This window comes from Rhodovulum sp. FJ3 (assembly GCF_032918305.1).
Classification (GTDB): domain Bacteria; phylum Pseudomonadota; class Alphaproteobacteria; order Rhodobacterales; family Rhodobacteraceae; genus SAT37.
Genome location: NZ_JAWJUU010000003.1, coordinates 282,375 through 338,787 on the forward strand (window position 1 = coordinate 282,375; position 56,413 = coordinate 338,787).

The 56,413-nt window shown below is 61.3% G+C and carries 60 protein-coding genes, 1 tRNA gene and 1 riboswitch (2 of these 62 only partly in view); of the genes, 28 read left to right on the forward strand and 33 right to left on the reverse strand.

The annotated features are described in order from the left end of the window. The 15 genes from ihfB to miaB all read right to left on the reverse strand — a co-directional run. Positions 1-59, reverse strand: partial view of an integration host factor subunit beta gene (gene ihfB / locus R1W00_RS10455; protein WP_317262682.1) — the 5' end (the start) only. Its footprint begins 223 nt before the window's first position; only the first 59 of its 282 coding nucleotides appear in the window; the start codon lies at positions 57-59; the stop codon falls past the left edge of the window. A 312-nt stretch (positions 60-371) separates the two neighbouring features. Beyond that, on the reverse strand, positions 372-2,051 hold the full coding sequence (gene rpsA, locus R1W00_RS10460) for a 30S ribosomal protein S1 (RefSeq protein ID WP_317262683.1): 1,680 nt from the start codon (positions 2,049-2,051) through the stop codon (positions 372-374). A gap of 248 nt (positions 2,052-2,299) precedes the next feature. Then, complete coding sequence (gene cmk, locus R1W00_RS10465) at positions 2,300-2,905, reverse strand: (d)CMP kinase (RefSeq protein WP_317262684.1); 606 nt, start codon at positions 2,903-2,905, stop codon at positions 2,300-2,302. After that, positions 2,902-3,306, reverse strand: coding sequence for a GFA family protein (locus R1W00_RS10470; protein ID WP_317262685.1), 405 nt, complete (start codon positions 3,304-3,306; stop codon positions 2,902-2,904). The genes cmk and R1W00_RS10470 overlap by 4 nt, the downstream gene beginning before the upstream one ends. Beyond that, complete coding sequence (gene aroA, locus R1W00_RS10475; protein WP_317262686.1) at positions 3,303-4,655, reverse strand: 3-phosphoshikimate 1-carboxyvinyltransferase; 1,353 nt, start codon at positions 4,653-4,655, stop codon at positions 3,303-3,305. The genes R1W00_RS10470 and aroA overlap by 4 nt, the downstream gene beginning before the upstream one ends. A gap of 146 nt (positions 4,656-4,801) precedes the next feature. Beyond that, positions 4,802-5,518 (reverse strand): tRNA (guanosine(46)-N7)-methyltransferase TrmB, encoded by a 717-nt coding sequence (gene trmB / locus R1W00_RS10480; protein ID WP_317262687.1) that lies wholly within the window; start codon positions 5,516-5,518, stop codon positions 4,802-4,804. Positions 5,519-5,582: 64 nt separating this feature from the next. Next, a complete protein-coding gene (locus R1W00_RS10485) occupies positions 5,583-6,230 on the reverse strand; it encodes a hypothetical protein (protein ID WP_317262688.1) in 648 nt (215 codons plus the stop codon). 15 nt (positions 6,231-6,245) lie between these two features. Beyond that, on the reverse strand, positions 6,246-7,412 hold the full coding sequence (gene metK, locus R1W00_RS10490; RefSeq protein ID WP_317262689.1) for a methionine adenosyltransferase: 1,167 nt from the start codon (positions 7,410-7,412) through the stop codon (positions 6,246-6,248). A 6-nt stretch (positions 7,413-7,418) separates the two neighbouring features. Next, a riboswitch (SAM-SAH riboswitch) is annotated at positions 7,419-7,466 on the reverse strand. Positions 7,467-7,494: 28 nt separating this feature from the next. Further along, a complete protein-coding gene (gene lnt, locus R1W00_RS10495) occupies positions 7,495-9,003 on the reverse strand; it encodes an apolipoprotein N-acyltransferase (RefSeq protein WP_317262690.1) in 1,509 nt (502 codons plus the stop codon). A gap of 15 nt (positions 9,004-9,018) precedes the next feature. Next, positions 9,019-9,912, reverse strand: a complete 894-nt coding sequence (locus R1W00_RS10500) for a transporter associated domain-containing protein (protein WP_317262691.1) — start codon at positions 9,910-9,912, stop codon at positions 9,019-9,021. A gap of 35 nt (positions 9,913-9,947) precedes the next feature. Then, positions 9,948-10,442, reverse strand: coding sequence for an rRNA maturation RNase YbeY (ybeY, locus tag R1W00_RS10505; RefSeq protein ID WP_317262692.1), 495 nt, complete (start codon positions 10,440-10,442; stop codon positions 9,948-9,950). Positions 10,443-10,489: 47 nt separating this feature from the next. Continuing rightward, entirely contained in the window at positions 10,490-11,524 is a 1,035-nt protein-coding gene (locus R1W00_RS10510; protein WP_410901545.1) for a PhoH family protein, read from the reverse strand. 153 nt (positions 11,525-11,677) lie between these two features. Next, positions 11,678-11,989: a hypothetical protein gene (locus R1W00_RS10515; RefSeq protein WP_317262694.1), complete on the reverse strand. Its 312-nt coding sequence runs from the start codon at positions 11,987-11,989 to the stop codon at positions 11,678-11,680. A 10-nt stretch (positions 11,990-11,999) separates the two neighbouring features. Beyond that, positions 12,000-12,563, reverse strand: coding sequence for an OmpA family protein (locus R1W00_RS10520; protein ID WP_317262695.1), 564 nt, complete (start codon positions 12,561-12,563; stop codon positions 12,000-12,002). Positions 12,564-12,767: 204 nt separating this feature from the next. Further along, a complete protein-coding gene (gene miaB, locus R1W00_RS10525; RefSeq protein ID WP_317262921.1) occupies positions 12,768-14,087 on the reverse strand; it encodes a tRNA (N6-isopentenyl adenosine(37)-C2)-methylthiotransferase MiaB in 1,320 nt (439 codons plus the stop codon). Between the two features lie 138 nt (positions 14,088-14,225). On the opposite strand from miaB, the gene R1W00_RS10530 reads away from it, so the two are divergent. Further along, a complete protein-coding gene (locus R1W00_RS10530; RefSeq protein ID WP_317262922.1) occupies positions 14,226-15,092 on the forward strand; it encodes a hypothetical protein in 867 nt (288 codons plus the stop codon). 15 nt (positions 15,093-15,107) lie between these two features. Here the strand turns inward: R1W00_RS10530 and irrA are convergent, their stop codons facing one another. Continuing rightward, complete coding sequence (gene irrA / locus R1W00_RS10535; RefSeq protein WP_317262696.1) at positions 15,108-15,527, reverse strand: iron response transcriptional regulator IrrA; 420 nt, start codon at positions 15,525-15,527, stop codon at positions 15,108-15,110. Positions 15,528-15,699: 172 nt separating this feature from the next. Here irrA and fabA point away from each other — a divergent pair, with 172 nt between their 5' ends. The 3 genes from fabA to R1W00_RS10550 are packed head-to-tail and all read left to right on the forward strand — an operon-like array spanning position 15,700 to position 18,261. Then, on the forward strand, positions 15,700-16,209 hold the full coding sequence (fabA, locus tag R1W00_RS10540) for a bifunctional 3-hydroxydecanoyl-ACP dehydratase/trans-2-decenoyl-ACP isomerase (protein WP_317262697.1): 510 nt from the start codon (positions 15,700-15,702) through the stop codon (positions 16,207-16,209). Positions 16,210-16,236: 27 nt separating this feature from the next. Beyond that, a complete protein-coding gene (gene fabB, locus R1W00_RS10545; RefSeq protein WP_317262698.1) occupies positions 16,237-17,466 on the forward strand; it encodes a beta-ketoacyl-ACP synthase I in 1,230 nt (409 codons plus the stop codon). A 6-nt stretch (positions 17,467-17,472) separates the two neighbouring features. Then, positions 17,473-18,261 carry an enoyl-ACP reductase gene (locus R1W00_RS10550; RefSeq protein WP_317262699.1) on the forward strand — a complete coding sequence of 263 codons (789 nt, stop codon included), beginning with the start codon at positions 17,473-17,475 and terminating at the stop codon, positions 18,259-18,261. Positions 18,262-18,338: 77 nt separating this feature from the next. On the opposite strand, the gene R1W00_RS10555 is transcribed toward R1W00_RS10550, so the two are convergent. Continuing rightward, entirely contained in the window at positions 18,339-18,773 is a 435-nt protein-coding gene (locus R1W00_RS10555; RefSeq protein WP_317262700.1) for a peptidylprolyl isomerase, read from the reverse strand. A gap of 165 nt (positions 18,774-18,938) precedes the next feature. On the opposite strand from R1W00_RS10555, the gene R1W00_RS10560 reads away from it, so the two are divergent. The 15 genes from R1W00_RS10560 (at position 18,939) to R1W00_RS10630 (ending at position 30,645) form a co-directional block, all read left to right on the forward strand. Then, positions 18,939-19,631, forward strand: a complete 693-nt coding sequence (locus tag R1W00_RS10560) for a haloacid dehalogenase type II (protein ID WP_317262701.1) — start codon at positions 18,939-18,941, stop codon at positions 19,629-19,631. Then, complete coding sequence (locus R1W00_RS10565; protein ID WP_317262702.1) at positions 19,628-20,461, forward strand: alpha/beta hydrolase; 834 nt, start codon at positions 19,628-19,630, stop codon at positions 20,459-20,461. The genes R1W00_RS10560 and R1W00_RS10565 overlap by 4 nt, the downstream gene beginning before the upstream one ends. Continuing rightward, positions 20,451-21,425 (forward strand): threonine/serine dehydratase, encoded by a 975-nt coding sequence (locus tag R1W00_RS10570; protein WP_317262703.1) that lies wholly within the window; start codon positions 20,451-20,453, stop codon positions 21,423-21,425. Before R1W00_RS10565 ends, R1W00_RS10570 begins: the two co-directional genes overlap by 11 nt. Positions 21,426-21,557: 132 nt before the next feature. After that, positions 21,558-22,346, forward strand: coding sequence for a 3-oxoadipate enol-lactonase (gene pcaD, locus R1W00_RS10575; protein ID WP_317262704.1), 789 nt, complete (start codon positions 21,558-21,560; stop codon positions 22,344-22,346). Beyond that, positions 22,339-22,725, forward strand: a complete 387-nt coding sequence (gene pcaC / locus R1W00_RS10580) for a 4-carboxymuconolactone decarboxylase (protein ID WP_317262705.1) — start codon at positions 22,339-22,341, stop codon at positions 22,723-22,725. Before pcaD ends, pcaC begins: the two co-directional genes overlap by 8 nt. Further along, positions 22,722-23,450: a protocatechuate 3,4-dioxygenase subunit beta gene (gene pcaH, locus R1W00_RS10585; protein WP_317262706.1), complete on the forward strand. Its 729-nt coding sequence runs from the start codon at positions 22,722-22,724 to the stop codon at positions 23,448-23,450. Before pcaC ends, pcaH begins: the two co-directional genes overlap by 4 nt. Before the next feature lie 3 nt (positions 23,451-23,453). After that, positions 23,454-24,053 carry a protocatechuate 3,4-dioxygenase subunit alpha gene (gene pcaG, locus R1W00_RS10590; protein ID WP_317262707.1) on the forward strand — a complete coding sequence of 200 codons (600 nt, stop codon included), beginning with the start codon at positions 23,454-23,456 and terminating at the stop codon, positions 24,051-24,053. Between the two features lie 3 nt (positions 24,054-24,056). Further along, positions 24,057-24,773 (forward strand): alpha/beta hydrolase, encoded by a 717-nt coding sequence (locus R1W00_RS10595; protein WP_317262708.1) that lies wholly within the window; start codon positions 24,057-24,059, stop codon positions 24,771-24,773. A gap of 8 nt (positions 24,774-24,781) precedes the next feature. Further along, positions 24,782-25,606 carry a 3-keto-5-aminohexanoate cleavage protein gene (locus R1W00_RS10600; RefSeq protein WP_317262709.1) on the forward strand — a complete coding sequence of 275 codons (825 nt, stop codon included), beginning with the start codon at positions 24,782-24,784 and terminating at the stop codon, positions 25,604-25,606. A gap of 3 nt (positions 25,607-25,609) precedes the next feature. Then, positions 25,610-26,941 (forward strand): adenylosuccinate lyase family protein, encoded by a 1,332-nt coding sequence (locus R1W00_RS10605; protein WP_317262710.1) that lies wholly within the window; start codon positions 25,610-25,612, stop codon positions 26,939-26,941. Between the two features lie 49 nt (positions 26,942-26,990). After that, positions 26,991-28,229 carry a TCR/Tet family MFS transporter gene (locus tag R1W00_RS10610; protein ID WP_317262711.1) on the forward strand — a complete coding sequence of 413 codons (1,239 nt, stop codon included), beginning with the start codon at positions 26,991-26,993 and terminating at the stop codon, positions 28,227-28,229. Positions 28,230-28,326: 97 nt separating this feature from the next. After that, entirely contained in the window at positions 28,327-28,908 is a 582-nt protein-coding gene (locus R1W00_RS10615) for a TetR-like C-terminal domain-containing protein (RefSeq protein WP_317262712.1), read from the forward strand. A gap of 66 nt (positions 28,909-28,974) precedes the next feature. Then, positions 28,975-29,051, forward strand: a tRNA-Arg gene (locus tag R1W00_RS10620). Positions 29,052-29,276: 225 nt separating this feature from the next. Further along, on the forward strand, positions 29,277-29,846 hold the full coding sequence (locus tag R1W00_RS10625) for a hypothetical protein (RefSeq protein ID WP_317262713.1): 570 nt from the start codon (positions 29,277-29,279) through the stop codon (positions 29,844-29,846). 247 nt (positions 29,847-30,093) lie between these two features. Beyond that, positions 30,094-30,645 (forward strand): carboxymuconolactone decarboxylase family protein, encoded by a 552-nt coding sequence (locus R1W00_RS10630; protein WP_317262714.1) that lies wholly within the window; start codon positions 30,094-30,096, stop codon positions 30,643-30,645. Here the strand turns inward: R1W00_RS10630 and R1W00_RS10635 are convergent. The 12 genes from R1W00_RS10635 to R1W00_RS10690 form a co-directional block, all read right to left on the reverse strand. Next, positions 30,642-31,433, reverse strand: coding sequence for a DNA-binding transcriptional regulator (locus R1W00_RS10635; RefSeq protein ID WP_317262715.1), 792 nt, complete (start codon positions 31,431-31,433; stop codon positions 30,642-30,644). The two genes, R1W00_RS10630 and R1W00_RS10635, sit on opposite strands and share 4 nt — an antisense overlap. 36 nt (positions 31,434-31,469) lie before the next feature. Next, positions 31,470-32,312 (reverse strand): fumarylacetoacetate hydrolase family protein, encoded by an 843-nt coding sequence (locus R1W00_RS10640; RefSeq protein ID WP_317262716.1) that lies wholly within the window; start codon positions 32,310-32,312, stop codon positions 31,470-31,472. Between the two features lie 4 nt (positions 32,313-32,316). After that, a complete protein-coding gene (locus tag R1W00_RS10645; RefSeq protein ID WP_317262717.1) occupies positions 32,317-33,810 on the reverse strand; it encodes a bifunctional 3-(3-hydroxy-phenyl)propionate/3-hydroxycinnamic acid hydroxylase in 1,494 nt (497 codons plus the stop codon). Positions 33,811-33,812: 2 nt separating this feature from the next. Next, on the reverse strand, positions 33,813-34,793 hold the full coding sequence (locus R1W00_RS10650) for a VOC family protein (RefSeq protein ID WP_317262718.1): 981 nt from the start codon (positions 34,791-34,793) through the stop codon (positions 33,813-33,815). A 107-nt stretch (positions 34,794-34,900) separates the two neighbouring features. After that, positions 34,901-35,905 carry a TRAP transporter substrate-binding protein gene (locus R1W00_RS10655; RefSeq protein ID WP_317262719.1) on the reverse strand — a complete coding sequence of 335 codons (1,005 nt, stop codon included), beginning with the start codon at positions 35,903-35,905 and terminating at the stop codon, positions 34,901-34,903. A 35-nt stretch (positions 35,906-35,940) separates the two neighbouring features. Then, positions 35,941-37,242: a TRAP transporter large permease gene (locus tag R1W00_RS10660; protein ID WP_317262720.1), complete on the reverse strand. Its 1,302-nt coding sequence runs from the start codon at positions 37,240-37,242 to the stop codon at positions 35,941-35,943. Continuing rightward, positions 37,239-37,715: a TRAP transporter small permease gene (locus tag R1W00_RS10665; RefSeq protein ID WP_317262721.1), complete on the reverse strand. Its 477-nt coding sequence runs from the start codon at positions 37,713-37,715 to the stop codon at positions 37,239-37,241. The genes R1W00_RS10660 and R1W00_RS10665 overlap by 4 nt, the downstream gene beginning before the upstream one ends. Positions 37,716-37,955: 240 nt before the next feature. Further along, positions 37,956-38,900 (reverse strand): sugar kinase, encoded by a 945-nt coding sequence (locus R1W00_RS10670; protein WP_317262722.1) that lies wholly within the window; start codon positions 38,898-38,900, stop codon positions 37,956-37,958. Between the two features lie 29 nt (positions 38,901-38,929). Then, positions 38,930-39,979, reverse strand: coding sequence for an ABC transporter ATP-binding protein (locus R1W00_RS10675; RefSeq protein ID WP_317262723.1), 1,050 nt, complete (start codon positions 39,977-39,979; stop codon positions 38,930-38,932). Positions 39,980-39,984: 5 nt separating this feature from the next. After that, positions 39,985-40,830, reverse strand: a complete 846-nt coding sequence (locus tag R1W00_RS10680) for a carbohydrate ABC transporter permease (protein ID WP_317262724.1) — start codon at positions 40,828-40,830, stop codon at positions 39,985-39,987. A 2-nt stretch (positions 40,831-40,832) separates the two neighbouring features. Next, positions 40,833-41,777, reverse strand: coding sequence for a sugar ABC transporter permease (locus tag R1W00_RS10685; protein WP_317262725.1), 945 nt, complete (start codon positions 41,775-41,777; stop codon positions 40,833-40,835). 36 nt (positions 41,778-41,813) lie between these two features. Further along, positions 41,814-43,367, reverse strand: a complete 1,554-nt coding sequence (locus R1W00_RS10690; protein WP_317262726.1) for an ABC transporter substrate-binding protein — start codon at positions 43,365-43,367, stop codon at positions 41,814-41,816. Between the two features lie 226 nt (positions 43,368-43,593). Between R1W00_RS10690 and R1W00_RS10695 the strand changes: the two genes are divergently transcribed. The 7 genes from R1W00_RS10695 to R1W00_RS10725 are packed head-to-tail and all read left to right on the forward strand — an operon-like array spanning position 43,594 to position 50,536. Then, a complete protein-coding gene (locus tag R1W00_RS10695) occupies positions 43,594-44,925 on the forward strand; it encodes a homoserine dehydrogenase (RefSeq protein ID WP_317262727.1) in 1,332 nt (443 codons plus the stop codon). Next, positions 44,918-45,931, forward strand: coding sequence for a thiamine pyrophosphate-dependent dehydrogenase E1 component subunit alpha (locus R1W00_RS10700; RefSeq protein WP_317262728.1), 1,014 nt, complete (start codon positions 44,918-44,920; stop codon positions 45,929-45,931). Before R1W00_RS10695 ends, R1W00_RS10700 begins: the two co-directional genes overlap by 8 nt. Then, positions 45,928-46,938 (forward strand): alpha-ketoacid dehydrogenase subunit beta, encoded by a 1,011-nt coding sequence (locus R1W00_RS10705; protein ID WP_317262729.1) that lies wholly within the window; start codon positions 45,928-45,930, stop codon positions 46,936-46,938. Before R1W00_RS10700 ends, R1W00_RS10705 begins: the two co-directional genes overlap by 4 nt. Further along, positions 46,938-48,218, forward strand: a complete 1,281-nt coding sequence (locus R1W00_RS10710; protein WP_317262730.1) for an acetoin dehydrogenase dihydrolipoyllysine-residue acetyltransferase subunit — start codon at positions 46,938-46,940, stop codon at positions 48,216-48,218. Before R1W00_RS10705 ends, R1W00_RS10710 begins: the two co-directional genes overlap by 1 nt. A 35-nt stretch (positions 48,219-48,253) precedes the next feature. Continuing rightward, a complete protein-coding gene (locus R1W00_RS10715) occupies positions 48,254-49,243 on the forward strand; it encodes a sugar-binding transcriptional regulator (protein ID WP_317262731.1) in 990 nt (329 codons plus the stop codon). Positions 49,244-49,262: 19 nt separating this feature from the next. After that, a complete protein-coding gene (locus tag R1W00_RS10720; protein WP_317262732.1) occupies positions 49,263-49,949 on the forward strand; it encodes a hypothetical protein in 687 nt (228 codons plus the stop codon). An 11-nt stretch (positions 49,950-49,960) separates the two neighbouring features. Continuing rightward, on the forward strand, positions 49,961-50,536 hold the full coding sequence (locus tag R1W00_RS10725) for a hypothetical protein (protein WP_317262733.1): 576 nt from the start codon (positions 49,961-49,963) through the stop codon (positions 50,534-50,536). A gap of 1 nt (position 50,537) precedes the next feature. Here R1W00_RS10725 and R1W00_RS10730 read toward each other — a convergent pair whose 3' ends face one another. Then, positions 50,538-51,461 (reverse strand): MYG1 family protein, encoded by a 924-nt coding sequence (locus R1W00_RS10730; protein WP_317262734.1) that lies wholly within the window; start codon positions 51,459-51,461, stop codon positions 50,538-50,540. A gap of 168 nt (positions 51,462-51,629) precedes the next feature. Here R1W00_RS10730 and R1W00_RS10735 point away from each other — a divergent pair, with 168 nt between their 5' ends. Then, the gene (locus R1W00_RS10735; RefSeq protein ID WP_317262735.1) at positions 51,630-52,517 is read left to right on the forward strand and encodes an alpha/beta hydrolase; all 888 of its coding nucleotides are present in this window, start codon (positions 51,630-51,632) and stop codon (positions 52,515-52,517) included. Here the strand turns inward: R1W00_RS10735 and R1W00_RS10740 are convergent. Next, positions 52,514-53,926, reverse strand: a complete 1,413-nt coding sequence (locus R1W00_RS10740) for an FAD-binding oxidoreductase (RefSeq protein ID WP_317262736.1) — start codon at positions 53,924-53,926, stop codon at positions 52,514-52,516. The two genes, R1W00_RS10735 and R1W00_RS10740, sit on opposite strands and share 4 nt — an antisense overlap. Positions 53,927-53,974: 48 nt before the next feature. On the opposite strand from R1W00_RS10740, the gene R1W00_RS10745 reads away from it, so the two are divergent. Then, positions 53,975-54,895: a LysR family transcriptional regulator gene (locus tag R1W00_RS10745; RefSeq protein ID WP_317262737.1), complete on the forward strand. Its 921-nt coding sequence runs from the start codon at positions 53,975-53,977 to the stop codon at positions 54,893-54,895. A gap of 5 nt (positions 54,896-54,900) precedes the next feature. Here R1W00_RS10745 and allE read toward each other — a convergent pair whose 3' ends face one another. Both allE and R1W00_RS10755 read right to left on the reverse strand, forming a co-directional pair. Next, the gene (gene allE, locus R1W00_RS10750; protein ID WP_317262738.1) at positions 54,901-55,638 is read right to left on the reverse strand and encodes a (S)-ureidoglycine aminohydrolase; all 738 of its coding nucleotides are present in this window, start codon (positions 55,636-55,638) and stop codon (positions 54,901-54,903) included. Beyond that, a protein-coding gene (locus R1W00_RS10755; protein ID WP_317262739.1) for a M20 family metallopeptidase crosses the window boundary here: on the reverse strand, positions 55,635-56,413 show its 3' portion. 346 nt of this gene lie beyond the right edge of the window; the window shows 779 of its 1,125 coding nt (coding positions 347-1,125); its start codon lies beyond the right edge, outside the window; it ends in the stop codon at positions 55,635-55,637. The genes allE and R1W00_RS10755 overlap by 4 nt, the downstream gene beginning before the upstream one ends.

The window sequence follows — 56,413 nt, forward strand, 5'->3', positions numbered from 1 at the left end:
CGTTGATACAGATGCGGGTTTTCGTCGGCGACTTTCTGAATCAGTTCGGATCTGATCATGGAATTACAGCCCCCCTAGCCCAGTGCTGGTTTATTTTGTGCACTTCGATGCGTTGACTATAACGCGTTTTTTTCATCGCGAAACAGAAAGCACGGAAATTTACTGTTTTACGCAAGGAACTTATGCGGTTGGGGCGGGATTTTCGCGGGCGTCCGCGCCGTTCGGCGCATGCCAGAGACCCTGTCGGGTCTTTCGACCGTCGCATAGGCGACAAAACGGATCGGACCCAGTTAACGATTCGCCTCACGCGGGCATGAAAAAAGGCCCCGGAATGCTCCGGGGCCTTTCGCTCGGTCTAGGACCGATATGACTTAGTTGTCGCCCTTCAGAGCGGCGCCGAGGATATCGCCCAGCGATGCGCCCGAGTCCGAGGAACCGTACTGTTCGACGGCTTCTTTCTCTTCTGCGATCTCGCGTGCTTTGATCGACAGGCCCAGACGACGGGTCTTGTTGTCGACGTTGGTGACGCGAACGTCGACCTTGTCGCCAACTTGGAAGCGCTCGGGACGCTGGTCGGCACGGTCACGCGACAGGTCGGAACGACGGATGAACGATTTCATGCCTTCGTATTCGACTTCTACGCCACCGTCTTCGATCGCGGTCACCTCAACGGTGATGATCGAGCCGCGCTTGACGCCATCAACAGCTTCGGAGAACGAGTCGCCGCCCAGAGCTTTGACCGACAGCGAGATACGCTCTTTGTCGACGTCAACTTCGGTAACAACGGCTTTGACCACGTCACCTTTGTTGTAGTTCTGGATAGCTTCCTCGCCGCGCTGATCCCAGCTCAGGTCGGACAGGTGAACCATGCCGTCGATGTCGTTGTCCAGACCAATGAACAGACCGAATTCGGTGATGTTCTTGACTTCGCCTTCGACTTCGGTGCCCTCGGGGTTGTTCTCGGCGAACACTTCCCACGGGTTGCGCATGGTCTGTTTCAGGCCCAGCGAAACGCGACGCTTGGCGCTGTCGATTTCCAGAACCATGACGTCGACTTCTTGGCTGGTCGAAACGATCTTGCCGGGGTGGACGTTTTTCTTGGTCCACGACATTTCCGAAACGTGCACCAGACCTTCAACACCCGGCTCCAGCTCAACAAATGCGCCGTAGTCGGTGATGTTGGTAACGCGACCTTTGTGAACCGAGTTCAGCAGGTATTTCGCGCCAACAGCATCCCACGGATCTTCCTGCAGCTGTTTCATGCCGAGGCTGATGCGGTGGGTTTCTTTGTTGATCTTGATGACCTGAACCTTGACGGTTTCGCCGATGTTCAGGATCTCGTTCGGGTGGTTCACACGGCGCCATGCCATGTCGGTGACGTGCAGCAGGCCGTCAACGCCGCCCAGATCAACGAACGCGCCGTATTCGGTGATGTTCTTGACCACACCCTCAACAGCCTGACCTTCGGACAGGTTGCCGATAACTTCGGCACGCTGTTCGGCGCGGCTCTCTTCGAGGATTGCGCGACGCGATACAACGATGTTGCCACGACGACGGTCCATTTTCAGGATTTGGAACGGCTGCTTCAGACCCATCAGCGGGCCAGCGTCACGTACGGGGCGCACGTCAACTTGCGAGCCGGGCAGGAACGCAACAGCGCCACCCAGATCGACGGTGAAACCACCTTTGACGCGGCTGAAGATTGCGCCTTCGACGCGCTGATCTTCGGCGTATGCTTTTTCCAGACGGTCCCAAGCTTCTTCGCGGCGGGCTTTGTCACGGCTGATAACCGCTTCGCCACGGGCGTTTTCAACGCGGTCGAGGAAAACCTCAACGTCGTCGCCAACTGCGATCTCGGGAGCTTCGCCAGGGTTAGCGAATTCTTTCAGATCGACGCGGCCTTCCATTTTGTAGCCTACGTCGATGATGGCTTGGCCTGCTTCAATCGCAATGACCTTACCTTTGACAACCGAACCTTCCGAGGGGGTGTCAATCTCAAAGCTCTCAGCCAAGAGGGCTTCGAATTCTTCCATAGATGTGTTCTGAGCCATGTGGTCTCGTTTTCCTTTACAATCGATTTTTCTGGCCGAGCGGTTGTCTCCGCCGGTCTTAGTTGGTGCCCACATGCGCGGGCGGACGTTGGTCAGGCAGACAAATTATCGCAAAACAAAGAGGGCCGGATGATTCCCGACCCCTGCTCGTCTTTAGTGTTTTGCGGCGTTTTCGCCTTATCGACGGGCGCTCTATAGCGCGCAAATCCCTATTATGCAAGGCCCGCGCGCGTTCTCGCTCACCTGCGTTACAGGTGCGCGCGAATGGCCTCGGCGGCCTTTGCAATGGCGTCCTCGATGCTCAGGTCCGTGGTGTCCAACAGAACCGCGTCATCGGCGGGTTTTAGGGGTGCGGTCGCGCGTTCGCTGTCGCGGCGGTCGCGTTCGCGCAGGTCCTCAAGCACGCTCTCGGGGGTCACGTCATGGCCCTTGGACGAGAGTTCCAGATAGCGACGTTGCGCGCGGATCTCATCGCTGGCCGTGACGTAGAGTTTCACCTCGGCGTCGGGGCAGATCACCGTACCGATGTCGCGTCCGTCCAGAACCGCGCCCCCTGCGCGCCGTGCAAATGCACGTTGGAAATCGACCAAGGCCGCGCGGACCTCGGGGATGGCGGCCACTTTGCTGGCCGCTTGGGCCACGGGACCGGTGCGTAGGTCATCGCGGTCAAGATCGGTGAAATCCAACGACGTCGCGGCCTCTACCGCGTCCATCCCGTCCAGAACCCGCGCCCCAACCGCCCGATACAGCAACCCTGTATCCAGATGCGCAAACCCGAAATGGGTGGCGACGGCTTTGGAAATCGTTCCCTTGCCCGAGGCGGCGGGGCCATCAATGGCGACTGCGATGCTCATAATACCTGTGTCGTAATGTCGGGGTGATCACCATCTGCCTTTGGCAGATCGTCGTCAATATCGTAATAATCGCCCTTGTCGGCGCAAAAGATATGGCCCTCAAGGCGCACGCCGCTGGGCGCATCCAGAGTACCCGCAAAGATCGCCAGATCACTGCCCGGACCGTCCCAGAACAGGTTAGACCCACAGACGGGGCAAAACCCGCGCCGCGCCTCGGGCGAGCTCTGATACCACTGCACCCGCCCCTCAATCTTCACCCCATCACGCGGGGTCGAGGTCGCGGCGACATGGTGGCCGCTGGTCTTGCGACATTGGGTGCAGTGACAGGCGACCACGGGGCGCAGTGGCCCCTCGGTTTCATACCGGACCGCGCCGCACAGACACCCGCCGCGCGACGTCATACGTCCTCGCGGTGGAACGTCGCGCCCAGTTTTTCCATCAGCGGCTCAAAGATCGGGAAAGACGTCACGACCGGACCCGCATCATCCACGGTCACAGGTTTCTGCGACGCCATCCCGCAAATCAGGAACGACATTGCAATCCGATGATCCAGATGCGTCTTACAGGTCGCACCACCCGGCACGCCACCCGGCCCCATGCCATGCACGGTAAAGCTGTCCTCGGTTTCCTCAACGGTGACGCCACAGGCCTCAAGGCCCAGCGCCATCGCATCAATCCGGTCACTTTCCTTAACGCGCAACTCTTTGACACCGTCCATCACGGTGGCCCCTTTGGCATAGGAGGCCACGACCGACAGGATCGGGTATTCGTCGATCATGCTGGGTGCACGTTCCGGCGGCACAGCAATGCCCACCATATCCGGCGAATAACGCGCGCGCAGATCGGCCACGGGTTCGCCACCCTCTTCGCGCATGTTCTCATAGTCCAGATTAGCACCCATCTCGCGCAGGGTCGTGAACAAACCGGATCGCGTGGGGTTCAACCCGATGCCCGGCACCAAAACGTCCGAGCCTTCGGTGATCAACGCCGCACAGACCGGAAAGGCGGCGGACGACGGATCGCGCGGCACAACGATGGTCTGCGGCTTCAACTCGGGCTGGCCGACCAAGGTGATCACGCGTCCCTCATCGGTCTCTTCAACACGGATATCGGCACCAAAACCGGCCAGCATCCGTTCGGTGTGATCGCGGGTCGCCTCTTTCTCGATGACAACGGTCTCGCCCGGCGCGTTCAAACCGGCCAGCAACACCGCCGATTTCACCTGCGCCGACGGCATCGGCACAACGTATCGTACCGGAACGGCCTGCGCCGCCCCAACGATGGTCATCGGCAAACGGCCCCCTTCGCGGCCCACGGATTGCGCCCCGAACAGCGCGATGGGATCGGTCACCCGCCCCATCGGACGCCCGCGCAACGATGCATCACCGGTAAATGTCGCAACGATCGGGGATGTCGCCATCGCGCCCATAATCAACCGCACACCCGTCCCCGAGTTGCCGCAATCGATCACATCCTCGGGCTCTTGGAACCCGCCAACGCCAACGCCCTCAACGCGCCATTCGCCCGGACCGACATGGGTCACCTTGGCCCCAAAGGCGCGCATCGCCTTGGCCGTGTCCAGCACATCCTGCCCTTCCAGCAAACCGGAAATCCGCGTCTCGCCCACGGCCATCGCCCCGAACAACAACGCGCGATGGCTGATCGACTTGTCCCCGGGCACCTCGGCCACACCTGTCAGCGGCCCAGATTTCTGCGCGCTCATCGGAATTGGATCACCGTGGCCGGACATGCTTCCCCCATCCATCAAAATACAGTCGCGCGAAGGAGTATCGAAACTCCCCCGCAGGGTCCACTACGATTTGATAGCGCCCACATCTTCAGCTTGGCTTAAATACTCAAAATCCCACGACCGACACACGCACGGACGGCAGGATTTCAATCCGCCACCCGCCGGAAGGTCAGGTAATGCGGCACCCGCCCCTCGCGCAGGGCCTTTTGCTCGTACCGCGTGGAATACCAATCGGCCCACGGGGTGCGCCAATCCTCGGGCCCCTCGGCCAGCCACTCAAACCCGTGCCGCGGCACCTGTTCCAAGGTCTGACGCACGTAATCCTCAATATCCGTCGCCACGCGGAAAATCGCACCGGGCTTCAGAACCCGCGCCAGCGGCTCTAGGTGTTCGGGCGTGACGAACCGGCGGCGGTGGTGGCGCTTTTTCGGCCACGGATCGGGATAGAGCAGAAACGCGCGCTCAATGCTCGCATCGGGCAGGACGTCGAACATATCGCGCACATCACCTGGATGCACAGCGACATTGCTGACCTCGGCCTTGCGGATTTTGCCCAGCAACATCGCAACCCCGTTGATGAACGGCTCACACCCGATGATGCCGACATCGGGGTTTTGCGAGGCCTGATGCACCATGTGCTCGCCCCCGCCAAAGCCGATCTCCAACCACGCAGGCCGCCCGCCGAACAGCGCGTCCAGATCCATCGGCGTGCGTTCAGGGTTTTCGGTCCATGTCACACCGGGGGGCGCCAGTTCGGCCAGATCGGCGTCCAGATACTCGCGCTGACTGTCGCGCAGGGTCTTGCCATGGCGACGCCCATAGAAATTCCGCCATCCGCGTTCGGGGGTGGTGTTCTCGGCCATGGCTGTTGCTCCTTGCTCTCTTCGGCGCGCGTCCTAGGCGACAAGGCCCCCGTTGTCCATGGTTCTATTCGGTCAGCATGTTGCCCGCGCGCAATTCTTCACGCGTGGGATACCACAAATCATCGCCGCGATTGCGGATGGTTTCGATGGCGAACTCGGCCTTGATCCCATGGGACAGGAAATGGGTCAGGCGTTCATAGACCTCTTGTTGGGTGTCATCATACAACCACTCGGCCAGATCGAACGGGCTTTCCCAGTCCTTGCTCTCTTGGTTGTCTTCGTAATAGCCCTCAATCCCGTCGGCACCCCAGTAATACTGGTGAAAGCCGACCTTGCCGCCGCGCTCCATCGTGCGATTGACGCCCGCGGCCATGACGACGGTGCAACTGCTTTCACAGTAGTCCACCACATGGGTGTCCAGTTCATAATCCGAAATGATGCGCGCCATTTCCAGCGCGGGGTAATAATACCCCCCGCCACTGGTCAGATGGACCGCGGTGATCTGCTTGTGGGTCTTCAGGTTTTCGCGCAGATCCTCGACATCGGCCCACTCAATCTCGGTGTCCCCCTGAACAAGGTTCTCGTCATAGATCAGGGCCGTCCCGTCGACCCGAAAGCGGGAGGGTTCAGGCGTCGCGCGCGCAACTGCGTCTTCGTACATCTGCGCGGTGGTGCAGAAAAACCCACAGGCAAGCGCGATCCCTAAACCCATATAATACCGCCTTTGTTACACGGCCTTTTTCAAGGCCTCGACCAGATCCGTTTGTTCCCAGCTGAACCCGCCATCCGCGTCGGGTGCGCGGCCAAAGTGGCCATAGGCCGCCGTGCGTTGGAACACGGGCTTGTTCAACTGCAGGTGCTCGCGGATGCCGCGGGGGGTCAAATCCATGACCGAGGCGATGGCGCGTTCGATCTGCGCCTCATCCACCTGACCTGTTCCATATGTATCTGCGTAAATCGACAGAGGTTTGGCAACCCCGATCGCATAAGAAAGTTGAATGGTGCAGCGTTTGGCCAACCCAGAGGCGACTACGTTCTTCGCCAGATAACGCGCGGCATAGGCGGCCGAGCGGTCCACCTTGGTCGGGTCTTTGCCCGAAAACGCGCCGCCACCATGGGGCGCGGCACCGCCATACGTATCCACGATGATCTTGCGCCCTGTCAGGCCTGCATCGCCATCGGGGCCGCCGATTACGAACTTGCCCGTCGGGTTCACCCACCATTCGGTGTCCGGCGTGATCCAGCCCTCGGGCAGAACCTCGGTGATATAGGGGGCGACGATCTCGCGCATCTGATCGGCGCTCAGGTCCTCAGACCGGTGCTGGTGCGACAGCACGATGGAGGTCACGCCAACGGGACGACCGTTTTCATAGCGCACGGTCAACTGGGACTTCGCATCCGGTTCCAGTTCCGGCTCGGCGCCCGACTTACGGACCTCGGCCAGACGGCGCAGGATCGCATGGGCGTACTGGATCGGGGCGGGCATCAGCGCGTCGGTCTCATCCACGGCATAGCCGAACATGATCCCCTGATCCCCTGCGCCTTCTTCTTTCTGCTCACCCGCGTCAACGCCTTGGGCGATATGCGCGGATTGCTCGTGCAGATAGTTGTCCACGGCCATGTTGGACCAATGGAACCCGTCCTGTTCATACCCGATGTCGCGCACACAGTTGCGCGCGATGTCCTCGACGCGGTCAATCACGGATTGGGGGCCGCGCACCTCACCGCCGATGACGACGCGGTTGGTGGTGGCAAAGGTTTCACAAGCCACCCGCGAATACGGGTCCTCGGCCAGAAACGCGTCCAGAACAGCGTCCGAAATACGGTCGCACACTTTATCGGGGTGTCCCTCGGAAACGGATTCCGAAGTAAACAGGTAGTCAGTACGGGACATGGGAAGTGCTCCATTAGGTTTCACCGACACGCCAGGAAGCCGTTGTGCCGGTATGTTGCGCCGAAATAGGACGCCTCACGGCCTAGGTCAACGCACGATTGCGCCGCATCCACGCACAAAAGCCAGTGAGGACAAGTATCAGACCTAATAACGGCCAATCGCCCGCCATTGCATAGGGTGTAGGCGAAAGAGCCTGCGGAACTGTCGATTGGATATAGCCCGCCGTGTTCAGAGGACGCGACGCCTGTATCTGGCCAAGGGGATCAATCACCGCCGAAACGCCCGTGTTCGCGGACCGCAACACCGACAGCCCGTTTTCGATCGCGCGCAGACGCGCCTGTGCCAGATGTTGATAGGGGCCGGAAAACCCGCCGAACCACGCGTCGTTGGTGATCTGCAAAATCCACGCGGGCCGCGTGTCGGCGGCGCGGATGTCTTGGGGGAACACGGCCTCATAGCAAATCAGAGGCAGAACCGGCTGACCGTTGCGCAGGCGGATCACCTCGGCCCCGGGCCCCGAGGCAAAACCCGCCCCGCTGGCCGCCAGACCATAAAGGCCAAATCGCGCCGCCAGATCGGCAAAGGGGATGTATTCGCCAAAGGGGACAAGGTGGTGCTTGTCATAGACCGTGGTGATCCTACCGCCCTGCCCCAACAATGCTGCGGAATTATAAAGACCCGTCTCATCGCGGCGCAGACCGCCCAATACCACCTCGGCCCCGTTTGCGGCCTCGGCAATCTCGCCCAGCAACGGCCCCGCATCGTTCAACAGATAGGCCACCGATGTCTCGGGCCAGACGATCAGGTCGGGCGCAGCGGGTTCCTCGGCGGCGGTGAAATCCAGCAGGCGCTGATAGAACACGGGGATCATATCGCGGCGCCATTTTTCGTGCTGCGGGGCGTTGGGTTGCAACAGGCGCACCGTGGTGTCGCCAGCGACCATGGGCGTGTTTAGCCGCCAAAGGCCCCCGCCCCACAGAACCGCGACCATCGCCACCGCGCCGATCCACGCGCGCCAGTTGCCCAGCGCGATCAGACCGGACAGGCCCATCAACATCAGGCTCAGGAACGGCACCCCGCCAAGGGCCGCCCATTGCGCAACCGGCGTTTCGACCCAGACATGGCCAAGCGACGCCCACGGGAATCCCGTAAACACATAACCCCGCGCCAGTTCCATCAACGACAGCATCAGGATCAACAGGGCCAACCGCCGTGCACCGCCATCGCGCACCACACGCGCGGTGACATATCCCGCCAGCCCCCAGAACAAGGCCAGCCCAGCCGCCAGAAAGATCAGGGCAAAGGGTGCCATCCACCCGTGTCGCGCCACATCCACCAGAAAAGGTTCGACAATCCACGTCAGCGATCCTGCGAAATAGCCCGCGCCGCCCGCCCACAGGGTGAACGCCACGCGCCACGGTCCCACGACCTGTGCAGCGACGGCCAGCAACACCGCCATCCCCGCAATCGTCGCCCACCAGAAATCAAACGGCGCTTGGCCAAGGGCGGCAACCGCCCCCGCCACCACCGCGATCCCCATGCGCCAGCGCGCCGCGGTTTGCATTCGCGCCAGTGCCGTGCCGAGGATCATCAGTGGGACCTTTCGCTAGCCTTGTGCGGCTTCGGGGACGCGGACGCGGATACGCTTGATCCGGCGCGGATCGGCATCGACGATCTCGAACTCAACCCCGCCGTCGTGCTGAACCACCTCACCGCGCACCGGTACGCGACCGGTCAGCATGAACACCAACCCGCCCAGCGTATCGATTTCCTCTTCGTCCTCTTCCTCGACCAGCTTTTGACCAATCTCGGTTTCGAACTCATCCAGCGGGGTCTTGGCCTGTGCCAGATAGCAACCGGGCTTTTCCACGGACCAGAACCGGCCTTCGGCCACATCGTGTTCGTCCTCGATCTCACCGATGACCTGTTCGATCAGATCCTCAATGGTCAGCAACCCGTCCACACCGCCGTATTCGTCGATCACAAGGGCCATATGCATCCGCTCGGTCTGCATTTTCTGCAGCAGAACGCCAATCGGCATCGACGGCGGCGCATAGAGTAGCGGGCGCAAAAGCGGTTCAATCGCGAATTCTGCCGAGCCGCCGTTCAACCCGAATTGCAGCGCGAAATCCTTGAGGTGGATCATGCCAATCGGCGTGTCCAACGTGCCCTCGTAGACAGGCAGGCGCGACATCCCGCTTTCGCGGAAGACGGCAACCAGATCGTCCTTGGAAATATCTGCGGGGACGGCGACGATTTCGACCTTGGGCAGGGCGACATCCTCGACCCGCATCCGGCGCAAATTGCCAAGTCCCGGCAACGGCGTTCCGTTCAAGGCCGCACCCGGTTCCGGGTCACTGTGCCGTTCCTCATCCCCTTGGGGATCATCCGGAGCCTTAAAGGCCCCCCAAAGTCGCCCGATCAAACCAGGCTGAGTCTCGTTTTCATAGTTTGGCGCGCTCTGCGCCGCACTAGACGACCCGTCGGTCTCTGCGCCCATCGTTCCTTACCGTTAAAACTGGACCAAGCTGTCCGTCATTCATATGGGTCAGCAATACCCAATGTTGCAAGTATTTCTGTCTCAAGACGTTCCATCAGATCGCCATCTTGTGGCCGAATGTGGTCAAAACCCAACAAATGCAGCGTCCCGTGTACCAATAGATGAACGACATGATTTGCGAATTCCTTACCCTGCTGGCCGGCTTCGGCCATGCAAGTGTCATAGGAAATCGCGATATCGCCCAGTTCAATCGGCATATCGGGTAAATCGGGTTCGGGCACATCGGGCATGTCACCGTCGGTTTCGGCGGCCAGATCGGTGGCGGGCCATGACAGAACATTCGTGGCCTTGTCCTTTTCGCGGAACTCGGCGTTCAGCTCGGCAATGCGCGCATCATTGCACCCCATGACGCACATCTCTGCGCCCTCAGGCACCTTTAGATGCGACAGAGCCGCGGTGCAGGCCCGTTCGGCCAGCACCACCAGTTCATCCGACCAACGGTCATCTTCGATAAGGACATCAATTTCCATGGCGCCCCCTTATCCGGTCCGACGCGCCTTGCAAAGTGCCCGTGGCGTTACGCCTGACCTTTGGACATCGCCTCAATCGAGGCCTGATCATAGGCTTCGATGATTTTCGCGACCAGCGGGTGACGTACCACATCCTTGGAGGTGAAGTAGTTAAAGCTGATCTTGTCGATACCTTTGAGCAGGTTTTCCGCATCGCGAAGGCCCGATTGGACCCCGCGCGGCAGGTCGACCTGACTGCGGTCGCCGGTAATCACCATGCGCGAGCCCTCGCCCAGACGGGTCAGGAACATCTTCATCTGCATGGTCGTAGCGTTCTGCGCCTCATCCAGCACGACGAACGCATTGGCCAGCGTCCGCCCCCGCATAAAGGCCAGCGGCGCAATCTCGATCCGCTTTTCCTCAATCAGTTTGGCAACCTGTTTGCTGGGCAAAAAGTCGTTCAGCGCGTCATAAAGCGGCTGCATATAGGGATCGACCTTGTCCTTCATGTCACCGGGCAGATAGCCCAGCTTTTCGCCCGCCTCGACCGCAGGGCGCGACAGGATGATCCGGTCCACGTGCCCGCCGATGAACATGTTCACCGCCACGGCCACCGCCAGATAGGTTTTCCCCGTCCCGGCCGGACCGATCCCGAACGCCAGTTCATTGTTAAACAGTGATTGCACATAGGCCTTTTGTGCCTCGGTGCGCGGTTCGATCAGTTTCTTGCGGGTTTTGATTTCCACAGAACCACGGTTGAACATCTCAAGCTGATCGCCCGGTTCGGTGCCGGTGTCCTCTTCGGTGGCGCCCAGACGGATGATGCCGTCGATATCGCCCGCATCCACGGACTTGCCCGCCTCAAGACGACCGTAGAGCTGTTGCAGGACCATCGCCGCGCGGCCACGCGCATCGCCATCACCCACGACGGCCAACTGGTTGCCACGGCGCAAAATGTGCACGGATAATTTGTGCTCTATTTGGGCGAGGTTCCGGTCGAATTCACCGCAGAGATCAATCAGTAGACGATTGTCAGGAAACTCCATCAGGGTTTCTTGAATTTCATCGCCAGCGAGCGGGGGTGTCAACGCACTGATGCCCAAGCACGACTCCGTTTTTTAAGGTGCCTACATAGATATGGTGGCCCTCAAAGGGGATTCCCGCAAGCTCTGGTTTCAAACTTTCATCGAAAAGACACAAAAAAACTGCGCCCGGTTGTGGGGCGCAGCCTATTTTCGCGGCGAATTGGGGTGATCCTAGATCGGATCCTCGAAATCCGAACCGGATTTGAACGGGCCGATGGCCGTGTTCGGGGGGGCAACGCCGCTGCAAACCGGCTTGCCGTATTTGTCCAGACGCTGGGACAGATAGCCCTCGACGCCATCGTCGATGATCCAGTGATCACAGCCGTTCGGATCAACCCAGATACCGGCCTTGAGCTGGCTCAGGTCTTTGGAGTCGAAACCACGGTCGACGGTTTTATCTTCTTTGACACCCACCAGACCTTCGTCACAGGCAGCGACCGATGCGGCGATGGCCACGAGACCACAGAGTTTAACAATGTTCATATCGGTCCCCTTAGCGCAGGCAGATGATTTCGACGCGGCGGTTCTTGGCCTGACCAGCGGCGGTTTTGTTCGACGCAACCGGCAGACGCTCACCATAAGCGCGGACGTCGGCGATCCGCACACCGGCCTGACGCGCCACACGGGCAACGGCATCGGCGCGACGCTGCGACAGGGCGATGTTGTATTCATCCGAGGCACGGCTGTCCGTATGACCGGCGATCACAAAAGACGTCGCCTGGGTCGAGCGGAAGAACTCGGTCAGGCGACGCACGCCCGCCGCCGAGATTGCCGACTTGTTGGTCTCAAACAGCTGATCCGAGGACACCACGCCACAGGTGTTGCCACGGCGGCAAACCGGAATGCCGTCGCGCGTCACGTGCGGGGTCATGAACCCCTCAACACCGTCGTCCATAACCCAGTGCTCACACCCATCGGGGTCAACCCAGATCGTCGGAATATAGCGTTCGCCATAAATCTTGTTTTGCGCCAGAGCCGCCCCCGCGACGGAGCTCACCGCAATCGCGGCGATACCGGCTACGGCCATGCTTTTCCGCACCGTGTCAAAGATGCCCATCGTACCATTCCCACCTGCTCTTCGAGTGAAATCCCGACAGAGCTGTTATCAATCGTTTAATTCTCTGGCCAGTTTAGCAAAAGGTTTATACGAAAATACATCGTTTTCTGATACTTGCGCTGCGCAACGAAACAATGTGACCCCGCAGACTCACATTGTTGCGATATGCGCCTCAACCGCGTGCAATCTACACGCGCAGCAAGATCAGATCACTTTACCGGCAAGGGAATTTGGCGCGGCCGACGTGATTCTTACCCGCGCGATTTTACCGATCATATCGGGGCTAGCTTCGGCATGAACGGCGTGCAGGTGGTCGGATTTCCCGATCAACTGCCCCTCACGGCGACCGACCTTTTCAAACAGCACGCCGACCTCTTTGCCGACCATCGCGGCCTGGATTTCGGTCTGCTGTTGGGTCAGCAGCGCCTGCAGCCGTTGCAGACGTTCGGACGCCACATCGGCGTCCACCTGTGCGCGCTCGGCCGCAGGCGTGCCCGGACGGGTCGAGTATTTAAACGAATAGCACTGGCCATACCGCACCTGCCGGACCAGCTCCATCGTGTCCTCAAAATCGGCGTCCGTTTCTTCGGGGAAGCCGACGATGAAATCCCCCGACATCAGAATATCGGGACGCGCCTCACGGATGCGTTCGATCAGGCGCAGATAGCTCTCGGCGGTGTGGCTGCGGTTCATCCGTTTCAGGATGCGGTCGCTGCCCGATTGAACCGGCAGATGCAGATAGGGCATCAGTTCCGGCACCTCGCCATGTGCAGCGATAAGGTCGTCGTCCATATCGTTGGGGTGCGAGGTGGTATAGCGGATACGCTCCAACCCTTCGACCTTGGCCAGTTCGCGGATCAAACGCGACAGGGTCCAATCCCCGTCCGCGCCGTTGCCGTGATAGGCGTTGACGTTCTGGCCCAGCAGCGTGATCTCGCGCACGCCGCGTTCGACCAGATCGCGCGCCTCGGTCAACACGCGATCTACGGGGCGGCTGACCTCGGCGCCACGGGTGTAGGGCACCACGCAGAAGGCACAGAATTTATCGCACCCTTCCTGCACCGTCAGAAACGCGGTCGGGCCGCGTTTCGCCTTGGGGCGTTTGGCAAGGTGGTCGAACTTGTCCTCTTCGGGGAAATCGGTGTCCAGCGCCTTGCGGCCCTCACGCGCCTTGGTCTCCAGTTCCGGCAGGCGGTGATAGCTCTGCGGGCCAACGACCAGATCGACCATCGGCTGACGGCGCATGATCTCTTCGCCCTCGGCCTGCGCGACACAGCCCGCAACGCCGATCTTCAGGTCGGGGTTCGCGGTTTTCAGCCCCTTGAACCGGCCCAGTTCGGAATAGACCTTTTCGGCGGCCTTTTCACGGATGTGGCAGGTGTTCAGCAGGATCATATCCGCATCATCGGGCGTCTCGGTGGTCACATACCCCGACCCGCCCAGCGCCTCGGCCATGCGTTCGCTGTCATAGACGTTCATCTGACAGCCGTATGTCTTGATATACAGTTTCTTCTGCTCACCCATCTGGCGCGCGCCCCCGTGGATATTGGTGACCGAATATTTAAACCCGCCCAATACACAATGCAGGCACGGGCCGCAACGCTTGCAATACCGGCGCGGATGACGGATTTTACCCGCAACAGAGCAGGAATGAAAAACCCGATGCAATACAACGGCCTGACAGATTTCTTGAAAAACGGCACAGCCGCATTGGCCAAGGGGCCGATCGCGGTGATCATCGCCGAAGACGGGGTCGAACTGGACACCACCCTGCGCCATCACCTGAACATCGGGTTCAAATCGGTGATCGCCCTGTTGCCCGATGTGGTCGAAATGCCCGGCGATCTAGAGGACAAGGTGCACCGCGTGCGTCTGGACGTCTACCGCGAGGGCGCAGTGGTTCACGCGATCAACCGCCTGATCGAAGGCGCGGCGGGTCAGTGGATGTATTACTGTTTCAACGCCGAATACCTGTTCTTTCCGTTCTGCGAGACGCGCACGATTGGCGATATGCTGACCTTTCACACCGAGGAACGGCGCGATGCGATGCTGTGCTATGTGGTGGACCTCTATGCGGGCGATCTTGGGCAGTTCCCGAATGCGGTATCGCTGGAAACTGCGTTGCTGGACAAATCGGGGTACTATGCGCTGGCCCGCTATGATGAGGTCGCGGGCGAGGACAAGGACCGGCAGTTGGACTTTTTCGGCGGGCTGCGCTGGCGGTTTGAGGAACATGTGCCCTATGACCGGCGCAAGATCGACCGCATCGCCCTGTTCCGCGCCAAGCCGGGTCTAAAACTGCGCCCCGATCACACGTTCAACGACGAAGAATACAACACCTACGCCTGTCCGTGGCACCATAACCTGACCGCTGCGATCTGCTCCTTCCGCACGGCCAAGGCCCTGAAAACCAATCCGGGCTCCACGTTCGAAATCCAGACGTTCCAATGGCACAACTCGGTGCCGTTTGAATGGAGTTCACAACAATTGCTGGATTTGGGCCTGATGGAACCGGGGCAGTGGTTCTGAACCGTCCCTGACCGCTTAACGCTTGCGGCGCAGGCGGATCACCACATCGACCTTGGCAATCTCAACGCCCTCAGGCGCATCCGGCAGGCCGCTGATTTTCAGACGATCGGCGGGGGCATCGGTCAGACGGCCCTCATCTTCCCAAAAGAAATGGGGGTGGTCATCGACGCGGGTGTCAAAATAGCTTTTGGCGCCATCGACCATGACCTCTTGGATCAGGCCCGCATCGCAAAACGCGCGCAAGGTATTATAGACCGTCGCCAGAGACACCTTTTCCCCCGCATCAACCGCGGCGGCAAACAGGCTTTCGGCGGTGATGTGGCGATCCTGACCGTCACCCACCAACAGACCCGCCAACGCCAGACGTTGACGTGTCGGGCGCAGGCCAGCACGGCCAAGCCATTGGGTAGAGCGATCGATTGCCTGCGGCGTCATAGTGCGTCTCTCGGTAGTATTTCCCTCTGTATATCGGCGAAAAGGGAGGTAATTCAATTGAATTTCTCGCCCCGCTTTCCTGTGAATACAGGCGTCACGCCTATTGCAACGCGTCAAACAGCGGTGTTAGAGGGGTGCGATCAAGAAGAAATGAGCACAAAGGGCTACCTGAATGGCCGATTATCCTACGAGCTTTGACCGGGACGACCTATTGAAATGCGCACGCGGTGAGCTGTTCGGCCCCGGCAACGCGCAATTGCCCGAACCGCCCATGTTGATGATGGACCGCATCACCGACATCAGCGCCGACGGCGGTCTGCACGGCAAAGGCCACGTCGTGGCCGAGTTCGACATTCAGCCTGACCTGTGGTTCTTTGATTGCCACTTCCCTGGCAACCCGATCATGCCCGGCTGTCTGGGTCTGGACGGTCTGTGGCAGCTGACCGGCTTTAACCTTGGCTGGCGCGGCTGGCTGGGTCGTGGTTACGCACTGGGCGTGGGTGAGGTCAAACTGACCGGCATGGTCCGCCCTGATCGCAAAATGCTGACCTATTACGTTGATTTTACCAAGGCCGTACAAACCCGCCGCTTGACCATGGGCGTCGCAGATGGCCGAGTAGAAGCAGATGGCGAAGTCATCTATCAGGTCAAAGATATGAAGGTCGCTCTGTCCGAGAGCTAAGCCCCACAATTTCTGGAGGAGAGCGCCATGCGCCGCGTCGTCATTACCGGCATCGGTATCGTGTCCCCTATCGGTAACAATGCCGCCGAAGTCGAAGCCAGCCTGCGGGCCGGCCGTTCGGGGATCATCGCCGAAGAGAACTACACCAAACACGGGTTCCGCAGCCAAGTCGCGGGCATCCCGCAAATCGATCTGGCCGCCAACATCGACAAGCGCCAGTTGCGCTTTATGGGTCCGGGTGCGGCGTATAACTACATCGCTATGGAACAGGCGGTCGCGGATTCCGGTCTGGAAGAAAGCGACGTCAGCAACGAGCGTACCGGCCTGATCATGGGGTCTGGCGGTCCGTCGACCTCGAACTTCTTTGACGCCCACCAGATCGTCATCGAAAAAGGCAGCCCCAAGCGTATGGGCCCGTTCATGGTGACGCGTTGTATGTCGTCGACCAACTCGGCCTGTCTGGCGACCCCGTTCAAGATCAAGGGCGTCAACTATTCGATCACCTCGGCCTGTTCGACCAGTGCGCATTGCATCGGCAACGGTGTTGAGCAGATCCAGCTGGGCAAACAGGACATCGTGTTTGCAGGCGGCGGCGAAGAGGTCGATTGGACCCTGTCCTGCCTGTTTGACGCGATGAACGCCATGTCCAGCAAATACAACGACACACCGGATAAGGCCTCGCGCCCGTTCGACGCGACTCGCGACGGGTTCGTAATCGCAGGCGGCGGCGGCGTTCTGGTTCTGGAAGAGCTTGAGCACGCCAAGGCCCGCGGCGCGAAAATCTATGGTGAGGTCACCGGCTATGGCGCGACCTCGGACGGCTACGACATGGTGGCCCCGTCCGGCGAAGGCGGCGAGCGTTCGATGCGCGTTGCCCTGTCCACCCTGCCCGAAGATCGCAAGATCGACTATATCAACGCTCACGGCACCTCGACCCCTGCGGGCGACGTGACCGAGGTCAAGGCCGTGCGTCGCGTGTTCGGCGAGGGCAGCACGCCCCCGATCGCATCGACCAAGTCGCTGACCGGTCACAGCCTTGGCGCGACCGGCGTGCATGAGGCGATCTATTCGCTGTTGATGATGCAGGGCAATTTCATCGCGGCCTCGGCCAACGTGACCGAGCTTGACCCCGAAATCAACGAGGGCGAAATCGTCACCGAACTGCGTGAAAACGTCGAGCTGGACAGCGTCCTGTCCAACAGCTTTGGGTTCGGCGGCACCAACGCCACCCTGATCATGAGTAAATATCGCGGGTAACCTGTTATGGCGAATTTGATGAACGGCAAACGCGGCCTTGTGATGGGCGTCGCTAATGAGCGCTCTATCGCATGGGGCATTGCCAAGGCTCTGGCCGATGAGGGCGCGGAACTGGCCTTTTCCTATCAGGGTGAGGCATTCGGCAAACGCGTCGAACCCTTGGCCGCGTCGGTCGGGTCGGATTTTCTGGTGGATGTCGATGTGACCGACCCCGCCAGCATGGACGCCTGTTTCGATCAGCTGAAATCGCGTTGGGGCAAGCTGGACTTTGTGGTCCATGCCATCGCCTATTCCGACAAGAATGAGCTGACCGGTCGCTTCGTCAACACGTCGCGCGAGAACTTCAAGAACTCGCTGGATATCTCGTGCTATTCCTTCATCGACGTCAGCCGCCGCGCGGCGGAAATGATGCCCGATGGCGGTAGCCTGATCACCCTGACCTTTGCCGGTTCGAACCGTGTGACGCCGAACTATAACGTCATGGGCGTAGCCAAGGCCGCACTGGAAAGCGCGACGCGCTATCTGGCCGCCGATCTGGGCGCACAGGGCATCCGCGTCAACGCGATCTCGCCTGGCCCGATGAAAACGCTGGCCGGTGCCGCAATCGGCGGGGCACGCGCAACGTACCGCCACACCGACAGCAACGCGCCCTTGGGGTCCAACGCCACGCTAGAGGCCGTGGGCGGCACCGCCGCGTGGCTGTGCTCGGACTATGGTGCCTGCACCACCGGTGAAATCGTGCGCGTGGACGGTGGTTTCCACGTTCTGGGCATGCCCAAGCCTGAAAACCTCTGATCACCGCGATCATGCGAAAACAAAAAACGCGCACCAACCGGTGCGCGTTTTCTTTTGTCTGAACGGATGGTCGCGGATCAGGCCGCGACGATTTCCACCAGTTCGAAATCAAACGTCAGGTCTTTGCCAGCCAGCGGATGGTTGGCGTCCAGAACAACGGATTCTTCGGTCACTTCGGCAACCGTCACCGGCATCACCTGACCCGTCGGGGTTTGCAATTGCAGCTGGGTGCCCAGATCCAGCGGGATATCGGCGGGCACCTGATCGCGCGGGATCGCCTGACGCGCGTCGGGCTGCACGGGGCCGTAGGCCTGATCGCTGGGGATTTCGACGACCTTTTTGTCGCCTGCCTTCATGCCGGGGATCGCCTGATCCAGACCCGGAATGATCTGACCCGACCCAACCGTGAATTCCAGAGGGTCACGACCTGCAGAGCTGTCGAAAACCGTACCGTCCGTCAGGGTGCCGGTGTAATGAATGCGCACGGTGTCGCCCGCTTTGACCTCGGTCATATGTCTACTTTCCAATTTTCTCGGGGTGAGTTTGCAGAGGCTGCGCCGGTCGCACAGGTACTCTTGACGTGGGACCAACTTAAAATTCTTGTGAAGAATGTAAAGGGCGGCGGGGCTTTTCGCATGAAACGGCCTGTGCCACGGTGCCCGAAAGGGGAGGAAACCATGCCAATCACAACCTGTATCTTTGATGCCTATGGCACATTGTTCGACGTCACCGCCGCCGCCCGTCAGGCCGCGAATGAGCCTGGAAACGACGATCTGGCCCGCGTGTGGCCGTCACTGGCCACGAACTGGCGCAACAAACAGCTGAACTATACGTGGTTGCGGGCGATCACGGGGGTCCATTGCGATTTCTGGCAGGTGACCCAAGAGGCGCTGGATTGGTCGCTTGCCGCCGAGGGCCTGCCAACCGAGGGCGCGTTGCGTAAGCGTCTGCTGGCGCTTTACTGGGAGCTGTCGGCCTTTGCCGAGGTGCCCGCGATGCTGCGCGCACTAAAAGACATGGGGATGAACACCGCGATCCTGTCCAATGGTTCGCCCGCGATGCTGGACGGGGCAGTGCAATCGGCGGGCGTTGGCGATGTGCTGGACGATGTCCTGTCAGTCGAGAGCGTCGGCATCTTCAAACCAGATGCGCGGGTCTATGAATTGGTCGAGAAACGCTTTGCCTGTGCGCGGGATGAGGTGTTGTTCGTCTCGTCGAACGGATGGGACGCAGGGGCGGCCACGGGGTTCGGATTTACCACCGCATGGGTCAATCGGGGCAATGATCCGGTTGACCGCCTGCCGTGGACACCCGAACATATCCTGACGGATCTGTCCCAGATTCCGACCTTGGTGCAGGAGATTTCATGACCACATTCACAGCCGACGACGGGGCCCGCATTGCCTATACCGATACGGGCACGGGTCGGCCGTTGCTCTGTCTTGCGGGTCTGACCCGCAACCAAAGCGATTTCGACTATATCGCGCCGCACCTGCCCGAGGGCACGCGCGTCATCGCGATGGATTATCGCGGGCGGGGTGGGTCAGACTGGACCGGTGCGGACAGCTATACGATTGCGCGCGAGGGCGCGGATGCCCTGAACCTGCTGGATCATCTGGGGATTTCTTCCGCGCCGATCCTCGGGACCTCGCGCGGCGGGCTGATCGCGCTGTATCTGATGGCCGTGGCGCCCGAGCGCGTGGCGGGCCTGTGCCTGAACGACATCGGGCCGGTGATTGATCGCGGGGGCCTTGACCGGATTGCCGATTACGTAGGCCGCAGCCCGCGTTCCATCACAACGTATGAGGACATGGCCAAGGCGCTTGCGGCCCAAGCGGACGGGTTCGCCAATGTCCCCGACAGCCGCTGGATGGAAGAGGCGCGCAAGCATTACATCCAGACCGATGCAGGGTTGCAGATCAACTATGACCCCGAGTTGCGCCAATCCTTCCTTGACGCCTATGAGGCCGAGGATCAGGACGCGTGGCCCCTGTGGGATCTCTGCGCGACAAAACCCGCCGCCCTGATCCGTGGGGCGAATTCCGATCTGTTGTCCCGCGCGACGGCAGCAGAAATGGCGCGCCGTCATGGCAACCTGATCTATGCCGAAATTCCCGACCGCGCGCATATCCCGTTCCTTGATGAACCGGGTTCAATCGCGGCCATCACCGAATTTCTGGAGACCGTCCATGGATCGTGACGCGATTTTCGCAGCGCGCGACCGTCTGGCCCAACACGCCCGCCGCACCCCACTGCTCGAGAGCCCGTTTTTAAACGAGATCGCGGGGCGGCGTGTGCTGGTCAAGGCCGAGTGCCTGCAACACACCGGCAGTTTCAAGTTTCGCGGCGCGTGGTCGGCTCTGACCGCCCTACCCGCCGAGAAACGCGCGAATGGCGTCTGTGCCGTGTCCTCGGGCAACCACGCCCAAGGGGTCGCCATGGCCGCCCAGATGATGGGCGTGCCGGCGACCATCGTGATGCCCGCCGATGCGCCACGGCTCAAGATCGAGAACACCCGCGCCTATGGGGCCGAGGTGGTACTCTATGACCGCGCGACGGTGGACCGCGACGCCTTGGTCCGGCAGGTCGCCGAGGAGCGTGGCCAGCATGTCATCATGCCCTTTGACGATGCCGACGTGATCGCGGGTCAGGGCACCGTGGGTCTGGAGATCGCGGAACAGGCGGCGGAACTGGGCATCACCCGCGCCCATGTTTTGGTCTGTTGTGGCGGTGGTGGGCTGACGGCGGGGATCGCCACCGCCCTACACGCCACCGCGCCCGACATGCGCGTCCATCCGGCCGAGCCCGAGGGGTTCGACGACGTGGCACGGTCCCTCTCCACCGGCACCCGCCAGATGAACAGCGTTCGCAGCGGGTCGATTTGCGATGCGATTCTGACACCCGAATCCGGTGATCTGACGTGGCCGATCATGCGCGACCTCTGCGGCGCGGGGGCCGTGGTCAGCGACGACATGGCCCTGGACGCAGTTGCGGCCGCGTTCCAACGCCTGAAACTGGTGGTCGAGCCGGGGGGCGCGGTTGCGCTTGCCGCCGCGCTTTGGGCCTTGCCAGACGGGGTTGCAGCGGATGTTCCGGTGATCGCCGTGGCCACCGGTGGCAATGTCGACGCGGACATCTTTGCCCGCGCTTTGGAGCGCCTGTAACGGGTGCTCCAAATTTAGTTGACACCGACAACTATTATTTTCTATTCCTGTCCCAACGGGAGGCATGAGTGTGCCGCGTGCAAGGGGACAGGCACGCGCATAGGCTTGCGCCACTCATGAAAGGGAAAACAGATGCAAATGGCTGATCTGGGCGACGTCGCCCTGCACTATCGGGTTGATGGCCCTGAGGACGCGCCAACGGTTGTGTTCGCGAACTCGCTGGGGACGGATTTCCGTCTGTGGGACGATGTTCTGGCGCTGTTGCCGCAGGGGCTGCGCTATGTGCGCTATGACAAGCGCGGGCACGGCTTGTCGTCCTGTCCGCAGGGGCCCTATTCGATGGGCGCGCTGGTGCGCGATGCCGAGCGCCTGCTGGACCATCTGAACGTGCGCGAATGCGTGTTTGTCGGCCTGTCGATCGGCGGTCTGATTGCCCAAGGTCTGGCCGTCAAACGTCTGGATCAGGTGCGCGCGATGGTCCTGTCCTGTACCGCCGCGAAAATCGGTACGGCGCAGATGTGGCAAGACCGCATCGACGCGATCAAGGCCGACGGGGTTGAACCCATGGCCGACGGGATCATCGACCGCTGGTTCGCGAAACCCTTTGTCGCCAGTGGCGCGTCCCTGCCGTGGCGCAACATGTTGGCGCGCACCCCCGCCGAAGGTTACGCGGGGTGTTGCGCGGCGATTGCGGGCACGGATTTCTATACACCGACCTCGGGCCTGACCCTGCCGACGCTGGGGATTGCGGGGACCGAGGACGGCTCGACCCCGCCCGATCTGGTGCGCGAGACGGTCGATCTGATCAAGGGGTCGCGCTTTGAACTGATCCGTGGCGTTGGGCACCTGCCCTGCGTGGAAAAACCCGAGCAATACGCCGCCCTGCTCACCCAATTTCTAAAGGATGTCGGACATGTCTGATCGTTTTGACAAAGGAATGGAGGTCCGCCGCAGTGTTCTGGGCGACGCCCATGTAGACCGCGCCGAGGCCGCGAAAACCGAGTTTGACCTGCCGTTCCAGACCCTGATCACCGAGGGCGCGTGGGGCACCGTCTGGGCCTCGGACGGGATCAGCAAACGCGAACGGTCCATGATCACGCTGGCCCTTTTGGCGGCGACGGGAAACTTTGAAGAAATCCCGATGCACATCCGCGCCACCGCCCGCACCGGTGCCAGCAAACAGGACGTTCTGGAGGCGTTTCAACACGTCGCCATCTACGCCGGCGTGCCCAAGGCGAACCACGCCCTGAAGCTGGCCAAGGCCACCTATGCCGAAATGGAGGAGCAAGAGCCGAAATGACCGATCAATCCCCCCTGATCCCGCGCAATCGCGAGATGCATCCGGCCCCCTATTATCCGGATTACAAAACCTCGGTCGCGCGCTCGCCCAGCTTGCCGCTGATCTCGATGGAGAGCACCCCGAGCGAGGAAACCGGCCCCCGTTTCGGCCATAACAAACTGGGCGCGCTGGACAACAACCTGATCCTGAACTGGACCAAGGGCGCGGCACCTGCCGTGGGGGAACGCGTGTTGATGCACGGGCGGGTTCTGGACGAAAACAACCGTCCCGTGCCCAACACCCTGATCGAGATCTGGCAGGCCAACGCCGGTGGCCGCTATCGCCACATCAAGGACACGTATTTCGCGCCGCTGGACCCGAATTTCGGGGGCTGCGGGCGCACGATCACGGATGAAAACGGGTGTTATGAATTCCTGACCATCCGTCCAGGTGCCTATCCGTGGCCCAACCGTGGCAACGACTGGCGTCCGATGCACATCCACATCTCGGTCTTTGGTCATGCCTTTGGTCAGCGCCTGATCACCCAGATGTATTTCGAGGGCGATCCGCTGATCGACCGTTGCCCCATCGCCGCCACCATCCGTGAGCGCAGCCAGCTGGACCGCCTTGTCGCGCCTCTGGATATGGCATCTGCCCGCCCGATGGATTTCCTGGCGTATAAATTTGACATCGTCCTGCGCGGTCGCCGCCAGACCATGTTCGAAAACAAAATGGAAGGGATGTAAGCCATGGTTCAAAAGCTGGACACCCTGATCGAGAGCCCCTCGCAAACCGCTGGCCCCTATGTGCATATCGGCACGGTGCCGACCTATGCGGGTCTGGGCGGGATTTACGAGCATGAAATCGGCGACAGCCCCATCGCGGACGGCGCCAAGGGTGAGGTGATCACCATCACCGGCACGGTTGCGGATGCGACGGGCTGGGTTCTGCGGGACGCGATGTTTGAAACATGGCAACCCGACGCCGCCGGTAAATTCGCGGGCGACGCCGGTGCCGATCCCGCCGTCTCGGGCTGGTCGCGCGTCTGTGCCGATCCCGAAAGCGGCGAATGGACCCTGAAAACCGTGAAACCCGGCTCGACCACCCTGCGCGATGGCCGCGTTCAGGCCCCGCATATCTCGGTCTGGCTGGTGGCGCGTGGCATCAACATCGGTCTGCAAACCCGCATCTATTTCGAGGATGAGGACAACAGCGCCGACCCCCTGCTGAACCGCATCGAACAACGTCCCCGCGTGGACACCTTGATCGCGAAACGCACCGGTGACGGGGAATACCGGTTCGACATCCGCATCGCCGGTCCGCAAGAAACCGTGTTTCTGGACATCTGATCCGTGACACAGGTTATGCTGATCCACGGCGCGTGGAGCACAGGTGCCGCTTGGACCTCGGTCGTGCCCGCCCTTTCGGGGGCGGGTCATGCCGTTTTGGCCCCGACCCTGCCCGGCCATGGCGATGACCCGACCCCGCATGACGGGATCGATGTCATGACCTATGCCCGCGCGATGATCGACCGCCTGCCTGAGACCAGGCCTGTGACGGTCGTCGGCCATTCCATGGGTGGGCTTGTGATTTCGCAAATGGCGGAACTTGCGCCCGAGCGGATCAACCACCTGATCTATGTTGCCGCGTTCTTGCCGCGCGACGGGCAGTCCCTGTTGGATCTGATCAAAACCCAAGAGGGTCCGGGCATTCAGGTCGCTGTGGAACGTGCGGACAAACATTCGACGGTTCTGAACCCCGAACGGGCCGCGCCGATCCTGTTCCCCGATGCCGCGCGCGCTCAACAGGCCGCCGCCCTGCGCGGTCTCAGCGCCCAGCCGAACCGCGCCCAGACCAGCCCCGTCCGCCTGACGGACGACCGGTTCGGGCGGGTGGCCAAAACCTATATCCTCTGTACCCAAGACCGCACCGTCACGCCCGACCTGCAACGGGCGATGATCGCGAACAACACCTCTGGGGACACCGCCGTTCATGAACTGGACTGCGGGCATTTCCCCCAACTCAGCGCAACGTCGGATCTAAACCGGTTGCTGAACTCTCTGCTCTAGGAAACGCCATGACCAAACCCTGCATCATCTGTGTCGCCATCACGGGGTCCTTGCCGCGCAAGGAAAACAACCCCGCCGTGCCGATCACCATCTCCGAACAGATCGAGAGCACCCACGCCGCATTCGAGGCAGGCGCCACCATCGCCCATTGCCACGTGCGCAACGACGATCAGACCCCGACCAGCGACCCCGAAAAATTCGGCCGTCTGCTGGAAGGTCTGCGCGAACATTGCCCCGGCATGATCGTCCAGCTGTCGACCGGTGGCCGCTCGGGCGCGGGGCAGGAACGCGGCGGGATGCTGCCGCTGAAGCCCGACATGGCGTCGCTGTCGGTAGGGTCCAACAACTTTCCCAACCGCGTCTATGAGAACAGCCCGCAACTGGTCGATTGGCTGGCCTCCGAGATGCTGAAATACGACATCAAACCCGAGATCGAGGCGTTCGATCTGTCCCACATCCTGCAGGCCGTGAACATGTCCAAGGACGGGCGTCTGGCCGCGCCTTTGTACGTGCAATTCGTCATGGGCGTGAAAAACGCGATGCCCGTGGACCGCGAGGTGTTCGATTTCTACATCCAGACCCTGAAAAACCGTGCGCCCGATGCGGAATGGTGCGGCGCAGGCATCGGCCCGAACCAGATCGTGATGAACGAATGGTCCATCGCCGCAGGCGGTCACACCCGCACCGGCATGGAGGACAACGTGCGTTTGGACAAAGACACGCTTGCCCCCTCGAACGCGGCCTTGGTACAGCGTGCCGTAGACCTGTGTGAGAAATACGAACGCCCCGTCGCCACTTGGCAACAGGCGCGTGACATCTTGGGATTGAACTGACCTATGGCCATTTGCGTTTTCGACAGCCCCCTTTACCGCGACCTGTTTCACGACGCCGAGGCGGGCAAGCTGTTCACCGATAGCGCCGAAGTGCGCGCGATGCTGCTGGTCGAGGGCGCATTGGCCAAGGCCCAAGGCGAACTGGGCGTGATCCCGTTGGAAAGTGCCCTGTTCATCCACCGCTCGTCGATGGAGGTTCAGGTGGACCCCGCCGGACTGGCCGCCGGAACAGGCCAGAGCGCGGTGTGCATCCCGTCCCTCGTCGCGTCGTTCCGCAAGGCGATGGAGGCCCCCGAACACGCGCAATACGCCCATTTCGGCGCGACCAGTCAGGACATCATCGACACCGGCCTGATCCTGCGGCTGCGCCAGGCGCTGACGCTGTTTGATCAACGATTGGTTGAATTGATCCACGCGCTTGGCGATCTGGCCGAGGCACATGCCGAAACGCCGATGGCCGCCCGCACATGGGGTCAGGTCGCGACACCCACCACATTCGGGGCCGCCGTGGCCGCATGGGGCACGCCCCTGATCCGGCATCGCGAACGTCTGGCCGCGCTGCGCCCGCGTCTGCTGCGGATCAGCCTGTCAGGCGCCTCGGGCAACCTGTCGGCCATGGGGCCAAAGGGGCCTGAAGTGCGCGCCGCCATGGCCGCATCCCTGAACCTTGCCGATCCGGGTGACGTCTGGCACACCGCGCGAGACAACGTGGCCGAGCTTGGCGCCTGGCTGACCGCCGTGACGGGTAGCCTGTCGAAAATGGCCGAGGATCTGCACCTGATGTCGCTGTCAGGGATTTCCGAAATCCGTCTGGCCAGCGCGGGTGGGTCGTCCACCATGCCGCAAAAGAATAACCCTGTGCAGCCTGGCATTATCATGGCGATTGCGGGGATGTTGAACGGGTTGAACACCACGTTGCAATCGACCCTGTCGCACCAATACCAACGCGATGGTGCGTCGTGGCTGATGGAATGGATGACCCTGCCCCAGATGGTCATGGGCACGGCCCGCGCCCTGAGCGTTGCGACCGAACTGGCCAAATCCGTCGCCCCGAATTTCGACGGCATGGCGCGTATGGTGCAGGACCCCCTCGACCTGATTTATGCAGAAACGATTTCCTTTGCTCTGGCCGATCTTATGCCCCGCCCCGAGGCACAGGCCGCGACCAAGGACATGTGCAAGGCCGCCGTGGCCGACAACATTCCCCTGCGCGATCTGGCCGCCGCGAAATGGCCCGACATCGATTGGGCCGCCCTGTGTCAGCCACAGAACAACCTTGGCGAAGCGGTCGCCCTCGCAAAGAATTTTACAACCACCGCGAAAGTTCTCGACTAACTGCGAAATTTCTTGTTCTCTGGGTGAAATTTGAAACACCCACAGTTCCGTGCCCTTACAGATCGTTTTTATTTTTATTACGCTTGTGATCAACGCCATGGGAATTGGCGTGATTTTGCCCGTGATGCCCGATTTGATCCAATCGGTTGGCGGGTTTGATCTGAGCAAAGCCGCCGCTTGGGGCGGTGTCATGGCGACGTCGTTTGCCGTGATGCAATTCCTGTTCTCACCGCTTTTGGGCAACCTGTCGGATTGTTTCGGACGGCGTCCGGTGCTGCTCTTCTCGCAGGTGTTTATGGCGCTGGATTATCTGCTGATGGCCTTAGCGTGGAGCATGCCTGTCCTGCTGATCGCGCGGTTCATCGGCGGGATCACGGCGGCGACCCCCGCCACCGCATCCGCCTTTCTTGCCGATATCTCGCCCCCCGAAAAAAAGACCGCCCGATTTGGCCTTGCGGGCGCCGCCTTTGGCCTTGGGTTCGTGCTTGGGCCACTCATCGGCGGGGCGCTTGGCGAACTGGACCCGCGTGCGCCCTTCTTTGCGGCGGCGGGCCTGTCCGCGCTAAACGCCCTGTTCGGCTATCTGGTTCTTCAGGAAACGGTAGACGATAAAATCCGTCGCCGTTTCAGCCTGTTACGCGCAAATCCAGTCGGCGCCCTGCTACACGTCGGACGGCGGCACAACATGCTGGGCCTGTTGTTCATCATCTTTCTCTATGAGTTCGCGTTCTTTGTGTACCCGTCCACATGGGCCTATTTCACCAAGTTTCGCTTTGACTGGAGCCCGACCGCAATTGGCCTGTCGCTCATGGCGTTTGGCCTGTCCATGGCCCTGATGCAGGGCGGGTTGATTCGCGTGATCCTGCGGTTCTTGGGGTCGAAATGGACGGTGATGCTGGGCCTTGTCGTCAACATCATCGCCTTTGTCCTGCTGGCGGTGACGACGAGTGGCTGGGTCGCGCTGGCCCTGACGCCCTTTGCGGCGCTTGGCGCGATTGTGGACCCCGCGTTGCAAGGTGTCATGGCCCGCCGCGTCACCGATGATCAACAGGGCGAATTGCAGGGCGCAATTACCTCGATGCGGTCTATCGCGATGGCCCTGTCGCCGCTGGTTATGACCCAGACCTTTACGCATTTCACCAAAGACGGTGCGCCTATCGTCCTACCCGGTGCGGCCTTTGCCCTCGCGGCGATCCTGATGACCGTATGCGCCTGCGCCTTTATGTGGGATCCGCGCCGCAAAACGCGCGAAAATCCGCCCAAGGATGTTGTCGAAAGCCACAATTAGCGTTCCAAATCAACATCTTGCTGCACCTGCAAAGTAAATGTTGGATTCTATGCTGCAACATGGCAAAATTGAGATTATTCCCAGAGGAGTCTCAACGATGCTATCTCCGAAACGACAGGCCCTGAAAGAACGTCTTACCGATGCGGGTGAGCGTCAGATCGCCAAAGGCGGCATTGTCGCCCTCAAGGCGCGTGAACTCGCGGCCGAGGTGGGCTGTGCTTTGGGCGGGATCTATTCGGCCTATGGGGACTTGGGCGAATTGGCCGTTGAGGTGAACCGCCGCACGTTGGAACAGCTCGAAGAGCACATGCGCCAAGCCGTCGTCGGCCTGACCCGCGAAGGCCCCGAGGAACGTTTGATCAGCCTCGCACAGGCCTATCTCGACTATGCCGAACGTGAGGGGCCGCGCTGGCGCACGCTGTTTTCCATCGGTCTGTCCGAGGATGGCGAACACCCCGGGTTCTTTGACGCGCTGCAGCCGGTGATCGACCTGATCAAGGAACAGCTGGACGAACTTTACCCCGCCAAGACCAGCCGCACCCTTGAGGGTGAGGCGCGCCTGTTCTTCGCCGCGCTGCACGGAGCGGTGTCCTTGGGCATGGAATCGCGTCTTTCGGTGCTGGAACGCCAAGGGTTGCAGAACCGTCTGACCACCATGGTCGAAAAATTCGCGGCCTAAGGGGCGATGGGGTCGAAATAGGCTTTGAACAGCGGCGGTTCTATCCGTAAAATCATTGCATCATGGGGCCCCTTAGCTCAGCTGGATAGAGCATCCGCCTTCTAAGCGGACGGCCGAGGGTTCGAATCCTTCAGGGGCCGCCATGACTCTTCTGCCAGTTGCCAAGCAAAGCCGGGATTTGAGTCAAATCGCCGTCTCAAAGCGTTGCGAAAACCCGCTATCGACATTCGGATCACGCAACGATCTTATCATTTAGAGACGTTTGCGAGATCCGCTTTAACGATGCGCGAAAGGCCGGTGCCAATGACAAATACCCATACCTCCATTGCTCGTTTGAACGTCTGCAAAGTCGTTCAGGGTGGTTCCTGATGTTCAAACGCATCGCTTTTGCACTGATTGCATTTTTTGCACTGATCACGATGTATGGGTTCGCAGACCACTACGGCTCTCGCTACACGTCTTGGCGCGCATTGTCCTCAGAACATGTTTTCGATGCCGCACAGCGGTACATCGAGTGGCAGTACATAAACAGAAAACAGTACAATAACTTCGAGACAGACAACGTGAGCAACATCACCGCCGTCTGCTTTTACGCTGTGACCTGCGATGACGATGAGGCACGCCTGGCCCTTATTAGTGATCCTGATCAATTCGATTTCGACGCCCTTAAACGGCGCATCTGGGCGCGTCGGTTTGAAGGAACATGCCAAGGTCAAACTGCGAACTTGGGACTGCATGTGCTACGCTCAGAAGATAGCGTCAAACAAGATTATGACCTCGCCTTTTGGACATTCTATGGTGACGGATTTAGATTTAGGTCCGTGAATGGACGCTTTTTCTACTGGGGGGCGTTCAGTGAGGAGCCGTGGGAGCGCTGCTCACTAGATCGCGCTGCGTATCTGATCGAAAACGGCGCGCTTGTGCGGAACGCGAAGTAACCTCCAAAGATGCCTCGCTGTGCCGACAAAGGTGCGGCGCAAATGAAAGTCGCCCCCACACCGCTTGCACCGAACACGCCAGCATTGCGATCCGATTTGCCAAGGCGCCAGTGTCCGCAACGCGGACAGGCGGCTGTTCTCCCTCGATGGGAGGACAGACGCCCCTTGCCCATGGGACCCTGTCCGTACTTTGGACGCAGGCATGTTTTCCCTTGTGCCCCGCGCCACAGCGCGTTGAAATCCGGCCATGACAGACGCACCCCATTCAACCCCGCCGATTGCCCCTTTGACCGATGCCGCATGGCCGACCGAGATTGCCGACCTGCGCGACGGGTTTGCGGGGGCGTTGAACGTCTATCGAACGATGGCGCATCACCCAGACCTGCTGCGCGCATGGGCCCCGCTGCGCCAACATGTGGTCAAGGACATGGCCCTGACGCCCGAGCACTCCGAGGTCGTGATCCTGCGCACCGGTGTGCGGTTGGGTTCGTCCTATGAATGGGCACATCACGTATCGCGCGCACGCGCGCTTGGCATGGACGACGCACGGATCGCCGCAGTTCGGGCGCGCCCTGACGGGCTTGACGGGTTGCTGGTCGATGCGGTGGACGCGGTGATTGATCACAAACGCATTCCGAGTGATCTGGAACAAGAACTGGCCGATATCTTGGGCCGTCACGCGGTGTTCGATCTGATCGCGACGGTCGGGTTTTACTCGGTTCTCGGTACGATCTTGATGACCTATGATGTGCCCGTCGACGCGAATGTCGCCGCCGAAATGGCGCAAAACCCGCTTTAATCCGCAAGGCTCTCGGCGATGCGCGTTGCGACCTCGGCCAGCGGTTCGGCATAATCCTCTAACGCCTTGCGCGTGCTCATCGCGCTCTGAATCCAGATCAACGAGACACAGCCCAAAACAGTCTCCCCCGACCGGATCGGCAGGGCAATTGACGCGGTTTCCTGCCGGAACTCTCCGCTGTCCCGCACGGCGATGCCACGGGCGCGCGTTTCCTCGATCAGGTGCGACAACAGGCGCCCCTCAAGGAACGGTTGATCCGCCGGATCGTTCAAACGGCGCAGATGGTCAAGGATCAGGTCGCGCTCGTTCTCGGGACAAAACGCGATATAGGCCCGCCCCGCCGAGGTTCGCAAAACCGGCAACCGATAGCCCGTCATCCCGCGATCAATCGAAAGGGGCGAACGTCCGTGCGTGGTTTCCTGAATGACCATGGCCGCGTTGTTGTAAATCGTCAGGTCCAGCGGCCAGACAACCCGTTTCGCGTAATCGGCAAAGATGGGACCGGCGGCCTGTGTCATTTCCGAGGTCAGGGCATAGCCATCCCCCAACGCCGCCGCAAATCGCGTCACCCGCACAAGGTTCGACGTGGCCGAAAACGCGACATAGCCCAGCTCTTCGAGCGTTTCGAGCAGCCGGTACACCGTCGGGCGCGGCAGGTCCAAGGCCTTGGCGATTTCGCCCGCGCGCGCCTCGCCCACGCGGTTCACATAGCGCAGGATATCCAGCCCCCGCGCCAACGCACGCACAGAGGAGGACGCGGAACCCGACGTGGCCTGTTTCGGTGTCATGTACCCACCATTACACAGGCCACGCCGGCGCGAAAGTTACTGTTCTGCCTGAACGGGATTGCGCAGGATGCCGACGCCCGACACCTCAACCTCGCACACATCGCCGTCCTTCATGAACAGGGGCGGGTTGCGCCGCGCGCCGACACCGCCCGGCGTGCCCGACACAATCACATCGCCCGGCAATAGCGGCAGAATGGTCGAGCAGTAGGAGATCAGGCGCGGGATCGAACACACCAGCATGTCCAGCGTCGTGTCCTGCACCGTTTCGCCATTCAGACGGGTTTGCAGGCGCATTTTGGTGTGATCCTCGATCTCATCCGCCGTCACCATCCACGGCCCGAACCCGCCGGTGCCCGCGAATGTCTTACCCGGCATGAACTGATGCGTGTGCTTTTGCCAATCACGCACAGACCCGTCGTTATAGGGCGCATAGCCCGCGACATAGTCCAACGCGTCCGCCTCGGAAATGCGTCGCCCCTCCTTGCCGACGATCACCGCGACCTCGCCCTCATAGTCGAACTTGTCGGATTCCAGCGGCTTGATCAGAGGCTGGTTATGCCCGATCTGCGACCCCGCATAGCGCGCGAACAACACGGGGTTCGGGGTTTCCTCGCGGCCGGTTTCCTCAATATGGGCGTGGTAGTTCAGACCGACGCAGATGATCTTGTCGGGGTTCGGGATCACCGGATCATGGGTCACGTCGTCAAAGGCGAAATCTGCCGCCTCACCCGACAGGGCCGCCGCCGCCGTCAGATCGCCCGAGGCCAGAAAATCGCGCAAGGTCGGGGCGGCGAACCGCGCGCCCAGATCAACAATGCCCGCCTCGGTCACCAGACCATAGGACGCCGTGCCGTTTTTGGTAAAAGAACAAAGTTTCATAGACTTAAGCCGTTTCCAGTTGTTGTGTGCAAAGAGGCGAAGGCCAGATCCGCATCAGCAGATCGGCCAGTTGTTCAGGTGTTTCCGCCGCGCCCAGCGTGTGACGGTCAGGGCGCAGAACGGTGGCGCGCGCGCCCAGCCGCTCAAGGTGCTCGGCGGCGTTTGAGGTCTCGGTCGTCACGACCCCTACCGCGTCCGGCACGTCCACCCCGTTCAGGATGTCGGGCTCGGCCACGATGACAAACTGATGGGGGAACAGATCATCCATCCGCGCCCCGTCCGCCATGCGCGGCTGACCAAACAGGCGGCCCGCCAGATCACCGACCCCAAGACCCGGCCCGATCGGGGGTGCGATACTCTGCATCCGTGCGCCGCCCGTGGGCAGAGGCAATGCCGCGCGCAGGGCCTCTTGGGTGCCCGCCGTGTTGATCAACCCGCCCAGACGCACCGCCGTTTCGATATATTCGGCGGCGTTGGGTTTGCGCTCGCTCTCATAGCTGTCCAACAGGGTTTCTGCCGCCGCGTGATCCACCGCGCCCTGACAGATCAGCGCGAGTTTCCAGTAGAGGTTCGCCACATCCCGTGTACCCGCGCACATGCCTTGGCCCATAAAGGGCGGGGTCTGGTGACAGGCGTCCCCCGCCAAGATCAACCGCCCCTTGCGCCAGTCTTCGGCGACCAGCGAATGGAAGGTATAGACCGCAGTGCGTTCCAGATCGGCCTCTTCCGGCGAAATCCAGTCGGAAATCAGGTCCCAGACCCGTTCGGGCTTGGCGATCTCGTTGCTGGCCTCATCGGGCAGGACGGTGATTTCCCACCGCCGCCGCGCACCCGGCGTGCGGACATAGGTGGCGGGACGTTCGGAGCGGCAATATTGCACCGAATGATCGCCCAACTCGGGCTTGTCGCCTTTCAGGATCACATCCACCACCAACCAACGTTCGTGGAACCCGAGATCCCGCATCCCGCTCTCGATATAGCGGCGCACAAGGGAGCGCGCCCCGTCACAGCCAACCACGTATTTCGCGCGGGCGCGCTCCACCTTGCCGCAGGACATGTCCTCAAAGCGCAGTTCGACCACATCGCCCAGATCATCGATATGGAACACCTCGCACCGCGTACGGATCGTCACATTGTCCCGCCGTGTCAGGTGGCCGCGCAGCAGTTCCTCGAGGTCCGGCTGATGGAACCGATAGTTCGCGCGCCATGCCTGCGGACCCTCACCCTGCGGACGCGGCCAGTCAAGCAACAGCGCCCCCTGCCCGTCCACAAACCGCATACCGGGATGGGTGTGGGTCAGTGGCTCCATCTCGTTGGCGATGCCGATCCATTGAAAGGTGCGCATCACCTCTGCGTCGAAATGCACCGCGCGGGGCAGATGATAATGCGCGCCCTCGCGGTCGAGGATCAGCACCCGCAACCCGCACTCCCCCAAAAGATGCGCCAGAGTGGCCCCCGCAGGGCCATAGCCCACAATGGCGACGTCATAATGCTCCATGCTTAGTTTCCTTGTTTTGCAAGTTCGCCCATAAGCCAAGGGCAGTCGGACACAGGCGGCGCGCGGCGACCGCGTTCAGCCGCCTCTAGACGCATATCGCGCAGACGTTTGCGCCCGTCCTCTTCGCTCAGATAGAGGCGCTCATGCCCCCAAAAGCTGGGCCCGTCGTGGGTCTCATGGGGTTCCCATGTGTCGGGGTCGATCACCCGCCCGCCCCAGCCGTTTTCGACAAAGAAACCGGACGGGGAATGCGCGTAATACGAGGTCATGAAATCGTTGGTGTGCCGACCAAGGGTATAGGCCACGCGGCCCTCTTCCTGTTGGGCGAGGTCATATCCCTGACCGACATCGTCGAGGTTCTGGAACTCAACCATGAAATGGTGGAACCCCGCCTGCCCCGAGCCAACCATGGCAAAGGAATGGTGCCGCCCATTCACGTGAAAGAAGTACAGACCATAGGGTTTCAACCCGTAATCCGAGACGTGGAAATCCAGTAGGTCGCGATAGAACGGCAGCATCACGTCGATGTCTTTGACGTGCAAAACCGCGTGTCCCATGCCCAAGGGACCAGTCATGAACCCGTCGATAGGACGGCCCGGAACAAACGGATCACTGGCGATCATCGGGGCGTGGAACAGTTCGACGCGGTTGCCCATCGGGTCCAGAAACCAGATCAGTCGCCCGACAAACCGCCGGTCACACAGGTTCGGAGCAGCCCAATGCACCTCGACCCCCGCGCGCTCCAACCGCGCGCCGTATGTCTCTAGGTCTTCGGCGGTCTCGACCTCCCACCCCATAAAGGCAAGCGTTTCCCCCGGCTCGTCGGACACCAACAGCCGCTGTTGCCGGTCATCCATGCGAAAGGCCAAGGCCTTGCCGCCGCGGTCGATTTTCTGCATGCCCAGCAACTGGCCGGCGAAACTACCCCATTCGTCCAAGCGGTCCGAGCGCACACCGAGATAGCCCAAAGCGTTGATCGCCATGGTGACCTCCATTCGTGATGGTTTCTGAAGGGGTACAGGATCGCCGATGGCGGGCCGGTACCCAATGCTCGTGCCCTGCCCGTCCGTATGGCGGACAGGGCGCGGTATTATTGCGCGGCGACAGCGCGGGCGCGCTCCAGTGCGGCGGCGGCGGCATCGCTGTCGGCCTGCCCGTTGACCCACGCATCGGCGGCACCGGCGAATGCATCGGCCCACGCGGCCATGCCACCTTCATCCAGATCGACAAAGGTCACCTCACCTGCGGCGCGGAACTCGGCCTCGATCGCGGCGTCGGTGTCGTCAATCACGCCTGCGATCCATTCCGCAGTGGCGCGGCCCGACATTTGATCCAGAACCGCACGGTCCGCATCCGAAAGGCTGTTGTAGGTGTTCTTGTTCATCAGGATCGCCATGGGCGAGGCGATGAAACCCGTGCTGGTGATGTTCGGCGCGACCTCGTTCAGGCGGAAGGTGCGATAGGCATCCATCACCCAAACCGCGCCCGAAACGACACCGCGTTCAAGGTTTTCATAGACCTGCGGGGCGGGGATACCGACGCCAGACGCGCCCACCATCCCGAACAGTTCGGACCCGAATTTCGAGGGCGAGCGCAGCTTGAGCCCATCCAGATCGGCGGGGGCCTGAACCGCCTCATCCGCCATAAAGAACCGGTAGGACGGCGTGGTAAACACCGCGATCACCTTGTAATCCGCATATTCATCGGCCAAGGTGCCTTCTTCGGCCAACGTGTTCAGGATGTTGGCCCCCGTCGCGCCATTGGGCACCAAACCCGGCACCTCAACCACGCCGGTCACAGGAAACAGACCCGGCGTATAGGTCGGCACCACAAGGGCCACATCGGCGACACCGGCCTTGACCAGATCGGCCTGTGCGGGCGGCGCGCCAAGGATCGAACCGGGATAGAGTTTGAACTGGGCATCCGGCGACAGCTTGGCGTTGATCTGGTCGATCCACGGCTGCAGGATTTTCGACGAATAGAACCCTTGGGCCGGTTCAAAGGATGACACGCGCATCTCGCGGGCCTCGGCCGTCTGGGTCGCGGCGGTCAGGGACAGGGCGATCGCGCCCGCTTGGATCAGTGATTTGAACATGGTTCCTCCCGTGATGTTCAATGGAATGGTCTTGGTCAGATCGCGGTATGAGGCAGCCAGATCACAATCGCGGGCAGCGCAATGATGATCGCCACACGGATGAAATCGGCCACGACAAACGGGGCAGCACCCCGCCAGAGTTCAGTCAGTTTGATGTCGGGTTGGACGGTTTTCAGAACGAACAGGTTCATGCCGACGGGGGGTGTGATCAGGCCCATTTCCACGACCATCACCGCGAAAATCCCGAACCAGATCAGGTCGATACCCGCCGCCGACGCAATCGGCACGAACAATGGCACGGTCAGCAACAGCATCGCCAAACTGTCCATCAACGTCCCAAGGACCAGATAGATCGTCAGCATCAACAGGATTACCAACAACGGCTGATCCAGCAGTCCCGCGAACATGCTGGTCAGGGAAAACGGCAACCCAGACAGCGCTAGGAAAAAGTTGAACAGGTTCGCCCCGATCAGCACCAGATAGAGCGCACCACAGGTGATCGCCGTATCCATCAGGGCAAGCATCATCCCCCGCCCCGACAAACGCCGCGACACGATCCCATAGACCAGCACCACAAAGGCCCCGATCGCCGCTGTTTCGTTTGCTGTAAACTGTCCCGTGTAGAGGCCGCCCATGATCAGGCCAAAGATACCGACCGGCGGCAGCAACTCACGTAGGGCGCTGTTGCGTTCATCGCCATTGGCGCGGGGGCGTTTGGGGGCATCGGACCACCCCGCCCAGATCGGCACCCAGATCGCCAGACAGTAAAGCAGCACGGCAAGCGCAATCGGCCCCGCCGTCGCCAACAGCAGCTCGCGGATCGATTGCTGGGCGATAAAGGCATAGATCACCAGAACGGTCGAGGGCGGGATCAGAATGCCCAACGTGCCTCCGGCCGCGACGGATCCTGCCGACAGGGACCGCGAATAGCCCGCCTCGCGCATCTCGGGGATGGCAATCCGCCCCATCGTCGCCGTCGTCGCAAGGGACGACCCCGAGATCATCCCGAACCCCGCCGACGCGCCGATGGTCGCCAAGGCCAGACCGCCACGGCGATGCCCGATCAGCACCGACATGGATTGATAGAGCTTGGCCGACAGACCCGAATGCGCCGCGACATTTCCCATCAGCACAAACAGCGGCAACATCGTCAGGGTATAGTTCGTCAGGCTGTCCCAAACGGTGCTGGCCCCGATGGCCATCGCCCCGCCGGTTCCAATAATCATGGCCGACCCGACCAGCCCCACGAGACCAAGGGCCACCGCCACTGGCACCTCTAGAAAGATCAGGACAATCGCCGCGCCAAAGCCCAGCCCACCCAGCAACAGACCGCTCATCGACGCGCCCTCCCGACCCAAAGGGCCGCGCGAAACCCGATCAGGGCCGCCGCCGCACAGGACAACAGGACCACTGCGATCAAACCAACGGCATAGGGGATCGGCACGCCCAGATCGGCGGTGGTCTCGGGCGAGCCCCATTTGTCCAACGCGTTGTGTGCCATGATCCACGCCAACATCGCGGCAAACAGGATCGACGCCGCCGTGCCCACCATGCCCAAGGGCCACGCGAACCGGTTGGGCGACACTTCGGACAGCAATTTTGCGGTGACATGGGCGCGTTTGGCATAGCACACCGGCATGGACAGCAACGCCCCCAACCCGATGGACAGCGACGTCAGTTCAATCGCACCGGGGACATTCGTCCCTGCCACGGCGCGCAGGGCCACATCGACCACCGTCACCCCCGTGCCGAACAAAAAACACAGGCCCGCAGCGGCCAGAAACCCGCGTTCGATCCACGTTCCGGTCATGAGCGTTCCCTCGCCCCGACCCAACACATCTGTTGTCCCATTGCGTTCCCCTCCCAAGCGCATGAGAGGAACCATAGGAAACCGAACACGGGATACGGTATCGCCGAGGGAAAAGTGTCCGCCTGACGGACACATGCACCCCATCCCCGAATAAAAACAGGGGCAGGAACACGTGTCCCCACCCCTGATTGGACCCTGATCCGCCTACGGGCAAAGGCGGAACGGGTCTATGTCTCGTGCCTAGCTGCGTACGGGGGTGTTTTCCATGAACGCAATCGTGTCGGCCAATGAGGACACAACCGCCTGTGATCCCAACCCCATGGCATTTTGCGCCGACGAGGCCTGTCCAAACCGGATGCAGTCCTCGATCGGGCGGCCCAGTGACAGGCCCGTTGCGAACCCCGCGTTGAAACAATCACCACAGCCGCAGGTACACACCACATCAATCGCAAAGGCGGGAATGTCGATCCGTGTGCCCGCCTGATCGCGGTACATCGCGCCCGCCGCCCCAAGGGTCAGGATCACCGCGCCCACCCCTTGGTCCAACAAATAGGCCGCGATATCCTCAAAATCGGTCAGGCCGGACAGGGCCATTGCCTCTTCCTCGGACGGCATGAAATAATCCGTATGCGCCAAAAGGGGCCGGATCAGATCCATGTCCTCAGGGGTCGAGGCAAACACATCCAGTGTCGTGGTGATCCCCCGCGATTTCGCGGCGGCCAGCATTTCGGCATTGCGCCCCTTGTCCATCGCATCCATCAACCCGACCCCGCCGATGTGCAGGATCTTGGTGTCCAGCACGCGGTCGACCTGATCGTCGGTCACATAGAACCCCGCCGTAGCGCCGCGTTTGTGCAGCGCGGGGCGCTGTCCGTCGGGACGGGTGGTGACGATGCTGGACGAGGTGGTCATATCCGCCACGCGCTGCATCATCTGGGTGTCCACGCCGAAATCACCAAACCGGCGCAGAACCCAATCCCCCATCAGGTCATTGCCAACCCCGCCCACGGCCTGAACCGACAGACCGTGTTTGGCCGCTACAATCGCCGCCGAGCCCGCCGCACCAGAAACGGCCAGCGTGAATTCATCGACGAAATAGGTGTTCCCCCCCGGCGGAATGTCCGTCACCGGACGGCACAGGGCATCAAAGGTGTGAAACCCCATCGACGTATAGTCGAATGTCATCGCGTTCTCCTCCCAGACATCGCGTGATGCTAGCGTAGGCGCAGGCCGCTGGCGGTGTCGAACAGATAGATACGGGACAGATCAAACCGTACCTTTTCTGCGGCATTCAGGTCGGCGCGGTATTCGCGGTCGGCCTTGACCTCAATCAGCTTTTCACCGGCCTTAAGGGTCAGGAACGTCATGTCGCCCGTGGGTTCCACCCCGTAAACCGAGCCCGCCAGATGCGTGGACGCGGGATCGACCGCGCAATCCTCGGGGCGAACGCCGAGGGTGATTGCGCCGCTGTGGCTTGTGCTCAGCCCCTCAACCCGCACGCCCTCGGCGCTAAAGGTTCCGTTTTCCAACGTGCCCTCAATCAGGTTCATGGGGGGAGAGCCGATAAAGGCCGCAACAAAGGTGTTGGCCGGATCGTTATAGATTTCATCGGGCGTGCCGATCTGTTGGATCGCCCCCTTCTCCATGATGACAATCCGGTCGGCCAGCGTCATCGCCTCAATCTGGTCATGGGTCACATAGACCGTGGTGATCTTCAACTCGCGCTGAATGTGCTTGATCTGGACGCGCATGTGCTGACGCAACTTGGCGTCGAGGTTGGACAGGGGTTCGTCCATCAGGAACACATGCGGCTGACGCACGATGGCGCGGGCAAGGGCGGCGCGCTGACGCTGGCCGCCCGACAGGGCACCGGGTTTGCGGTCCAGATAGTCGGTCAGTTCGACCAGTTCCGCCGCGCGCTTGATCAGCCGATCATGATCGCCCTTGGGCACGCCCCGCATCCGCAAGGGAAAGCGGATGTTCTCGTAGATCGACATGTTGGGATAGAGGGCATAGCCCTGAAACACCATCGCCACATCGCGGTCACGGGCGTCCACGTCATTCATGACCTCGCCGTCCATGACGATGTCGCCCTCGGACGGGTCCTCTAGCCCCGAAATCATGCGCATGGTCGTCGTCTTGCCACAGCCCGACGGACCGAGAAACACGATGAATTCCTCATCCGCGATATCAAGGTTCACATCGCGCACGCCCCATACGGCGCCCCACTTTTTCTGGATATTTTTCAGTTCGATACGCGCCATTATTCTTATCCTTTGACTGCGCCCATGGTCAGGCCCCGCGACAGGTGTTTCTGGATCAGGACGACCACAAGGAACACAGGCAGGAAGGCCAGGAATGCGACCAATGCAATTGCGTTATAGATCACCCCGTCCGAGCCACCGGTAAAGTTCGACAGCGCGACCGACATCGTATACGCGTCCGGCGTCGATGCGATCAGAAGGGTGAACAGGAATTCGTTGATCGCAAAGATCATCGCGATCACGGATGCGGTGATGATACCGGGCAGGATCGCGGGGATGATGATTTCCCACAGGATCCGCAACTCGCCCGCACCATCGGTTTTCGCCGCATCTTCAAGCTCTTTCGGGATGTCCAGCATGTAGGACCGGATGATCCACGTCACAAAGGACAGGTTGATCGCCGCATAGATCAGCATCAACGCCCAGATCGTGTCCAACAGGCCCAGATTGCGGAACAGAAAGAAGATCGGAACCGCCACAATGGCAGGGGCCATCATCCGCGTGGACAGGATATAAAACCCGATGTCATCGCGTCCGCGATAGGTGAACCGCGACAGGGAATAGGCCGCAGGGATCGCCAGGATCAGGTCAATCACAACCGAGCCGATGATCGCCAGAACCGAGTTGCGAAGGTATTTCGCCATCGGCCAGTCTTCCCAGATCATGTGCCACGCGTCCAAGCTGAACGTGGGCCAATAGATCGGGGTCGGGGTGATGATTTCGGTGCGCGGGCGCAGGCCGATCGACAGGAACCACAGAACCGGCGTCAAACAGAACAGAGCCCAGCCCCCCAAGATCGCATAGCGCAGCCACAGGTTCTCGCCACGGGTTTTTCTACGTTGGGACGCCATGATCAGGACCTCGCCGAAACAAAGGCGCGCTTTACCACCAGCTGCGCAATAATGATTGTGATGACCAACATGACCACCGAGGCCGCCGAGGCGTAGCCAAAGTTGAAAAACTTAAAGCCGGTTCGATAGATGAAATAGCTGATCGTCTCTGTCCCGAAGGCAGGGCCGCCCTTGGTGATGATGAAAACATTGGTAAACATCGTGGTGATGTCGATGGCCCGCAGGATCAGCGCGACCGCGATGATCGGCTTCATCATCGGCAGGGAAATGTTGAAAAAGATCGCGTACCACGACGCCCCGTCAAGGCGCGCGGCCTCTTCGACCTCTTCGTCCTGTCCCTGCAGACCGGCCACAAAGATGATGAACAGGAACGGCGTCCACTGCCACACATCGGCAAGGATCAGGATCATCCGGCTCAGCCATGTCGAGGACTGATAGGCGATGTTCCCATCGACCAAACCGATCTTCATCAACAGGTCGGCCACGATCCGCCCGTCCAGAAACGCCAGTTTATAGATGAACGCCACCGCCGAGGGCATGAACAGCATGGGGATCAGAAAGATGATCCGCCACCCTTGGACCCACGGGTCACGATAGGCGTAAAACGCTAGGGCCAGCGCGATCACACATTGCAGGATCAGGGAAATCGATCCCATCACGAACGTATTCCACAACGCCCCCCAGAATTGATAGTCCCCCCACAGCTTGGCGTAGTTCGCCACTCCGGCCGGTTGCCACGGGCCGAATTTCACATGGTGAAAGCTTTGGGTGATGGCGAACACGCCGGGATACAGCGTGATCAACAGCAGGTAGATAACCGCCGGCGCCACAAGGAAATACGGCAAAAGCGTCTTCATGCGCTTGCTGCGCCGCTTGAATTTGCGGGTCGTCGGCATCACCGGGGCAGCCGAAGCCGCCCCGGTGTCCGACAGAGATGGATTGCTCATACGGCACCCTTTTCCTGTCTTGTCTGGAATGTCCGTTTAGAACGGCAGGTCCTTGCCTTCGCCGACATAAAGGCCCGGCGCGGCATTGGCGTAATCCACCGGATCGTTGCCCGCATAGAAGCCGTTTTCGGTCATGATCTGTTTGACCGCAGACGCCGCGTTGTCCAACGCCTCTTTGGCCGAGATCTGGCCAACGACGGCGCGGTTGATCTCGTTGCCGATGGCCTGTTCGATCGGGAATGCCCCCGGCAGGCGCGGTGCGCACCATGCGTGCTCAAGGCTGTCGGCCCAGACTTTGGCGGGCTGGCTGACCTCTTGCAGGTTCGGGTTGTTCAGGATCGACTTATAGCCCGGGGCCACGCCGTTGGCGTTTGCCTCGTTCATGGCCATGATCGACGAGGTCGTTAGAAAGGCCAGCATCAGGAACGCCCCTTCGGGGTTCTTGGCGCTTGCCGAGACACAAGACGTCGAACCGGCGATGTTGGGCGGCGCAAAACGGCCACCGGCAATGCGCGGTTCATAGATAGTGATGAAATCATCGACGATCTGCGACTGATCCGGGCGCATCGCCTGGGTGCCGCTGTCCTGCCAGCTGATGTTGGTGGCCACCTGACCGCCCAGCCATGCCGCACGGTTTTCCGGCCAACCGGCACCGGCGAACCCTTCGTTCGCGTTCTTGGACAGCTCCAGAATGATTTCCAGACCCTTCATACCGGCGTCACCGTTAAAGATCGGCTCCCAGTTCTCGTCAAACAGCATCATGCCAGCCTGCGCCGAGATGTGTTCCCACGTATAGGTGGACCAGAACCCCGGTGCCGCCATCAGGCCCACGCCCGACACACCCGGTTCGACCTTGTTCAGTTCGGCCGACAGGCGGATCAATTCGTCATAGGTCGGAACCGAATTCGCACGGTCGATCGGACCACCCAGAACCTTTTCGACGTAATCCTTGCGCAGGTGCACCATCTGGATGTCACAGTCGAACGGGATGCCGTACATGGTGCCGTTGAAGAAGCCATAGTTCAGACGATAGGTGTCATAGAAATCGTCCAGCGGCAGCGCCCATTTCTCGGCGAAGTCATCCAGCGGATACAGGAAGCCCGGCGCCGCAAAGTCGCCCATCCACGGCGAGAAGAACTGCAGCGCGTCAAACGAGGCGTTGCCCGAGATGAATTCGGCCAGAACCTTGTCATACATGCTGTCATCAGGGATCGGAACCAGTTCAACCTTGATGCCCGACAGCGCCTCGAACGGGGCAAGACCCTCGGCGGCCGATTCTGCGTCGGCGGCACCTACGGCAAAGCGCACGGTCGTCCCGGCCAGCTCTTTGCGCACCGCGTCCCAATCGACGGTCCGGATCCAGTCCTTATCGGCGTCCCAGATCGGTTTCGAATCGGCCATGCCATAGAGGGCTTGGTAATCCTTGCGCACGTATTTCGAGATCGAGATATCGTCGAGGATGCTCTGCGGATCGGGCAAAGCCGTTTCCGCTAACAGTTTTCCGCCCCACGTTGCGCCAACGGCGGCAACGCCTACGGCGGACGTGCTCGTCAAGAATGAGCGCCGCGACAGCTTCCCAGTCAGTTCCATCTAGTTTCCTCCCTTGATGGCCAATGGTCGTTCAATTTTTCGGTCGGCTGCAACCACTCTCCTCAAGTGATTGTGACCGCCAGAACATTTATTAGTCCCTCCGAACTGTTGTTCAAAACACCCCCTCACGTCAAGCCGTTCGGAAACATTTTTGAACATCTTGATTGACGACTGCACAATTGTTCTTTTTATTGTGCCCATGATTTCAGCAAAATAGGTGCCCGATATGCCCTCGAATATTGCCCTGACCGGCCTAGCCAAAGACCTCGCGGCCCGCGCCGACACCGGACAGCCTGTCCGAATCGGATTGATCGGCTCGGGCGAGATGGGAACGGACATCGTCACACGCGCCGCCATGATGGATGGTGTTGATGTTGCTGCGATTTCTGAAATCAACGTGCCTAACGCACACCGCGCCGTCAGCATCGCCCACCAAGAGGACGGCCACAGTCAGGACGCCAAATCGACCGATGATCTGAACGCCATCATGGAAAGTGGCAAAACCGCGATCACCGACAACGCGGACCTGATTCTGGAATCGGGACTGATTGATGTGGTGATCGACGCGACCGGCATTCCCGCCGTCGGCGCCGAGATCGGGCTGCGCGCAATGGAACGGGGCAAACACCTGACCATGATGAACGTCGAGGCCGATGTCACCATCGGGGCCTATCTGCGCAACGAAGCTGAACGTCTGGGCGTAGTCTATTCCCTTGGCGCGGGGGATGAACCGTCTTCCTGTATGGAGTTGATCGAATTCGTCACCGCCATGGGCCACAAGGTGGTCTGCGCGGGCAAGGGCAAGAACAACCCCCTGAACATCGACGCAACGCCGGACGCCTATACGGCCGAGGCGATCGCGCGCAACATGAACCCCCGCCTGTTGGTGGAATTCGTCGATGGTTCGAAAACCGCCGTTGAAATGGCCGCTATCGGCAACGCCACCGGTCTGGTGCCGGATGTCGACGGGATGCATGGCCCCGCCGCTGGCCCCAAGGAACTGGCCAAGGTTCTGATCCCCGAGGCGGATGGCGGCATCCTGTCGGGGATCGGCAAAGTGGACTACTCGATCGGCAAGGGCGTGTCTCCCGGCGTCTTTTGCATTGTCGAAGCAGAGCACCCGAGGGTCCACGAGCGGATGAAGGACCTAAAGATGGGCGACGGGCCCTATTACGAATTCATCCGCCCCTATCACCTGACCTCGCTTGAGGTGCCGCTGACCTGTGCGCGCGCCGTTCTTTACGGCAAGGCCGACATGATCCCGCTGGAAAAACCCGTGGTCGAGGTCTGTGCCCTTGCCAAAAAAGACCTGATGCCCGGCGATACCTTGGATCAGATCGGCGAATACGCCTACCGCGCTTGGGCGATGGAGGTCAGCCGCGCCCAGGCCGCAACCGCCCTGCCCGCCGGCATGCTGACCGGTGCCGTCGTCACCGCCCCGATCAAAAAGGGCGAACTGATCACCGCCGCAAACGCGAAACTGCCTGACAGCAAACTGGTCGAACTGCGCCGCCGTCAGGACGTGATGCTCTATGGCAAGGACCTGTTGAATGTCTGAGACCGTGACCGAAAACACCCCCTATGCGATCCGCGCCTACACGCCTGAACGTCTGCGTGACGCGCTGCGCAAAATGTACCTGATCCGCAAATTCGAAGAGGGGGCCGAAGACAGCTATATGCGCGGCCTGATCCACGGCACCATGCACCTGAGCATCGGGCAAGAGGCCTCGGCCGTCGGCTCGTGCATGTCCCTCAGCGATGAGGACAAAATCACCTCGACCCACCGCGGACACGGCCATTGCGTGGCCAAGGGGGCCGATCTGTCCAAAATGTTCGCCGAGTTTTTTGGCAAGGAAACCGGTTACTGCAAAGGGCGCGGCGGGTCGATGCATATCGCCGACCCCTCCAAGGGCAACCTAGGCGCAAACGGGATCGTCGGGGGCGGCCTGCCCATTGCGGTGGGCGCGGCCCTGTCGGCCAAGCGTCTTGGGACCGGCGCGGTCACCATCTGTTTCTTTGGCGACGGCGCGAACAACGAAGGCGCGTTTCACGAGGCCCTGAACATGGCCAAGGTGTGGAACCTGCCCGTCGTGTTCGTCTGTGAGAACAACAAATACGGCATGTCGACATCCATCGAACGCTCAACCGCCGTGAAAAACATATCAGAGCGCGCAGCGGCCTATTCCATGCCGGGCGTCACCGTGGACGGCAACGATTTCTCGGCGGTGAGCGAGGCCGTAGATGCCGCCGTTGCCCGTGCGCGCGACGGACAAGGGCCCAGCCTGATCGAAAACCTGACCTATCGCTGGCGCGGCCATTCCAAATCGGATCGCAACCGCTATCGCACGAAAGAGGAAATCGCGGATTGGCAATCGCGCGATCCCATCGCCGCCATGGCCAAGCTGTTGATCGAGCACAAGATCGCCACCCCCGATGAGGTCGCCGCGATTGAAGACGACGCCGCCCGGACCATCAAAGACGCCATCGAATTCGCCGCCGCCGCGCCCGATCCGCAACTGGATCAGGTGACCCGCGATGTCTACACCCAAGAGGCCCCCGCATGAACGCCCACAGCCAACCTGAAACCCGCGACCTGTCCTACGCCGAGGCCATCCGCGAGGCGATGGACATCGCCATGGGCGCGGATGAACGCGTGATCCTGATGGGCGAAGACATCGGCGTCTATGGCGGCGCGTTTGGCGTCACCGGCGATCTGATCGACAAATACGGCCCCGACCGCGTGATGGACACACCGATTTCGGAACTGGGCGGTGCCGGTGTTGCCGTTGGCGCGGCCCTGACCGGCTTGCGCCCGATCTTTGAATTCCAGTTCTCGGATTTCGCCACTTTGGGCATGGAACAGATCGTCAATCAGGCGGCCAAGCTGCGCTATATGCTGGGCGGTTCGGTCTCGGTGCCGGTTGTGATGCGCCTGCCCGGTGGTTCGGGTACGGGCGCCGCTGCGCAACATTCCCAAAGCCTTGAGGCATGGACGGCCCATGTGCCCGGCCTAAAGGTCGTGCAACCCTCGACCCCTGCGGATGCCAAGGGGCTGCTCTTGGCCGCGCTGGACGATCCTGACCCCGTCCTGATCTATGAGCACAAGATCCTATACAAGATGAAGGGCCCCGTTCCCGCCGGTCATTACACCACCCCCATCGGCAAGGCCGCAATCGTGCGTGAGGGACGCGATGTAACGATCGTCGCCACCGCAATCATGGTGCACAAAGCACTGGAAGCCGCCGAGAAACTGGCCGCCGAGGGTGTGGATGCCGAGGTCATCGACCTGCGCACCATCCGCCCCATCGACCGCGACACGGTTCTGGCCTCGGTGCGCAAAACAGGTCGGTTGGTCTGTGTCTATGAGGGGGTGAAAACCCTTGGTGTCGGGGCCGAGGTATCGGCCATGGTCGCCGAGAGCGACGCCTTTGATTTCCTCGACGCACCGATTGTGCGCCTTGGCGGGGCGGAATGCCCGATCCCCTATAACCCCGAACTGGAAAAGGCCGCCGTGCCACAGGTGCCCGACATCTTGAACGCCGTTCGAAACCTGGCAAAGGGGCGTATCTGATGCCCGTCGAAGTCATCATGCCCAAGGTCGATATGGACATGGCGTCCGGCAAGATCATGTCGTGGCACATCGCCGAAGGGGACAGCGTCACCAAAGGCGATCCCCTGTTCGACATCGAAACGGACAAGGCCGCGATGGAGGTCGAGGCCCCCGCCGACGGCATCCTGCATTTCACCGCCCCCGAAGGCACCGAAATTGCGATCGGAAAACCCTGTGCGTGGCTTTATGCGGAGGGCGAAGAGGTCGGCGAACAACCCGCCCCGTTTGACGCAGACGCGGCCCCCGATCCCGATCCTGCACCCGCCCCTGTGGCACCCGAGGCCGAGGCCCCGACGCCCGAAACTTTGATACCCGCGCCCACCGACAAAACGCGCGCAACCCCCCGCGCCCGCCAAATGGCGCGCGATAACGGCGTGGACATCGCGACCCTAACCGGCACTGGCCCGCGCGGTCGGGTACAGGCGGACGATGTCGAAACCGCCCTGACGCGCACGTCCGCACCCGCGACGCCACATGTGTTCCGTGCAGAAACCGGCGCCCTGTCGATCACCCGCTCCAAGGGCGGAACCGGCACGCCGGTCGTGTTGATCCACGGGTTTGCCAGCGACGCCACCTCTTGGGCCGCGATAGAGCGGCACCTGAAACACCGCCCCCTGATCCGTATCGACCTGCCCGGACATGGCAAGTCGCCAAAACTGCGCATCAACAGCTTTGCCGATCTGGTGGCGGAGGTGCGCCGCGCCTTTGACGATCTGCATCTAGAGGCCGCGCATCTGGTCGGGCACAGCCTTGGTGGCGCTCTGGCGCTGGCCCTTGCGGACACGCGTCCGCGCTCGGTCGCGTCCCTGTCCCTGATCGCTCCTGCGGGGCTGGGACCCGATGTGAACGGCACCGCCCTGAACGGCATATGCGCCGCCACGCGCGAGAACAGCCTTGGCCCATGGCTGCGCCAATTGGTGGCGGATGAGGATCTGATCACCGATGCCTATGTGCGCCTTGCCATGGCAGGTCGCGCCGATCCGAACCTGCGCGCGGCGCAATCCGCGCTGGCCGATGTTTTGTTCCCCGACGGGGTTCAGGCGTTTGATTTGCGCGCCGCCCTGTCGCGTCTTGAGGTGCCCGCGAAAATCATCTGGGGCAAACAGGACGCCATCATCCCGTGGGCCCATGCCCTGCGTGCACCGGGACAGGTCGGGCTACATTTGTTCGACGGGATCGGCCATATGCCGCAAATCGAGGCCGCAGACGAGGTTGGAAAGATCATCGGAACATATGTATGATCAGATGTTCGCACTAGTTTCCCAAAGGCCCTGCCATGCCCGACACCACCGCCCCCAAGGACAGCCGACGCAGTGACAAGTCGTCTGATCTGAACACCCAACTGCGGATCCGTGCGGCGTGGCTCTATTATATCGAGGGCATGACGCAATCGGATGTGGCGAAAAAGCTGGGCGTGAACCGGATCATGATCACGCGGATGCTGAGCGAGGCGCGGCGACGGGGCGAGGTGGTTATTCGCATCAAATCCCCCATCGCCCCGTTGATCGAGGTGCAAAACCAGCTTGAGGAACGGTTTGGCCTGCGCGGTGCGATCGTGGTGCCCTGCGAGGGCGAAGAGGACGACCCGACCCGCGCGATTGCCGCCGCTGCGGGGGCATATGTCACCGACATTATGAAACCCAACCTGACCGTCGGGGTGGGCTGGGGGCGAACCCTGCACACGATGCTGCCCTATATCGAGGGTCGGCCACTGGACGGGGTGCGGGTGGTGTCGCTGTTGGGCGGGATCGCGCAGGCGCGCCGCTTCAACCCTGCCGAATTCGCGTGGCAATTTGCCGAGATGTTCGACGCCGAGGGCTATCTGATCTCGGCCCCCGCCATCGTCGACAGCGCCCAGACCAAGCACGCCCTGCTGGAACATTGCGGGTTGGACCAGATCCTTGAGATGGCGGAATCCTGTGACGTGGCCCTGTTGTCCTGTGGCGGGATCAGTGCGCTGACGACCTCTTATCGTCTTGGTCATGTGTCCGAGGCCGAGCGTCAATCGATGATCGATGCAGGCGCGGTTGGGGATATCCTCTATAACTTCCTTGACGTTCACGGCGATCCTGTGCCTCATCCCGTGAACGAGCGTTCAATTTCTCTGTCGATGGAGCGTCTGATGCGGGTGCCGGAAAAGGTTCTGATCTCGGGCGGGCCGGAAAAGACCGACATCATGCTGGCGACCCTGACTGCGGTTCAGCCCAGTGTGCTGATCACAGACGAGGCCACAGCGCGCCGCCTATTGGACGCGACAGACATTTAGGATCAAAGGGTTAGGACAAATGACACGGCCGCCGACATTCCGCTTTCTGCCTGATCTGCCTATGCCGATCAGGGACGCCTTGCGTGGTGTGGCCAGTCTTGCCGACGCAACCGAGGACGCGTTGGAACCGGCATCGAAACTCTTGCCCGAACCGTTGCGTGAACCGTTTCATTCGGCCCTGAAATCGGTGGAACAGGCGGGCAAACGGTTGATCAGCGCGCCGATCGACATGACCCAGATTGCCACCGCGGCGCAGTTCATGACCGGTGCAGATCGCGGGTCGGCGGCCCGTCGCGCCTGTACATCCGTTTTCGTCTATGCATGGGAACATCTGGCCACCGAACAGAACGAGCCGGTTCTGATCAGCGAAACCATTCTGGCCGACCGCCTTGGCCATATCGCCAAGGCCGGTGACCTGACCGGTGCCGATTTCGCGGCGCAGGTGGTGATGGATTTGCGCGCCTCCTCTGTGATCGGGCGCATGCCGGGCCTGCCCCGTGGCGCGACACATCCTGACACTGATCTGCACCTGCTATCGGTCGCGACGTGGCTGCTTGCAGCACGTGGCGACAGCATTGAGGACGAAGAGCACCTGCTGGATATGACCGTCGCCCTGATCCGCGCAATGGCGGGGCATGCGGGCGATCCGTTCGCCGACCCCGTAGACCTTTCGCGGTTTCTGACCGACACATCCGCACATTTGTAGGAGGTCCGATCATGACCGTCCCCACCACCGAGCAACCGGTTCACAAATCCGCCCAGCGGTTGCGCTGGTTCGTGGATGCCTTCGACAAACAGGTGCGCGCGACCGAGGCCCAGACCGGTCATCGCTTTGACACGGATCGCACGGCCTTGGCAGCGGTGTTTGCCGATTGGCTGCGCGCGTTTGAGGCGCAAAAGCCCACCGCCGATAGCGACAAACCGGCCTATGTTGGCTTTGCCTCGGGCCTCATGCTGCGCGCGTTGATCACCCACGCACCGGTAAGCGTCACCCATCACGCGGGGCCAACCGATGACAACGACCCCGCGTCGTTCTGGCCCGAGGGATTCTTGTACGTCACCTTTTGCCTGAATGTGCGCGGACAGGTGCTTGAGGCCGATTATCACGCCCAGCAACACCCGGGAACCGCCCTGGGCGATCCCCGCACATGGTGGAGCTTTCGCGAGAACGTCAAAAAAGACAGCTCCCAAGCGATTGCCTTTATGGACCTGTTCGCGGGCGACAAACCGGAATGGCAAATGCCCCAACGGTTCCGCCTCCATCGCGATGGCGGCCCCGACCTGATCGGATGACCTAGGCGCGCACGGCCTCAACCGCCAGACGCGCCATCTCAACCGCGGCCTCGCGTGTGGCGGCGACGGCGATGAAGCGTCCGTTGTGGCAGAACTTGGCCCCTGCGACACCACTTGCCGCCTCAAGGTCCGCGTCGGTCAGACCCGCCCATGCCTCGGGCAGGTCGGCGCGGTTTTCAAACGATCCGCCCTCTTTGCGGATGGTGGTCACGGCCCAATCGCCGCCATCACGCGGATGGATCACGAACAACAGGTGATCGGCCTCGGCATCGACCACGGCGGCGCGAAACGGCATCCCCATCGGCAGTTCCAGAACCGCGCCCTCACCCGCCGCGACAATCGCCTCGGTCACCATGGCGTGGGCCCGCCGCTTGGCGGCCTTGCCCTTGATCGACGCCTCGACAAAGGCGCGCGCAACCGGCAGCGCGGCCATGAACGCCGCATCATCCGCCCCCGCACCGCGATCATCGAACTGCGGTTTCAATGTCTCCAGCAGCACCGGCAGGGTCAGACCGGCCAGCACCCCCGCCTCGGACGGGTTCATGGCCCCGTTGTCGATCAGATCGACCGGCAGGACAAACCCGCGATCAAAGCTCTGGTGGATATCGTCCAGATGCGCCTCGGGCACGTCCATCGCGCGCAGGTAATCGCGCCCGTACTGCGCCCAGATCAACCCGAATGAGCTATAGGGCTGGCCATCCTCGCGCAGGGGAATGGGGCGTTGGTGGTGATCGAAAATCCCCGCCTCGGCGTCAAAGGCGCGCCCCACGTCATAGATGATCTTGCCCGCGCCCGGCGTGATCCACGCCCCGTCGCGGGTCCGGATCAATTCGGCGTCCGGAAACAGCCGCGTCAGGATGACCGAGGACAACAGTTCATCGGCATGAAAACCGCCGGAATGGGTGACGAGGTGCGTGATGGTCATCGGTCCGCCTTGGGGCCAGAGGAAAAGAAACGGGCGACCGCACGGGCCGCCCTGTGAATTCGGCGGCACACTAGGCCGAGTCCGCTGCACGTTTCAATGCGAAAACCCGCGTTTGTTTGCCGCGCGGGGATCGGATATGCCGGTGTGGGATTTAAGGGAACCGACGCCATGACCACCGACCACACCACACCGATCGAATGCGCTTGGGACATCGACGGGCTGCGCCTGACGGGGTTGGAGTGGGGACCGGCGGACGGGGTGCCGGTCTTGGCCCTGCACGGGTGGATGGATCACGGTGACAGTTTCGCGGAGCTTGCCCCGCGTTTGACGGGGTGCCGTGTCATCGCGCTTGACCTGTCGGGTCAGGGGCACAGCGCGCATCGCGCCGCCCATGCGACCTATAACATCTGGGATGACCTGCCCCAGATCGCTGGGGTGCTGAATCAACTGGGATGGGATCGCTGCGTGATGCTGGGCCATTCGCGGGGCGCGAATATCAGTGCCCTGTTCGCCGCCGCCCTGCCCGAGCGCGTGTCGGCCTTTATCGCGCTGGACTCAATCGCGACGGAGCCGACCGGCGATGATTTTGTCACGACCCTGCGCGCCTTTGTCACCCAAACGCGGATGCAACTGGACCGCAGTGGCGGGCGCCGGTTCGATAGCATGGACGACTACATCGCCCGCCGCACCCGTCAGGGAAATTCGACCGCGACCGCCACGGCACTGGCGCCCCGCGCGGTGGCGGTGGACGGGGATGGCGTGCGCCTGACCGCGGACATGCGTCTGTTCGCCAGTTCCGCGATGAAATTGACCGAAGAAGACGTGAACGCCGTTCTGCGCGCGATCAAATGTCCGGTTCTGAACATCTGGGCCAAGGACGGGATCAAGGCGCATCGTCCGAAACTCCAGGCCCTTGCCGCGCGTGCGCCCGACCTGATCACGGATTACACGACGGTCGAACTGCCCGGGGACCACCATTTCCATATGCGCCCAGATGTGGCCGCACAGATGGCACCGGTGATCGATGCCTTTCTGACCCGCCACGCCATCGCCTAACCGCCCAGAACCGCCCCCGGGTTCAACAGGTTCAACGGATCCATCTGCGCCTTCAGCCCGCGCATCAGAGCCAGTTCCACGTCACTGCGGCTGTGCCCGATCCAATGCGCCTTGATCCGGCCGACACCATGCTCGGCCGTGATGGACCCGCCATAATCGCGCAGCAGATCATAAATCGCAGCCTCAATCGCGTGCTCGGCCTCATGGCTGCCATCGTGGCCAACCAAAAGATGTACGTTCCCGTCGCCCACATGACCGACCTTTAGAACGCCGTTCACATCCGGCATGTCCGCCAGAACCGCATCCGCCGCATCGCAAAAACGCCCAAGGGCGGAGGGGGACAGACCAATGTCAAAATTGATGTGATGGCCAAAGTCGGGATCGACCTCGCCCACGGCCTCACGCAGGGACCACAGCGCGCGCATCTCGGCTACGGATTGGGCCAATACCCCGTCTTGGACGAGGTCGCGCTCAAACAGATCGGCAAAGAATGCCTCAACCTCATCCGCGCTGCCGTCCTCGCTCTCGACCTCTAGCATCAGGTAAAACCCGTGCCGCCCATCCAACGGCGATTGGGCGAGGCTTGTCGCGTGACAGACGAAATCCCAATAGTCGGGCCACATGCCCTCAAACGCGGTGATGCGGGTGCCGAACCGGTCGCGCGCCGCCCCGAGACAGGACAAGGCCGCCCCATGATCGTGCAACGCCAATAGGGCAAGCGCGCGGCCAGGCACATGTCGGCGCAATTGCAAAACCGCCTGAGTGACGACACCCAACGTGCCCTCGGACCCGATGAACAGGTGCTTTAGGTCGAAACCCGCGTTGTCCTTAACCGTTTTGCCAAGGCGCGAAATCACCGAGCCATCTGCCAGCACCGCCTCTAGCCCCAGAACATTCGCCCGCGTCATCCCGTGTTGCAGCACACGGATACCACCCGCGTTGGTCGCAATCGTTCCGCCAATCGTGGCCGTGCCGCGCGCTCCGATGTCCACGGGATATTCCAACCCGACCTCAAGCGCGGCATTCTGCACGGTCTCAAGCGGCGTGCCCGCCATCACGGTGATCGTCATCGCCTCGGGGTCCAGTTCGACAATGCCCGTCATCCGTTCGCTGGACAGAACAATCGCCGCGTCCGCGCCACAAGAACCACCCGACAGGCCGGTCCGCCCGCCCTGTGGCACGACGGCCAAACGGTGCTTTGTACACAGGCGCAGAACCTCGGCGACCTCACCCGTACTGTGGGGCCGCACCACCGCCAAGGGCAGCGCGCCCGTCAAACCGGATTGATCCGAGGCATAACGCGCGCAATCGGCGGGATCGGTCAAAACCGCACGTTCCCCCAAGGCGCAAAGCAGCTCTGCAATCGCCGCCGAACGGTCACTGACGTGTTGAATGTCGGTTTGGTCCATCTATGATGCGCTCCTTGACGCTTGGCTATCCGTCCACGGGAGAAATCTATGCCGCCCAGTATGTTGCTCGGCCGCCTGCCCGGCCTGAGGCACTTTATCGAGGTTGCCCAACTGGGGTCGTTTCGCGCCGCGGCGGACCGGCTGCATGTGGCCCCTTCGGCGGTCAGCAAGCAGATCAAGAACCTTGAACTGGCGCTGGACGTGGAACTGTTCCGGCGTGATCGCGGTCGGGCGGGTCTGGAACTGACCGAGGCGGGGGAAATCCTGCTCTATCGGTGTGCGTCGGTGGTGAATGAGTTGACCATCGCGCGCGACGAAATCGACCAGTTGCAGGGCCTGCAACGGGGACACCTGCGTCTGGGTGTGAACGAAGTCCTGGCCTCTGACCTGTTGCCCGGCATCTTGCGGGACATGACCTACAACCACCCCGGTCTGAAATTCACGATCATCGTCGAGAACACCCAAGACATCGTCAAACGCATGCGCGACGGGGATATCGACATCGCGTTGGGGTATAACTTTCCGTCCTCCGAGGATCTTGAAACGCTGGCGACCCTGCAACGGCGCACCTATGTGATCGCCGCGATGGATCATCCGCTGGCCAAGCTGCGCAAGATTTCCCTGACCGAGCTCGAGGGCGAGAAATTCATCTTTCCCGACCATTCGATCCAGTTGCGCCAGATGATCGAAGACGCCTTGGTGCGCAACGGCGTCACCGTGCGTGAGGTGATGGCCACGAACAGCTTTACCCTGCTGCGCCAGATGGTTGAGGCGGGCGTCGGCACCAGCATCGTAATCGGTCGGTTCCTGCAATTGCGGCGCGAAAAGATCGCCTTTGTCGAACTGGAAACGCCCCCGTTCGAGACCAAGCCGATGTCCTGCGTGCGCCTTGCGGGACGCACGCCGACCACCTCGTCCGAGGCCTTTGCCGCGTCGATCAAAACGCTGTTCGCGCAATATGGCGGCTAGGCCCGTCATCGCGCAGCCAAGGGCGAACGGTTGTAGTTCTTATAGATCAGATAGCGCGACGGCACCCGTCCAAGGGCCCCGAACCATTGCGGCACATGCGGCCCCATCCAGATCGCGTCGCCCTCGGTGACCGGATACCACTGATCGTCCAAACGATAGACCCCGCCCCCATCCAGCAGGAGCAATCCATGCTCCATGAAATGCGTCTCGACATAGGCCAGTGATGCCCCGGGGTGAAAGTTCATGATGTTGAATTCGCCATCAAAACCCGCGTCGGTTGGCAGCATCTTTTGCACCATCAACCAGTCATCCCCACGTAGGGGCGTGCCGTCCACATCGGCCACATGACCGAACACCGGCGCAGGCACATCGCCGCGTTGGGTGAACCGCCATTCAAACAGAACAAACCGTGTGCCCGCCGGTGCCGTCAGGGTCGCCGTGTTATCCGGCGGTAGAAAGGCGAACCCTTCGGACCACAGGGTCTGACCCGAGGAAAACCGCACTTCCCCGTGCAGCACAAAGATAAACCGCGCGTTGCCGTCCGGCGCAGCGGCAACATCATTCAAACCGGACGCCGTTTGCACCAGACCCATCGCAAATTTCGCGCCCATGTCGGGACTGATCAGATAGGCGATCTCGGCACCAGGCCAGTCGGGATCGGTGATCCATTCATGGCTTTCGGGCGTCAAAAGCGCGTGGTTGCGGCGAATATCGGAACGGGTTTGGCCGAATTGGGGGATCATTGTTGCTCTCCGCGCGGGGCCGTGCCCGCATAGGTCAGGATCAACCCCTTGAGCAGCGCCGCGCGCCGCGCCAACGGGGAAATCAGAATGTGTTCATCGGGCGAATGCCAGTTGTTGCCGATGGCCCCCAACCCGTCCAACGTCGGAACGCCAGCCGCACAGGTGAAATTCCCGTCACTCCCCCCGCCCGAGCGGGTCTCGACCATCGGCGCGCCAAGGCCCGCGTTGATCTGGGTCGCGGCGTTCATCATCGACAGGGTTTCGGGGGTGCGGGCCAGACAGGGCTTTTCGATTTCGCCGGACAGAACGATGTTCACGTCAGGGTCTTGGGCGGTCATGGCACGCAACTGTGCCTCAACCGCCGCGCCCAGATCGTCATCGGCAAACCGTACGTCGATGTCACAGGCCGCATGCCCCGCCACGACATTGGGTTCGGTCCCGCCACGCACGCGACCGACGTTCACCGTCGTGCCCGCGTTCAGGTCCGTCATCCCCTCAATCCTGCGAATGGCGCGGGCCAGCTCCAAGATGGCCGAGTGCCCGTCGCCAAAGGCGGAACCCGCGTGGGACTCACGCCCATGAAAGTCCAGCGTGTATTTCGCGCGCCCCTTGCGAAAGGTGATCACCTCATCCCCCCGCGCGGGTTCAGGGATCAGGGCGGCCCCGTGCTTGCGCGCCTCATCTTGGATCAACGCATGCGACGTGGGCGAGCCGATTTCCTCGTCCGAGTTGTAGATCAGCGTCACCGGACCGGACAGCGACGTGCCAGACGCCA

Bases quoted from the DNA above. Each gene is read 5' to 3' on its own strand.
- rpsA (WP_317262683.1), bottom strand. From the start codon at position 2,051: ATGGCTCAGAACACATCTATGGAAGAATTCGAAGCCCTCTTGGCTGAG.
- cmk (WP_317262684.1), bottom strand. From the start codon at position 2,905: ATGAGCATCGCAGTCGCCATTGATGGCCCCGCCGCCTCGGGCAAGGGA.
- R1W00_RS10470 (WP_317262685.1), bottom strand. From the start codon at position 3,306: ATGACGTCGCGCGGCGGGTGTCTGTGCGGCGCGGTCCGGTATGAAACC.
- aroA (WP_317262686.1), bottom strand. From the start codon at position 4,655: ATGTCCGGCCACGGTGATCCAATTCCGATGAGCGCGCAGAAATCTGGG.
- trmB (WP_317262687.1), bottom strand. From the start codon at position 5,518: ATGGCCGAGAACACCACCCCCGAACGCGGATGGCGGAATTTCTATGGG.
- R1W00_RS10485 (WP_317262688.1), bottom strand. From the start codon at position 6,230: ATGGGTTTAGGGATCGCGCTTGCCTGTGGGTTTTTCTGCACCACCGCG.
- metK (WP_317262689.1), bottom strand. From the start codon at position 7,412: ATGTCCCGTACTGACTACCTGTTTACTTCGGAATCCGTTTCCGAGGGA.
- lnt (WP_317262690.1), bottom strand. From the start codon at position 9,003: ATGATCCTCGGCACGGCACTGGCGCGAATGCAAACCGCGGCGCGCTGG.
- R1W00_RS10500 (WP_317262691.1), bottom strand. From the start codon at position 9,912: ATGGGCGCAGAGACCGACGGGTCGTCTAGTGCGGCGCAGAGCGCGCCA.
- ybeY (WP_317262692.1), bottom strand. From the start codon at position 10,442: ATGGAAATTGATGTCCTTATCGAAGATGACCGTTGGTCGGATGAACTG.
- R1W00_RS10515 (WP_317262694.1), bottom strand. From the start codon at position 11,989: ATGAACATTGTTAAACTCTGTGGTCTCGTGGCCATCGCCGCATCGGTC.
- R1W00_RS10520 (WP_317262695.1), bottom strand. From the start codon at position 12,563: ATGGGCATCTTTGACACGGTGCGGAAAAGCATGGCCGTAGCCGGTATC.
- miaB (WP_317262921.1), bottom strand. From the start codon at position 14,087: ATGGGTGAGCAGAAGAAACTGTATATCAAGACATACGGCTGTCAGATG.
- R1W00_RS10530 (WP_317262922.1), top strand. From the start codon at position 14,226: ATGCAATACAACGGCCTGACAGATTTCTTGAAAAACGGCACAGCCGCA.
- irrA (WP_317262696.1), bottom strand. From the start codon at position 15,527: ATGACGCCGCAGGCAATCGATCGCTCTACCCAATGGCTTGGCCGTGCT.
- fabA (WP_317262697.1), top strand. From the start codon at position 15,700: ATGGCCGATTATCCTACGAGCTTTGACCGGGACGACCTATTGAAATGC.
- fabB (WP_317262698.1), top strand. From the start codon at position 16,237: ATGCGCCGCGTCGTCATTACCGGCATCGGTATCGTGTCCCCTATCGGT.
- R1W00_RS10550 (WP_317262699.1), top strand. From the start codon at position 17,473: ATGGCGAATTTGATGAACGGCAAACGCGGCCTTGTGATGGGCGTCGCT.
- R1W00_RS10555 (WP_317262700.1), bottom strand. From the start codon at position 18,773: ATGACCGAGGTCAAAGCGGGCGACACCGTGCGCATTCATTACACCGGC.
- R1W00_RS10560 (WP_317262701.1), top strand. From the start codon at position 18,939: ATGCCAATCACAACCTGTATCTTTGATGCCTATGGCACATTGTTCGAC.
- R1W00_RS10565 (WP_317262702.1), top strand. From the start codon at position 19,628: ATGACCACATTCACAGCCGACGACGGGGCCCGCATTGCCTATACCGAT.
- R1W00_RS10570 (WP_317262703.1), top strand. From the start codon at position 20,451: ATGGATCGTGACGCGATTTTCGCAGCGCGCGACCGTCTGGCCCAACAC.
- pcaD (WP_317262704.1), top strand. From the start codon at position 21,558: ATGCAAATGGCTGATCTGGGCGACGTCGCCCTGCACTATCGGGTTGAT.
- pcaC (WP_317262705.1), top strand. From the start codon at position 22,339: ATGTCTGATCGTTTTGACAAAGGAATGGAGGTCCGCCGCAGTGTTCTG.
- pcaH (WP_317262706.1), top strand. From the start codon at position 22,722: ATGACCGATCAATCCCCCCTGATCCCGCGCAATCGCGAGATGCATCCG.
- pcaG (WP_317262707.1), top strand. From the start codon at position 23,454: ATGGTTCAAAAGCTGGACACCCTGATCGAGAGCCCCTCGCAAACCGCT.
- R1W00_RS10600 (WP_317262709.1), top strand. From the start codon at position 24,782: ATGACCAAACCCTGCATCATCTGTGTCGCCATCACGGGGTCCTTGCCG.
- R1W00_RS10605 (WP_317262710.1), top strand. From the start codon at position 25,610: ATGGCCATTTGCGTTTTCGACAGCCCCCTTTACCGCGACCTGTTTCAC.
- R1W00_RS10615 (WP_317262712.1), top strand. From the start codon at position 28,327: ATGCTATCTCCGAAACGACAGGCCCTGAAAGAACGTCTTACCGATGCG.
- R1W00_RS10625 (WP_317262713.1), top strand. From the start codon at position 29,277: ATGTTCAAACGCATCGCTTTTGCACTGATTGCATTTTTTGCACTGATC.
- R1W00_RS10630 (WP_317262714.1), top strand. From the start codon at position 30,094: ATGACAGACGCACCCCATTCAACCCCGCCGATTGCCCCTTTGACCGAT.
- R1W00_RS10635 (WP_317262715.1), bottom strand. From the start codon at position 31,433: ATGACACCGAAACAGGCCACGTCGGGTTCCGCGTCCTCCTCTGTGCGT.
- R1W00_RS10640 (WP_317262716.1), bottom strand. From the start codon at position 32,312: ATGAAACTTTGTTCTTTTACCAAAAACGGCACGGCGTCCTATGGTCTG.
- R1W00_RS10645 (WP_317262717.1), bottom strand. From the start codon at position 33,810: ATGGAGCATTATGACGTCGCCATTGTGGGCTATGGCCCTGCGGGGGCC.
- R1W00_RS10650 (WP_317262718.1), bottom strand. From the start codon at position 34,793: ATGGCGATCAACGCTTTGGGCTATCTCGGTGTGCGCTCGGACCGCTTG.
- R1W00_RS10655 (WP_317262719.1), bottom strand. From the start codon at position 35,905: ATGTTCAAATCACTGATCCAAGCGGGCGCGATCGCCCTGTCCCTGACC.
- R1W00_RS10660 (WP_317262720.1), bottom strand. From the start codon at position 37,242: ATGAGCGGTCTGTTGCTGGGTGGGCTGGGCTTTGGCGCGGCGATTGTC.
- R1W00_RS10665 (WP_317262721.1), bottom strand. From the start codon at position 37,715: ATGACCGGAACGTGGATCGAACGCGGGTTTCTGGCCGCTGCGGGCCTG.
- R1W00_RS10670 (WP_317262722.1), bottom strand. From the start codon at position 38,900: ATGACATTCGACTATACGTCGATGGGGTTTCACACCTTTGATGCCCTG.
- R1W00_RS10675 (WP_317262723.1), bottom strand. From the start codon at position 39,979: ATGGCGCGTATCGAACTGAAAAATATCCAGAAAAAGTGGGGCGCCGTA.
- R1W00_RS10680 (WP_317262724.1), bottom strand. From the start codon at position 40,830: ATGGCGTCCCAACGTAGAAAAACCCGTGGCGAGAACCTGTGGCTGCGC.
- R1W00_RS10685 (WP_317262725.1), bottom strand. From the start codon at position 41,777: ATGAGCAATCCATCTCTGTCGGACACCGGGGCGGCTTCGGCTGCCCCG.
- R1W00_RS10690 (WP_317262726.1), bottom strand. From the start codon at position 43,367: ATGGAACTGACTGGGAAGCTGTCGCGGCGCTCATTCTTGACGAGCACG.
- R1W00_RS10695 (WP_317262727.1), top strand. From the start codon at position 43,594: ATGCCCTCGAATATTGCCCTGACCGGCCTAGCCAAAGACCTCGCGGCC.
- R1W00_RS10700 (WP_317262728.1), top strand. From the start codon at position 44,918: ATGTCTGAGACCGTGACCGAAAACACCCCCTATGCGATCCGCGCCTAC.
- R1W00_RS10705 (WP_317262729.1), top strand. From the start codon at position 45,928: ATGAACGCCCACAGCCAACCTGAAACCCGCGACCTGTCCTACGCCGAG.
- R1W00_RS10710 (WP_317262730.1), top strand. From the start codon at position 46,938: ATGCCCGTCGAAGTCATCATGCCCAAGGTCGATATGGACATGGCGTCC.
- R1W00_RS10715 (WP_317262731.1), top strand. From the start codon at position 48,254: ATGCCCGACACCACCGCCCCCAAGGACAGCCGACGCAGTGACAAGTCG.
- R1W00_RS10720 (WP_317262732.1), top strand. From the start codon at position 49,263: ATGACACGGCCGCCGACATTCCGCTTTCTGCCTGATCTGCCTATGCCG.
- R1W00_RS10725 (WP_317262733.1), top strand. From the start codon at position 49,961: ATGACCGTCCCCACCACCGAGCAACCGGTTCACAAATCCGCCCAGCGG.
- R1W00_RS10730 (WP_317262734.1), bottom strand. From the start codon at position 51,461: ATGACCATCACGCACCTCGTCACCCATTCCGGCGGTTTTCATGCCGAT.
- R1W00_RS10735 (WP_317262735.1), top strand. From the start codon at position 51,630: ATGACCACCGACCACACCACACCGATCGAATGCGCTTGGGACATCGAC.
- R1W00_RS10740 (WP_317262736.1), bottom strand. From the start codon at position 53,926: ATGGACCAAACCGACATTCAACACGTCAGTGACCGTTCGGCGGCGATT.
- R1W00_RS10745 (WP_317262737.1), top strand. From the start codon at position 53,975: ATGCCGCCCAGTATGTTGCTCGGCCGCCTGCCCGGCCTGAGGCACTTT.
- allE (WP_317262738.1), bottom strand. From the start codon at position 55,638: ATGATCCCCCAATTCGGCCAAACCCGTTCCGATATTCGCCGCAACCAC.